The sequence below is a fragment of the Ruegeria sp. AG6 genome, assembly GCF_056541565.1.
In genome coordinates this window covers 1-57,671 of record NZ_JBQFYQ010000014.1, presented here as the reverse complement: position 1 = coordinate 57,671, position 57,671 = coordinate 1, and the positions used below count along the sequence as shown (strand labels likewise).

At 54.5% G+C, this 57,671-nt stretch carries 48 protein-coding genes and 3 pseudogenes (1 of these 51 running past the window's edge); 21 read left to right on the top strand and 30 right to left on the bottom strand.

The window, feature by feature from the left end; genetic code table 11:
* From ACR0I0_RS19290 to ACR0I0_RS19280, 3 genes are all read left to right on the top strand, one after another.
* Window positions 1–332, top strand: the final stretch of a protein-coding gene (locus ACR0I0_RS19290; RefSeq protein ID WP_480492546.1) for an AI-2E family transporter. Its footprint begins 748 nt before the window's first position; only the last 332 of its 1,080 coding nucleotides appear in the window; its start codon lies beyond the left edge, outside the window; it ends in the stop codon at window positions 330–332.
* Between the two features lie 104 nt (window positions 333–436).
* Window positions 437–1,393 carry an HlyD family secretion protein gene (locus ACR0I0_RS19285; RefSeq protein ID WP_171634624.1) on the top strand — a complete coding sequence of 319 codons (957 nt, stop codon included), beginning with the start codon at window positions 437–439 and terminating at the stop codon, window positions 1,391–1,393.
* Complete coding sequence (locus tag ACR0I0_RS19280; protein ID WP_171725207.1) at window positions 1,383–2,393, top strand: DUF2955 domain-containing protein; 1,011 nt, start codon at window positions 1,383–1,385, stop codon at window positions 2,391–2,393. The genes ACR0I0_RS19285 and ACR0I0_RS19280 overlap by 11 nt, the downstream gene beginning before the upstream one ends.
* Before the next feature lie 355 nt (window positions 2,394–2,748).
* Here the strand turns inward: ACR0I0_RS19280 and ACR0I0_RS19275 are convergent.
* From ACR0I0_RS19275 to ACR0I0_RS19215, 13 genes and pseudogenes are all read right to left on the bottom strand, one after another.
* A pseudogene (locus ACR0I0_RS19275) lies at window positions 2,749–3,889 on the bottom strand (IS3 family transposase).
* A gap of 576 nt (window positions 3,890–4,465) precedes the next feature.
* A complete protein-coding gene (locus ACR0I0_RS19270; RefSeq protein ID WP_480492545.1) occupies window positions 4,466–6,247 on the bottom strand; it encodes a thiamine pyrophosphate-binding protein in 1,782 nt (593 codons plus the stop codon).
* A complete protein-coding gene (locus tag ACR0I0_RS19265; protein ID WP_480485655.1) occupies window positions 6,247–7,656 on the bottom strand; it encodes an aldehyde dehydrogenase family protein in 1,410 nt (469 codons plus the stop codon). The genes ACR0I0_RS19270 and ACR0I0_RS19265 overlap by 1 nt, the downstream gene beginning before the upstream one ends.
* Window positions 7,637–8,551, bottom strand: coding sequence for a sugar phosphate isomerase/epimerase family protein (locus ACR0I0_RS19260; protein ID WP_209834496.1), 915 nt, complete (start codon window positions 8,549–8,551; stop codon window positions 7,637–7,639). Before ACR0I0_RS19260 ends, ACR0I0_RS19265 begins: the two co-directional genes overlap by 20 nt.
* A 154-nt stretch (window positions 8,552–8,705) precedes the next feature.
* On the bottom strand, window positions 8,706–9,896 hold the full coding sequence (locus ACR0I0_RS19255; protein ID WP_480492544.1) for a Gfo/Idh/MocA family protein: 1,191 nt from the start codon (window positions 9,894–9,896) through the stop codon (window positions 8,706–8,708).
* Window positions 9,889–10,563 carry a hypothetical protein gene (locus ACR0I0_RS19250; protein ID WP_209834499.1) on the bottom strand — a complete coding sequence of 225 codons (675 nt, stop codon included), beginning with the start codon at window positions 10,561–10,563 and terminating at the stop codon, window positions 9,889–9,891. The genes ACR0I0_RS19255 and ACR0I0_RS19250 overlap by 8 nt, the downstream gene beginning before the upstream one ends.
* Window positions 10,553–11,740 carry a Gfo/Idh/MocA family protein gene (locus tag ACR0I0_RS19245; protein ID WP_245223558.1) on the bottom strand — a complete coding sequence of 396 codons (1,188 nt, stop codon included), beginning with the start codon at window positions 11,738–11,740 and terminating at the stop codon, window positions 10,553–10,555. The genes ACR0I0_RS19250 and ACR0I0_RS19245 overlap by 11 nt, the downstream gene beginning before the upstream one ends.
* Window positions 11,730–12,545: a citryl-CoA lyase gene (locus ACR0I0_RS19240; RefSeq protein WP_210093389.1), complete on the bottom strand. Its 816-nt coding sequence runs from the start codon at window positions 12,543–12,545 to the stop codon at window positions 11,730–11,732. Before ACR0I0_RS19240 ends, ACR0I0_RS19245 begins: the two co-directional genes overlap by 11 nt.
* A gap of 8 nt (window positions 12,546–12,553) precedes the next feature.
* Window positions 12,554–14,446, bottom strand: a complete 1,893-nt coding sequence (locus ACR0I0_RS19235) for a bifunctional sugar phosphate isomerase/epimerase/4-hydroxyphenylpyruvate dioxygenase family protein (RefSeq protein WP_480492543.1) — start codon at window positions 14,444–14,446, stop codon at window positions 12,554–12,556.
* On the bottom strand, window positions 14,446–15,741 hold the full coding sequence (locus ACR0I0_RS19230) for a TRAP transporter large permease (protein WP_480492542.1): 1,296 nt from the start codon (window positions 15,739–15,741) through the stop codon (window positions 14,446–14,448). The genes ACR0I0_RS19235 and ACR0I0_RS19230 overlap by 1 nt, the downstream gene beginning before the upstream one ends.
* A complete protein-coding gene (locus ACR0I0_RS19225) occupies window positions 15,738–16,313 on the bottom strand; it encodes a TRAP transporter small permease (protein ID WP_171634653.1) in 576 nt (191 codons plus the stop codon). The genes ACR0I0_RS19230 and ACR0I0_RS19225 overlap by 4 nt, the downstream gene beginning before the upstream one ends.
* A 30-nt stretch (window positions 16,314–16,343) precedes the next feature.
* The gene (gene dctP, locus ACR0I0_RS19220; protein WP_171634656.1) at window positions 16,344–17,354 is read right to left on the bottom strand and encodes a TRAP transporter substrate-binding protein DctP; all 1,011 of its coding nucleotides are present in this window, start codon (window positions 17,352–17,354) and stop codon (window positions 16,344–16,346) included.
* 100 nt (window positions 17,355–17,454) lie between these two features.
* Window positions 17,455–18,531: a Gfo/Idh/MocA family protein gene (locus tag ACR0I0_RS19215; protein WP_480492541.1), complete on the bottom strand. Its 1,077-nt coding sequence runs from the start codon at window positions 18,529–18,531 to the stop codon at window positions 17,455–17,457.
* Window positions 18,532–18,744: 213 nt separating this feature from the next.
* Between ACR0I0_RS19215 and ACR0I0_RS19210 the strand changes: the two genes are divergently transcribed.
* Window positions 18,745–19,398 (top strand): GntR family transcriptional regulator, encoded by a 654-nt coding sequence (locus ACR0I0_RS19210; protein ID WP_170417164.1) that lies wholly within the window; start codon window positions 18,745–18,747, stop codon window positions 19,396–19,398.
* A gap of 503 nt (window positions 19,399–19,901) precedes the next feature.
* Window positions 19,902–20,633 carry a hypothetical protein gene (locus tag ACR0I0_RS19205; RefSeq protein ID WP_480492540.1) on the top strand — a complete coding sequence of 244 codons (732 nt, stop codon included), beginning with the start codon at window positions 19,902–19,904 and terminating at the stop codon, window positions 20,631–20,633.
* Between the two features lie 510 nt (window positions 20,634–21,143).
* Here the strand turns inward: ACR0I0_RS19205 and ACR0I0_RS19200 are convergent.
* Window positions 21,144–21,815 (bottom strand): GntR family transcriptional regulator, encoded by a 672-nt coding sequence (locus tag ACR0I0_RS19200; protein WP_209834512.1) that lies wholly within the window; start codon window positions 21,813–21,815, stop codon window positions 21,144–21,146.
* A gap of 116 nt (window positions 21,816–21,931) precedes the next feature.
* Here ACR0I0_RS19200 and ACR0I0_RS19195 point away from each other — a divergent pair, with 116 nt between their 5' ends.
* The 4 genes from ACR0I0_RS19195 to ACR0I0_RS19180 all read left to right on the top strand — a co-directional run bounded on the left by ACR0I0_RS19195 (window position 21,932) and on the right by ACR0I0_RS19180 (window position 25,981).
* Window positions 21,932–22,930, top strand: a complete 999-nt coding sequence (locus ACR0I0_RS19195) for a TRAP transporter substrate-binding protein (RefSeq protein WP_210093265.1) — start codon at window positions 21,932–21,934, stop codon at window positions 22,928–22,930.
* A 78-nt stretch (window positions 22,931–23,008) separates the two neighbouring features.
* Complete coding sequence (locus ACR0I0_RS19190) at window positions 23,009–23,494, top strand: TRAP transporter small permease (protein WP_480492539.1); 486 nt, start codon at window positions 23,009–23,011, stop codon at window positions 23,492–23,494.
* A 10-nt stretch (window positions 23,495–23,504) separates the two neighbouring features.
* Entirely contained in the window at window positions 23,505–24,788 is a 1,284-nt protein-coding gene (locus ACR0I0_RS19185) for a TRAP transporter large permease (RefSeq protein WP_226688646.1), read from the top strand.
* A 47-nt stretch (window positions 24,789–24,835) separates the two neighbouring features.
* The gene (locus tag ACR0I0_RS19180) at window positions 24,836–25,981 is read left to right on the top strand and encodes an alpha-hydroxy acid oxidase (RefSeq protein ID WP_480492538.1); all 1,146 of its coding nucleotides are present in this window, start codon (window positions 24,836–24,838) and stop codon (window positions 25,979–25,981) included.
* 24 nt (window positions 25,982–26,005) lie between these two features.
* Here the strand turns inward: ACR0I0_RS19180 and ACR0I0_RS19175 are convergent, their stop codons facing one another.
* The 13 genes from ACR0I0_RS19175 to ACR0I0_RS19115 form a co-directional block, all read right to left on the bottom strand.
* Window positions 26,006–26,419: a methylglyoxal synthase gene (locus tag ACR0I0_RS19175; RefSeq protein WP_171724347.1), complete on the bottom strand. Its 414-nt coding sequence runs from the start codon at window positions 26,417–26,419 to the stop codon at window positions 26,006–26,008.
* Window positions 26,400–26,918 carry a 2,4'-dihydroxyacetophenone dioxygenase family protein gene (locus ACR0I0_RS19170; protein WP_171634682.1) on the bottom strand — a complete coding sequence of 173 codons (519 nt, stop codon included), beginning with the start codon at window positions 26,916–26,918 and terminating at the stop codon, window positions 26,400–26,402. The genes ACR0I0_RS19175 and ACR0I0_RS19170 overlap by 20 nt, the downstream gene beginning before the upstream one ends.
* Window positions 26,919–26,927: 9 nt before the next feature.
* Window positions 26,928–27,629: an SDR family NAD(P)-dependent oxidoreductase gene (locus tag ACR0I0_RS19165; RefSeq protein WP_171634685.1), complete on the bottom strand. Its 702-nt coding sequence runs from the start codon at window positions 27,627–27,629 to the stop codon at window positions 26,928–26,930.
* Window positions 27,626–28,252 carry a 2-dehydro-3-deoxy-6-phosphogalactonate aldolase gene (locus ACR0I0_RS19160; RefSeq protein WP_171634687.1) on the bottom strand — a complete coding sequence of 209 codons (627 nt, stop codon included), beginning with the start codon at window positions 28,250–28,252 and terminating at the stop codon, window positions 27,626–27,628. The genes ACR0I0_RS19165 and ACR0I0_RS19160 overlap by 4 nt, the downstream gene beginning before the upstream one ends.
* Window positions 28,249–29,169 carry a 2-dehydro-3-deoxygalactonokinase gene (locus ACR0I0_RS19155; RefSeq protein WP_480492537.1) on the bottom strand — a complete coding sequence of 307 codons (921 nt, stop codon included), beginning with the start codon at window positions 29,167–29,169 and terminating at the stop codon, window positions 28,249–28,251. Before ACR0I0_RS19155 ends, ACR0I0_RS19160 begins: the two co-directional genes overlap by 4 nt.
* Window positions 29,150–29,839, bottom strand: a complete 690-nt coding sequence (locus tag ACR0I0_RS19150; protein ID WP_480492536.1) for an RraA family protein — start codon at window positions 29,837–29,839, stop codon at window positions 29,150–29,152. The genes ACR0I0_RS19155 and ACR0I0_RS19150 overlap by 20 nt, the downstream gene beginning before the upstream one ends.
* Before the next feature lie 12 nt (window positions 29,840–29,851).
* Window positions 29,852–30,883 (bottom strand): C-terminal binding protein, encoded by a 1,032-nt coding sequence (locus ACR0I0_RS19145; RefSeq protein WP_010437255.1) that lies wholly within the window; start codon window positions 30,881–30,883, stop codon window positions 29,852–29,854.
* Complete coding sequence (locus ACR0I0_RS19140; protein WP_480492535.1) at window positions 30,876–31,370, bottom strand: lactoylglutathione lyase family protein; 495 nt, start codon at window positions 31,368–31,370, stop codon at window positions 30,876–30,878. The genes ACR0I0_RS19145 and ACR0I0_RS19140 overlap by 8 nt, the downstream gene beginning before the upstream one ends.
* 22 nt (window positions 31,371–31,392) lie before the next feature.
* A complete protein-coding gene (locus ACR0I0_RS19135; protein ID WP_480492534.1) occupies window positions 31,393–32,181 on the bottom strand; it encodes an SDR family NAD(P)-dependent oxidoreductase in 789 nt (262 codons plus the stop codon).
* Window position 32,182: 1 nt separating this feature from the next.
* Window positions 32,183–33,184, bottom strand: coding sequence for an ABC transporter permease (locus ACR0I0_RS19130; RefSeq protein ID WP_170719185.1), 1,002 nt, complete (start codon window positions 33,182–33,184; stop codon window positions 32,183–32,185).
* On the bottom strand, window positions 33,181–34,704 hold the full coding sequence (locus ACR0I0_RS19125) for a sugar ABC transporter ATP-binding protein (RefSeq protein ID WP_480492533.1): 1,524 nt from the start codon (window positions 34,702–34,704) through the stop codon (window positions 33,181–33,183). Before ACR0I0_RS19125 ends, ACR0I0_RS19130 begins: the two co-directional genes overlap by 4 nt.
* Before the next feature lie 84 nt (window positions 34,705–34,788).
* Window positions 34,789–35,823, bottom strand: a complete 1,035-nt coding sequence (locus tag ACR0I0_RS19120; RefSeq protein WP_480492532.1) for a sugar ABC transporter substrate-binding protein — start codon at window positions 35,821–35,823, stop codon at window positions 34,789–34,791.
* A gap of 26 nt (window positions 35,824–35,849) precedes the next feature.
* Window positions 35,850–36,740 carry an SMP-30/gluconolactonase/LRE family protein gene (locus ACR0I0_RS19115; protein ID WP_480492531.1) on the bottom strand — a complete coding sequence of 297 codons (891 nt, stop codon included), beginning with the start codon at window positions 36,738–36,740 and terminating at the stop codon, window positions 35,850–35,852.
* Between the two features lie 85 nt (window positions 36,741–36,825).
* Here ACR0I0_RS19115 and ACR0I0_RS19110 point away from each other — a divergent pair, with 85 nt between their 5' ends.
* The 8 genes and pseudogenes from ACR0I0_RS19110 to ACR0I0_RS19075 form a co-directional block, all read left to right on the top strand.
* Window positions 36,826–37,497 carry a GntR family transcriptional regulator gene (locus ACR0I0_RS19110; RefSeq protein ID WP_010437239.1) on the top strand — a complete coding sequence of 224 codons (672 nt, stop codon included), beginning with the start codon at window positions 36,826–36,828 and terminating at the stop codon, window positions 37,495–37,497.
* Between the two features lie 135 nt (window positions 37,498–37,632).
* Window positions 37,633–39,198, top strand: coding sequence for a sugar ABC transporter ATP-binding protein (locus ACR0I0_RS19105; protein ID WP_480492530.1), 1,566 nt, complete (start codon window positions 37,633–37,635; stop codon window positions 39,196–39,198).
* A gap of 2 nt (window positions 39,199–39,200) precedes the next feature.
* Window positions 39,201–40,187 (top strand): ABC transporter permease, encoded by a 987-nt coding sequence (locus ACR0I0_RS19100; RefSeq protein WP_174818509.1) that lies wholly within the window; start codon window positions 39,201–39,203, stop codon window positions 40,185–40,187.
* A 56-nt stretch (window positions 40,188–40,243) separates the two neighbouring features.
* Complete coding sequence (locus ACR0I0_RS19095) at window positions 40,244–41,239, top strand: substrate-binding domain-containing protein (RefSeq protein ID WP_480492529.1); 996 nt, start codon at window positions 40,244–40,246, stop codon at window positions 41,237–41,239.
* A gap of 51 nt (window positions 41,240–41,290) precedes the next feature.
* Window positions 41,291–42,193: a hypothetical protein gene (locus tag ACR0I0_RS19090; protein ID WP_480492528.1), complete on the top strand. Its 903-nt coding sequence runs from the start codon at window positions 41,291–41,293 to the stop codon at window positions 42,191–42,193.
* Window positions 42,181–42,990 (top strand): NAD-dependent epimerase/dehydratase family protein, encoded by an 810-nt coding sequence (locus ACR0I0_RS19085; RefSeq protein ID WP_480492527.1) that lies wholly within the window; start codon window positions 42,181–42,183, stop codon window positions 42,988–42,990. Before ACR0I0_RS19090 ends, ACR0I0_RS19085 begins: the two co-directional genes overlap by 13 nt.
* A gap of 538 nt (window positions 42,991–43,528) precedes the next feature.
* Window positions 43,529–43,642, top strand: a pseudogene (locus tag ACR0I0_RS19080) (IS5/IS1182 family transposase); the annotation flags it as partial.
* Window positions 43,641–43,841: pseudogene (locus ACR0I0_RS19075) on the top strand (transposase); the annotation flags it as partial. The pseudogenes ACR0I0_RS19080 and ACR0I0_RS19075, both read left to right, overlap by 2 nt.
* A 51-nt stretch (window positions 43,842–43,892) precedes the next feature.
* Here the strand turns inward: ACR0I0_RS19075 and ACR0I0_RS19070 are convergent.
* The 3 genes from ACR0I0_RS19070 to ACR0I0_RS19060 all read right to left on the bottom strand — a co-directional run bounded on the left by ACR0I0_RS19070 (window position 43,893) and on the right by ACR0I0_RS19060 (window position 52,196).
* Window positions 43,893–45,164, bottom strand: coding sequence for a peptidoglycan-binding domain-containing protein (locus tag ACR0I0_RS19070; RefSeq protein ID WP_480492526.1), 1,272 nt, complete (start codon window positions 45,162–45,164; stop codon window positions 43,893–43,895).
* Window positions 45,161–49,615, bottom strand: coding sequence for a Tle-like phospholipase domain-containing protein (locus tag ACR0I0_RS19065; RefSeq protein WP_480492525.1), 4,455 nt, complete (start codon window positions 49,613–49,615; stop codon window positions 45,161–45,163). The genes ACR0I0_RS19070 and ACR0I0_RS19065 overlap by 4 nt, the downstream gene beginning before the upstream one ends.
* A 1,264-nt stretch (window positions 49,616–50,879) precedes the next feature.
* Window positions 50,880–52,196 (bottom strand): tetratricopeptide repeat protein, encoded by a 1,317-nt coding sequence (locus ACR0I0_RS19060; protein ID WP_216600164.1) that lies wholly within the window; start codon window positions 52,194–52,196, stop codon window positions 50,880–50,882.
* A gap of 122 nt (window positions 52,197–52,318) precedes the next feature.
* Between ACR0I0_RS19060 and ACR0I0_RS19055 the strand changes: the two genes are divergently transcribed.
* The 4 genes from ACR0I0_RS19055 to ACR0I0_RS19040 all read left to right on the top strand — a co-directional run bounded on the left by ACR0I0_RS19055 (window position 52,319) and on the right by ACR0I0_RS19040 (window position 57,309).
* The gene (locus tag ACR0I0_RS19055) at window positions 52,319–52,597 is read left to right on the top strand and encodes a hypothetical protein (RefSeq protein ID WP_170347524.1); all 279 of its coding nucleotides are present in this window, start codon (window positions 52,319–52,321) and stop codon (window positions 52,595–52,597) included.
* Window position 52,598: 1 nt separating this feature from the next.
* Window positions 52,599–54,236, top strand: a complete 1,638-nt coding sequence (locus tag ACR0I0_RS19050) for a sulfatase-like hydrolase/transferase (RefSeq protein ID WP_171724061.1) — start codon at window positions 52,599–52,601, stop codon at window positions 54,234–54,236.
* 101 nt (window positions 54,237–54,337) lie between these two features.
* On the top strand, window positions 54,338–56,005 hold the full coding sequence (locus ACR0I0_RS19045) for a sulfatase-like hydrolase/transferase (protein ID WP_171724060.1): 1,668 nt from the start codon (window positions 54,338–54,340) through the stop codon (window positions 56,003–56,005).
* Between the two features lie 59 nt (window positions 56,006–56,064).
* On the top strand, window positions 56,065–57,309 hold the full coding sequence (locus ACR0I0_RS19040; RefSeq protein ID WP_171724059.1) for a DUF3179 domain-containing (seleno)protein: 1,245 nt from the start codon (window positions 56,065–56,067) through the stop codon (window positions 57,307–57,309).
* Window positions 57,310–57,671: the final 362 nt, after the last annotated feature.

Sequence of the window (57,671 nt, the reverse complement as noted above, 5' to 3'; positions counted from 1 at the left end):
TCTCAATTATCCAAATCGGGCCCGGACTGGTTCTGATACCAGTTATTATCTACGCGTGGAGTTCTATGTCCGGTGGAACTGCTTTGATCTTCACCATGTTGGCCGTTCCCGTCATGATAATGGACAGTTTCCTAAGACCCGTGTTCATCTCAAAAGGCCTTGAGACTCCCATGCTGGTCATCCTCATCGGTGTTCTCGGAGGTATGATGGCGTACGGGTTGATCGGCGTTTTTATGGGGCCGGTACTCTTTGCTGTCTTCTATGAGCTGTTCAAGGTTTGGATTGATACCTCACCTGAAGCCGAGGGCACTGTCGAAGGTGCGACGAAATGAGGAAAACGATATGGACAACCCTGGCTGTCATTCTGATTTTCCTTGTCTGGTATCTGGTCGCTGATCGAAAAACACCTTTTACCGGGAACGCCAGAGTAAAAGCTGTGGCCACCCAAATCGTGCCTCAGGTGACCGGAACGGTAACGGAAGTCTTGGTAGAAAACGGCCAAATCGTTTCGGCAGGTGATGTTCTGGTTCGAATAGATTCCAGACCCTACGAAATCGAGCGTTCAAAGGCGGAAGCTGATCTTGAAGCGGCAACCCAAGAGGTGGGTGCGTCTTCGGCAGAGGTAAGTGCGGCACAAGCCAAACTCGCAAGGGCGCAGAGCGATCTGGATACGATGCGCATTCAGACGGAACGTGTATTTGCGCTCGAAAAGAAAGGGTTGATTGCCGTCTCAAAAGCCGATGATGCACGAGGACAACTGGCAGAATCCGAGGCAAACTTTGAGAACGCAAAAGCTGATCTGGAAAAAGCAAAGCAAAGGCTTGGTGACGATGGGATTGAAAACCCGAAAATCCAGCGCGCACTGGCGGCCTTGGCGGATGCGGAACTGAACCTTGAATGGACCGAACTGCGTGCTCCTGCGACAGGTGTCATTTCTAATCTGCTGATTGCCCCCGGAACGTATGCGCGATCCGGCCAGGATCTTTTGACGTTTCTGGATGCAACCGACGTCTGGATCGAGGCGTATTTTACCGAGAACAATCTGGGAAGAGCTTCAATAGGGTCTCCGGTTGATGTGGTGTTGGATATGCATCCAGGTAAGATTGTTCCGGGCGTCATTGAGAGCTTTAGTGCTGCTGTTTCTTTGAGTGGCAGTGATGAGCCAGGGCAATTGGCGAGCCCGCCAAGCACCAAGGGATTTTTGCGGGAGCCCGAAAGGTTTCCAGTCAGGATTGTTTTACCCGGCTATGAAGCTGGAAGTGCCGAAGACGATCTTCGCTTTCAACTGAACGGGCAGGCCGATGTAATCATGTATCTAAGCGACAACTCGTTGCTGAACCTCGTAGGCCGCGCCTACATCCGCGTGGTTTCAATCTTCTCCTATGCATACTGAGAACCAACGCTCTGTCACCCGGCTTGCGCTGGGTGTTACCGGTGTATTTGCATTGGGCCTGTTTCTCGGGTGGCCACTCGCCATCATTGGAGCGGTTTTCACTGCCCTTTTTCTTCAAGCGCCTGCCGCATTGCCTTTGGCAGCGTTTGGCAAGCTGTTTGTCTTCTCGATTGGATTGATGTTCACTTCATTCCTGCTTTCCTCAATCTTCTCACCATATCCTGTTGTGTTCCTGATCCTAGTGGCGATTGGAATAATCCTGTCTTTCATATGGTCCGTTTCCGGTGCCGGAGTATTGCCCGGTGTCATCGCCCTCATGGGAGCGTTGATGATCCCGAACTTGGTTTTGCAATCACAGGATCTGGCCTTGGTGCTCGTGTATTGGATACCACTGAATCTGCTGTTTGCAGGCTTTGTATCGACGCTGATGTTCGTGTTGATACCCGCTGCACCTCAAACGGCACCTCAAAAGAAAGCTGCAACATCGCCGGACTTCGACTCACATCGCCGAATAGTCAGGATGTCTCTGGTCACAGTGCCCTTTGCTATGGCGTTCTTTATTTCCGGCGCTTCTGCTTTGTTGGTCCTGTTTTTTGTCGCCCTGCTGAGCCAGCAACTTGCGGCAATGCCTGCTGCAGGCAAAACAGTTGCAAAAGCTATGCTGACGGCAAATCTACTTGGGGCCGCAGTATCCATCATTTGTTATGAAATAAACGTAATAGCTCCGGTTATTCTCACCCCCGTTTTGCTGTGTTTTTTCTTTTGCCTAACACTCGGAGCACTTGGAAAGTCAAAAGTCCCGCTCGCCGCCGCCGCCGGTTCCGCTATTACGACAGCTCTGATAGTATATGGCGGTTCGGTTGCACCATTTTCAGACGAGGCTGACGTCAAGAGCATCACTCGCGTATTGCAAGTTGCCAGCGCCGCGTTTTTCGTAATCATCGCATATGTTGTGGTAGATGAGTTTTGGCCGGAGAAAGAGCGCCAGGCGACTCAATGAAGTTAGTTGCGACAAAACTGGGCGCTGAAACCAGCAGAGTTCCCAGTTTGACCAATATTCGCAACCACCGCACGAGTTGCAGCGCCATAACAAACCGCAAACACCGCAGTAGTGGTTTATTGTGAAGCGATCTCTGGTTGAGTGCCCGACCTGTTCTCACGTACCTTCGACAATGGCATTTCAAGCCTTGGCAAATTCCTTAACGATGTACCGCAGCAAGTTATTACCCTCGTCAATGAGATCGTGGCGATCTTCTTTCTTTGTCACCACAGCTGCCCATGCCATTTGATCTTTGACCCAGCCCCTTGATCCGGGCCGTTTGGATGTAGAATCCGTTCCTGTTTTTTTCTCGTGACTAGGTTGCGGTCAAGGCCTGCTGAGCGGAGCCTTTGCGTAGCTCAAGCGAAGCAGACCGGGCGGCACGGTTGAGATTGGCGTAAACGGCCGGTGCCAGTCCGCCAAGCGATGTGTGTGGTCTCTGAGTGTTGTAGTCGATCCTCCAGGTTTCAATGATCTTTCGGGCTTCTGCGAGATTGCCGAAGATATGTTCGTTCAGGCATTCGTCACGCAGTCGACCATTGAAGCTCTCCACGAATGCGTTCTGCATGGGCTTGCCTGGTGCGATGTAGTGCCAGCCAACGCCAGTGTCTTGGCACCATCGAAGAACGGCATGAGATGTCATTTCCGTTCCATTATCGCTGACAATCATGTCCGGCTGGCCACGCCTGCGGATCAGATCATCCAGTTCACGGGTCATCCGCGCGCCTGACAACGAACGATCCACGACAGTTGCCAGTGCCTCTCGGGCGCAGTCATCAATGATGCACAACACACGGAACCGCCGACCATCCTCAAAGGCGTCGGACACAAAGTCAAACGACCACCGCTGATTGGCCCGATCCGGCACAAGAATAGGCCTTCGCGTGCCCAAAGCTCGTTTGCGCGACCGACGACGGCGCACAGCCAATCCTTCCTCACGGTAGAGACGAACAGCTCCTTGTGGTTCACTTCAAAGCCCTCTCTGGCCAATAGGATGCCCAAACGCCGGTAGCCGAACCGACGACGTTCGTTCGCCAGTTCGCGCAAGCGCTTGCGCAAGGCCGCGTCATCCTCGTCCTGTTTCTGATACTGGAAAACAGACCTGTGCAGGTCGGCCAGTTCACACGCCCGACGCTCAGACAAATCGTGTCGATCCATCACGTCTGACACGGCCCGTCTTTTGACATCGGGCGTCAGTAGTTTTTTGTCGCGAGATCCTTCAATGCCGCATTGTCGAGCATCGCATCTGCCAGCATGCGCTTCAGGCGGTTGTTCTCATCCTCAAGTGCACGCAGCTTCTTGGCATCCGACACGTTCATCCCGACGAACTTGGCCTTGTATTTGTAGAACGTTGCATCGCTGATCCCGTACTTGCGGCACAACTCCTGTGCTTTAACTCCAGCCTCGTATTCCTTGATCATTCCAATGATCTGTTCGTCCGAAAATCTGCGTTTCATAGTCCATCCTTTGCTTGGACGGATTACTAACACTTCAGTGGCCTGATTTCAGGTGGTTGGGTCATGAGGCAAGTGTGGTGAACAGCTGTCCAGCAGTGACCGAGGATATTCGTTAGTTTTGGCAAAATTCAAACTAACCAGTTCAGCCAAAGAAAACTCGGCAAATCGTCGTTACGCGCACGCACCTCAAGTGAGCATACCCAAGGTCATGAAAAATGCGACCAGGTCCAACCACCTCTGCCCAATCCGATTCCGGCATCAGCCATCACCGACTGGCACATAGCGAACCAACAAAAAACGAAGCGTCTATCACCAATGGAACGACTATGGCTGCCAAATGGCAAAACTATGTGTCGTCCCACAAGGAATGTCGGGCGACACATAGTTTTGCCATTCATCGACATCTAAGCCTTTGATTTTAAATTTCCCTAGAATAGCACGAGGCACGAGTCTTGCCATTTGCGACTCAAAGGTTTTCCATCAAGCTTAAGCCATCGCATAGCGGCAATTGCCCTTCTGTTAAACAGTTACAGGCAAAAGCCGTATGCACAGGCGGATCGCACACTCCAAATTGATCTAGGTGGCAACGTGCGAAACATCCCTGTCCGGCGAGTATATGTCCAAGATGTTCCAATGTCCGGTCGTTGGTGTTGGGTTGTTGATCATTGGGACATCAAGAACGGTTGGTTTGCCGCTGGCGATTGCCGCTTCCAATGCGGGCAACAATTCATCAGCAGCACTGAGCCTGTGCCCTTCTGCACCATAAGCTTTTGCAATATCTGCATAACCCGGTCCGTTTGCGGGTGCGGCGGCTGATCCGGGGAACGTGGTTCCATAGGTCAAACCGTAATGAGCTTTTTGAAGGCCTGCGATCGTTCCGAAGGCGTTGTTGTTCATGACCAGCCAGATGATGCCCAGATTGAGTTCGACGGCCGTTGCGAGCATCGACGGGTTTTGACCGAAGCCACCATCGCCAACTAAACTTAGTACGACTCGATCAGGTGCTGCCAATTTTGCGCCGATCGCGCCCGGAGGGCCAAAACCCATCGTCGCGAACCCGCCCGGGGTCAGTATTGAGCCAGGGGTCAGGATATCGAATTGCTGTCCGACACCGTTCTTGTTCCACCCAACGTCCGTGGTGATGATGGCATCCTCAGGCAGTGCCTTGCGGGCATCTGCCAGAATGCGCTCGGGCATCATCGGAAAGGCTGATGAGGTCGCCATTTCCACATTGCGCGCTTTGAAGTCCGTCCGAAAGTCAGCGATCTTCTGCTCCAGCACGGGGCGTTGGAGGCCCTCCGGATACATCTCGCGGGCGACCCGGTTGAGGACTAGTAAAGCGGCCTTGGCGTCAGCAACGACTCCGATCTCGGTGGGGTAGTTCCGGCCGATCTCCTGCGGTTCAATGTCGATATGAATGACCTTGGAACCGGGGATGTTGAACGTGTAGCCGGGATACCAGCTGGAGCAATCAGCCTCCTTGAAACGGGTCCCAACGGCAAAAATGTAGTCGGCATTCAGGCAGGTCTGATTAACCAGCTCGGTGCCCCAAAAACCAGTCATGCCCAGCACAAGCGGATGGTCGTCCCGCAACGCACCTTTACCCATCAGGGAATGCGCGACTGGCAGGCCCATATGTTCAACAAATTCGCGCAACTCTTCGCTGGCTTGCGCCAGCAGGATACCTCCGCCGACATAGGCGACCGGGTTTTCGGCCTGTGCCAGAGCCTCAATGATTTCACGCGCGGTTTCATCGTCAATCGACGGCTTCTTGAGCGCGCGCGTGTTATCGCGGATACGGTCGAAGCTGTCCGAGGGGATCACCTCGGAGAAGATGTCCATCGGCACATTGACCAGCACCGGCCCGGGCTGACCGCTTTCAGCCAGATGGAACGCCTTTTCCAAGATTTCGGCCATCAGGTCGGCGCGATCCACCCGCCAAGCACGTTTGACGAAGGGGCGATAAATCTCCCATTGGGCCGCGTCTGCGTGCAGGTTCACTTCCTGATGCGGATGCTTGCCATAGTAATGCGTGGGAATATCGCCCGCGATCACGACCATGGGGATACAGTCCAGCGCCGCGTTGGCGACCCCGGTGGCACAGTTTGTCAAACCTGGGGAGAGGTGTGACAACACCACCGAGGCCTTGCCCGTCACGCGGGCATATGCGTCCGCCGCGTGGCTGGCGATTTGTTCGTGCCGCACCGTGACAAAATCAATCGGACTTTCGGCCAGTGCAGCCAGAACTGCGATGTTTGTATGGCCACAAAGCCCGAACACATGCTTGACATCACGGCGTTCGAGGAAATCAACGATGTGTTCGGCGACGGTTTTACCGTCGAGTTTGCTTGCGTCCATCACGCGACCTCCTGTCCGTAGAATTCACCGAACAGGTCCGGCTCCGAGGGGCGATCCTCAGGGATCGGACGGCTGACCCAGGTGTAGTTCATCATGTGTTTCATGGTGACGTTTTCATTTGTGATGTTGCCGCCCCAGATGCCGCAACCAAGGCTGCTGGTCATAGGCATGCCATTGGTCCACGCACCCGCGTTGGCCTTGGACTGAGGCTGTCGAACCATCATGCGACTGACCGGAGCCAGACGCGCCAACCGGTCGATGTGATCGTCATTGTGGCTGTAGATGCCGCAGGAATGGCCCTTGCCCCCGGTGTTGTAGATCTGGCTGACCGTTTCCAGCGCATCATCGAAAGTTTCGAAGTGATATAGCGCCATTAACGTGGTCAGTTTTTCCTTGGAGAACTTATGCTGCGGGCCGATTTGCCCCTGATTTTCAACCATCAGGAATTTGCGATCTTCGGGGATCGAGAACCCGGCGACCTTGGCCGTTTGCTGAGGCGGACAAGCTATGGTCGGGAACGTGCGGTTGCCCCTATCATCCCACATAGCCGCTTCGAGCATGGCCTTCTCTTCATCCGAACAGAGATATCCACCTTCGGCCTCAAGTGCCTTGATCATATCGTCGTAGACCGAGCGCTGGATGATGATGTTGCCATCTGCCGAGCAGCCAGACCCAAAGTCAGAGGTCTTAGAAATACGAGTGTTCTGAGCGGCAATGTCCAGATCTGCGGTCTCATCGATGACGATGGACGAATTGCCCGCGCCCACGCCATAGGCCGGACGTCCCGAGCTGTAGGCTGCTTTGACCATGGGCTTGCCACCCGTCGCCAGCGTCAGGTCGCAGATCTCCATCAGATGTTGCGTCAATGGGATCGACGGTTTGCGAATGGATTGGAACAAGTCCTCGGGGGCACCGGCAGCACGACAAGCTGCACGCATGACCTCGACCATTTCAAAGGTGGTATGGGCGGTTCGCGGATGCGGGCTGAAGACGACCGCATTCCGGGCGTTCGCGGCGGACACGCCGGTCACTGGTGGAGTCATTGCCGGGTTGGTCATCGGGATCAGGGAGGCGATCACACCGGCAGGTTTGGCATATTTCACCAGACCTTTTTCCTCATCCACCTCGACGATACCCGTCGAGGGTGTGCGCAAGACATCTCGCAGCACCATGTGAATCTTGAAGCGCTTCGCAGGACGCCCTGCGCGATCTCCGATACCGCTTTCGTCCACGCCCTGCTGGGCCAAACGCGTGAAGGTCTTCTCGTTCCCCGCATACCACGCAATGGCCTGAGACAGGCGGTCCAGCCTGTCCTGACCCCAATCCTCGATCTCGGCCATGGCAGCGCGGGCGCGCGCCAGCATATCGGCCGCCATGTTGCGGTCGTTCTCAGTGAGCTCTTTGCCCATGATAATCCTCTTGGTGTTTTGGAATTGCTGCATCGGTCATACGACGCTGAGATCGCGCCGCGCCGAATGTCCGCTTGGCGTGGCTGAGACAGCGACGCGCGTGTTCTTCATATCCCAACTCGGCAACGCGGCTTTGGTTGGGCAGTTCGATGGAATAGTCGACGGGTGGCATCCGTTCGATGATGCCGGTGAAATCGATCCAGCCTTCGCCGGGGTACAGCCTTGCATCACGGGCCAGCTGGATCATGCCTTCGCGCGTATCAGCGATTCCGGGCAGGCAATCTGAGATATGCAGGAAGTGAAAGAGGTCCGAGGGGACGTGCAACAGCTCTCCAAGATCCACTCGGCTGAGGTGCAGATAGAGCGTGTCGACCAGGATACCGCCGTTGGGCTGATCGGAAGCGCGGACAATATCCAGGGCCTCATCCAGAGTGCGCAGGCGGGAAAAACTTGGGAACTCCAGGTCCACCGTTAACCCGTAGGGCGCGGCCAGTTCGCAGGTTTCAGAATAGACGTCGATCAGAAAATCACGATCATCACGGGTATTGGTCCACGCGCTCATGATCATGCGCTTGGCACCCAATTCCCCACCGATCTCAAGAGAAGGCTCAAAACTGCGCGGATCGACATCTTCTGTTATGCGCGCAAGTTCGACATCGAGGACTTTCAAGCCAGTGGTAGAGAGAGCAGTTTTGGTGGCATGCACCTGTGCCTTGTCTATTGGAGATTGAGTGAATTCACCGGGCACATGCATCGGAATGAAGCGGGGGCTGACGGCATCGTAACCGGCCCGCGCGGCGATATAGACCAACTCGGGCGGCGTACAGCCAATCAGCGTCAGATGCGCCAAGGAATAGAGAGAGGGGCTTGCGCCAGCCTCTTCGGGTTTCACCATGAACGACAGCTCCACGTGTCTGCGAATCTTAAATTCATCACACGTAGTAAAAAATATCTGATATTTTTTAAAATATCAACTTTTAATACTGAGCAGGAAATGAAAGCGCCCGGGCAACTGCCCGGGCGTGTTTTACAATCTTGTTGGCAGAGCCTTAGAGAGTGACCCAGTCACCTCCGGACTGGTGAGAGCGCACGGAGGCTTCAATAAACCGGACGCCATCTGCACCTTGTTCGACACTGGGATAAGTAAGCCAATCATCCGGAACTGTGACACCATCCCGGCGCGCGGCCACTGCCATGGCAAATTCAGTATAGAGGTTGGCCCAGGCTTCGATAATCCCTTCGGGAAAGCCGCGCGCGGTACGGACCAGACGTTCCGCGCCGGGGCCAATGCCGTGCCCGTGACCTCGGCTGATGATACGATCCGGCTCACCGAACCGATTGAACTTCAGCTGTTCCGAATTCTCCAAGTCCCACTCAAGACCGCCTTCGCTCCCGAATATCCGCAACCGCAACCCACCCCGATTTCCGGGGGCAAGGCGTGTCGCCATCAGGGTTCCTGGAACCTCGTTTTGATAGCGGGTGAACATGAAAACCGTGTCTTCCAAAGGCTTTGGCGCACCGCAGACATGAAACTCGGCCCGTAGGTCGGTCAAGGGCAGGCCCGAGACAAAACTGGCGAGATGAGCTGCATGGGTACCGATATCGCCGACACAACTCGTTGGTCCTGAAATCTTGGGGTCCAGCCGCCACTTTACATGAGGCGCATCAGCCACATCTTCGGGCGTCATCCAGTCTTGCATGAACTCAACATGGATTTGGTTGATTTTGCCGATGCCTCCTTCGGTGACAATTTGCTTGGCCTGCCGGATCACTGGAAAACACGACATTGCATAACCGACAGCAAATACCTGCCCCGTACGCGCGGTGATCTCCTCAAGCCCCTCGGCTTCGGCGACTTCGTTGGTCAGGGGCTTGTCGCACAGCACGTCAATGCCCGCCTCAAGAAACGCTTTGGCAGCTTCGAAATGAACGTGGTTCGGGGTCGTGATCATGACGGCATCTACGCCATCCGGGCGCGCCGCCTCGGCCTGCGCCATCTCGTCGAACGACGCATAGCACCTGTCTGCCGGCAGGAACCACTCGGCCCCGCGCGCCTTGCTTCGCGCGGCGTCAGAACTGAGCGCGCCTGCGGTGACCTCCCACCGGTCGGTCATCCGCGCGGCCGTTGCCTGCGTGACAGAGATCCGTCCGCCGCCAACAACGCCCAGCCGCAAACGGCGAGACAACCGGGGGAAAGGTCCGTCAAAGTTCAGGTCTTTGGGTAAAAGTCTCTCAGCCATTCTGAACCTCTATTTCCGGGGCCCGTACGCCTTCTGGCAGTATTTCCACCGCCATGAAGATGCTGGGGGTAATCGTCTCGTATTGATGCCAGGGATAGTTGCCTTCAGCGTCATACATCGGTTTGTGCGTCGTGCCGGGGGCCATGAATTCTTCGAGGTAAAGGGTTTCAACATCCCGCTCACGGCATTGCTGCATTTTGCCAAAGCCTACGATTTGTGTATGCACTTCGCGAAACCCCGGTACCGGGCAGAACGGATGATCCTTGTGCAATCCGACATTCAATGGGACCGAACCGGAATGGTACATGGTCAGCCCAACGTTACCTACAAAGACCTTTGGCGACATGTAGTGGCTGACACCGCGCAAACGCTCCTCTTGGCGAACATCAAAAGCAGATGGCCATGTATCTTTCACCCATGCGAACAACTCGTTGTCATCCGCATGGGCGTCGAAATCGTGGACAATGACTGCACGTTCCACGCCGCTAAGCGTGCTGTCTTGCACGATCACAGACGAAAGCGGTGCAATGGTCTGATCCTCGACAGAGAGATTTCGCCCCCCAAGGTTAAGGACGATGGCGCGACCCTCTATAGAAATTCTGCGCTCGTCAGTTATGTGCTGGACGCGAAAGAATGGCTGAGCAAAATCGAGTGTCTCAATCGGCATGGACCAACTCCTTCCTCTCATCGTTCAGGAAATCGACCGGCAAAGGTTCCGGAGCCTCGCAACGGCTTTCTATCGTCTGATAGGCACCAAATTTCGGCGCCCGTTCAATCGCGTCCATGACCTCGAATACATGGTAGGCAAGCGCTCCACTTGCACGGGGTTGGCGTCCTTCTTGCGCCGCCAGGGCCAGATCCAAAAGGCCGAGCCCGCGGCTGTCTTCATTGAACCCGTGTTTGTTTTCGACCACCTGCCAGTCTTCGCGACCGGTTGGACGAGGCTGATGAGACCAGCGCGAGGTCTCCCGCGTTTTCAGCCAGACATCCCCTTGAAAGATATTGGCACCATGAACCGGGTCTGGGTCTGGGATGCTGATGGTGCCGTTTTCACCGTAGATCTCGAACCGTGGAGTTTCGCTGTCCCAGACGTCGAAGCTCATGGTCATCGACCCTATAGCTCCGGAAGAGAACTGCAGCAGGCTTAGGGAGTGCGTGTCGACCTCGACATCTATCCATTCGCCGTTGCGAGGGCCGTTTTCGATCATCCTATTGTCGAACGTGCGCCGAGCCATTCCGGCAACCCGGTCAACGGGACCAAGGCAGCAGATCATGGCGGTCAGGTAGTACGGCCCAAGGTCCAGCAATGGCCCACCACCCGCCTTATAGTAGAAATCCGGGTTGGGATGGTGGCGCTCCGTCCCGTGGGTCCCGACATGGGCAAAAGCCCCTGTCGGTTTGCCAATGGCACCCTCGTCGATCAAGCGCCGAACGGTCTGCCAGCGACCGCCCAGAAATGTGTCGGGTGCGCAACCGACCAGTAACCCCTTTTCAGAGGCCATGTGCAGGATCGCCTTACCATCCGTTCGGTTCATGACCAGTGGCTTTTCGGAATAGACGTGTTTCCCCGCCTCCAACGCGCGCAAACTGATTTCCGCATGCGCCGCCGGGATTGTCAGATTCAGAACACAGTCAATCGTCGGATCGTCAAACACCTCATCTGGCGCACAGGCCTTGGCGACACCGTATTGATCCGCTTTGGCGCGGCTTTCAGAAGGGTCAAGGCTTGCGCAAGCCACGACCTCAACGTTTGAGAATTTGGATAGTGTTTTTAGATAAATATCGCTGATACGACCACAGCCGATAAGGCCGACCCGGAAGGATTTCGATGTCTCACCTGTCATCATTCCTGTCTTCGTAGAGGGGTAAGTAATTTGGGGGCATAGGCCCTTTGTTCCGACCGCCCTGGCTCGTCTGCTCCCAGGCGTGGGCAAGTATTCCGACCGAGCGGGACAGGCAGAACAGCCCCCGCGACAAGGGCGCAGGAAAGCCAAGTTCGCAGAAGATCACAGCTGTCGCGCCGTCGATATTCATGGCAATTGGCCGACCGCCGCGTTGACGACCGAGTTCGGCTTGAACCTCTTCTCCGATATCGGCAAACCGGCCAGATACTGTGCCTACTGCCGCCGCATCACGAACAAGTTGCATCAATCGTGGTGCGCGTGGGTCGACAGGCTTGTGAAACCTGTGACCAAAGCCCGATACGATCTTGCCATAGGTCTCGCGCCAGCTGTCCAGACCGTCCTTCACTGCGTCATTCAACGATGCTCCGCAATCCATGCGAGCTGCGATGTCATAGTACAGCTCTGCACACTGCTCTCCTGCCCCGCCGTGCACGTCGCCCAGCATGTTCACCGCAGTCGCCATCGCATTATTGAGACCTACCCCGCAGGTAGCGGCCATACGCGCAGCCGCGATTGAGGGAGCCTGTGGGCCGTGATCCACGCCTGCGACCAAAGCGGCTTCGAACAGGCGCGCTTGCGCGTCGCTGGGTAGATCGCCCCGCACCATAAGCCAGATCATCTGCGGGAAAGATACGTTTCCGATCAGGTCCTCTATGGCGTTTCCACGAAAAGAGATCTGTCCGGGTTTCATGTCGATGATAGAGGTACGCCACCATTGGCGAACGGCGCGCTCATCGTCTTTCATCTGCGCGGTCATTGCGTCTGCACCTCTTTCACCGGCTGGGTTTTGCTTTGCGCAGCAAGGCGAATGGGTGCATTGCGCGCGCCATAACCGGCATAGCCCATACGGCGTTCAACAATTTCGAAGAAGAAGCCGTTAAAGATGGGGCGGCTGTATATCTGAAAATACTCAGCACCCGCCGCCCGATCGTAGAGAATGTTCCCCCTGCGCAATTGGGCGACCAAATCGTCATCCAATCCGAATGTCGCTTGCAGATCAGCGTAGTAGTTTTCCGGGATGGACAGGCTGGGAAAGCCGGACTTGAGCAACTGCGCTGAGGTTTCAAAAATATCGTCCGATTGGAAGGCAATGTGCTGAACACCGGCGCCAAAGCCATCTTCAAGGAATGACGCCGCCAGAGTTCGGCGCCCAACGGCCCCGTTCAGGTTCAGGCGCACTTCGCCTTCTGGACTTTCGATAGCCTGGCTTTGCACGACGCCGGACGGATCGGCGACGTTCACAATAGGAGACTTTGCCATCTCAAAAGTCGAAATGTAGTAGAGTAGCCAACTTTGCATCTCATCATGACGCATCGTCTGGGCCAGATGGTCGATGCGGCGCAGACCGGCAGGTTGGGTGGCTTTGGTTTTCGCAACCGGCTCAAATTCGATATCCCAAACCCGATGGAGATCGGATTTCTCATCGATGAAATGAACGACGTTGCCACCAACACCCCGAATGGCCGGGATATCCAGTTCCCCTGTTCCCACCGGCTGTGAGAAATTCGGCGCGCCCAACGCGGTCGCCCGCTGAACCGTCTGATCCGCATCTTTGACACGCAACCCCATGTCACAAACGGAGGGGCCGTGACCCAGGAACGCCGAATGGGCAAAACCTTCCTTTTCGGTATTCACAACGATGTTTATGGCACCCTGCCGCCACAGCTCGACGGACTTGGTGACGTGTTTTCGCTCCATTCGAAAGCACATTGCTGACAGCATCTCTGCAAGCTGCGCGCCGCTTAATTCATCAGCTGTAAATTCGACGAACTCAAAGCCTGATACATAGACGCGTTCCGGCAGTTCCGGGATACCGAAATCGGTTCCCGGTTCGGTCCGAGATACCTCATCCAGGAGGTTCACCAGCGACCTGTAGCTGTCTCGGGCCAGCGTCCTGCCTCCGGGTTGCGGCGCCGCTTCGTTGACGCGCGCAATGGACCAAGGCCCCTTGTAACCGGCGCGCGACAACACCCGCACGAAGCCCGCAAGGTTCAGCGATCCGAGCCCGGGCAAAAGCCCGAAATGCCGCTTGAGCCTGCGGATATCCATCTCAAGCCGGGGTGCATCGGACAGTTGCACATGGAACAGCCGCTCTCCGGGAATGTCCCGAAGGCGGGCTGGTTTGGACCCATCGGCAAGCGAGAAGAAGGAATTCAGGGCCAGCCCGAAATGGGGGCTGTCGATGGCTTCAACGACGCGTAACGCCTGCTCATCCGAGCGAATAAGATCCGACCATGGCAAGCCCATATAGGCCAGACGCATCCCTATTTCTTTAGCGATTTGGGCCGCCTCGCCAAGATCTGCGATTACCTGTTCTTCGGTTGCAGCGGCATCGACGTCGTAGGCAGACCCGATTAGCAGTAATTCCGTACCCAACTCGGTCATCAGGTCGAGTTTGCGTTTCAGCCGATCAAAGGCGCGCTCCCGTCCACCGCCGGACTGGCCTTCAAGGTTATGGAAGGGTTGCAGCAGGCAAACCTTCAGGCCGAAATCTGACGCAATGTTCCGGATCTGAGATGGCGACCCGTCAAAAGCAGTCAAATCCGGCTCGTGTAATTCGACACCCCCGAATCCCGCGTCAGCGATAGTACTCAGCTTTTCAGCCAGATCACCGGGGATCGACGTTGTCGAAACCGAGAGGCACATTATCCCTGATACCCAAACATACGCGGCAACCACAGGACCAGATCCGGCATCAGCATCATGATCACCAGGGCGAAGATGAGAACCGCGAGGAAGGCCCAGATTTCCGAGATGATTTCACGCAGCGGAATGTCCGTCACGGCGTTGATCACAAAGAGTAGAATGCCATAGGGAGGCGTGATCAGACCGATCATCGAGTTCACGACGACCAGCACCCCGAAATGCACCAGATCAATTCCAAGCGCTTCGCAGGTTGGAATGAACAGGGGCACGATCACCAGGATGATCGTTGTTGCGTCTAACACGCATCCTAGCGCGAGGATCAGCAGGTTTACGAGGATCAGGAACACAATCGGGCTGACATCAGAACCCTCCAGCAGCGCCGAGATAGACTGCGGTATTTGTTCCTGAATAACGATGAAGTTCAGAATGAACGCGCCCCCAATGACCACCCCGACGGCTGCGGAAGAGCGCGCGCTGTCGACGAACACTTGATATAGGCCACGGAAGGTCAGCGCGCGGTAGAACAACGCTGCCAGAAGCAGGGCGTAGAATGCAGCCACTGCTGCAGCCTCGGTCGGAGTGGTGACGCCGCCATATATGCCGTACAGCAGGATTGCAGGCATCAGCAGCGCCGGAAACGCGTTGGCGGCTTTTGCGGGCAACTCGCGCAGCGGAACAGGTTCTTCCAAAGCAAAGTTCCGCTTTCCTGCCAGATAGTAGTTCATCGCCATCAGAACGACGCCCATGATCAGACCCGGCAGAATACCGGCCAGGAACAGCGACCCAATAGAGGCCTTGGAAACGAGCGCGTACAAAACCATCGGGATCGAGGGTGGAATAATAGGGCCGATCGTTGCCGACGCCGCCGTGATTGCAGCTGCGTAGCCTCGGCTGTAGCGGCCATCTTTGGTCATCATTTCAATGATTATCTTGCCGATCCCCGCGGCATCCGCGACAGCCGAGCCGGACATACCGGAAAAGATCAGAGACGCTACCACGTTTACGTGCCCGAGGCCGCCCTTGAAACGACCGACAGCAGCGACGCAGAAGTTCAAAAGCCGGTCCGTGATCGACCCAGCATTCATGATATTCGCGGCGACGATGAACAAAGGCACGGCAAGCAGGATCGTGCTTTTGTAGAAGCCTTGCAGGATTTTCTCGCCCGCGAGGGCGACGTCCAATCCGGCCGTGCCCAGATACACCAATGAGGCCAAAAGGATGGAATAGCCGATAGGTGTCCCGATGCCTGCCAGAAGAAAGAGAGCGAGCAGGCAGGAAAGAAGTTCAAAACTCATTTCTTAACTTCCTCGCCCTCTTCGACGTCGACACGCGGATGGTCGTCAACGACGTTGTACCCAACGACCAGTTCCAACTCTGTCTTTGGTGGGCCATTGCGCATGACGTCGAAGAATAGCCACGCGTACCGCGCTGCGACGACCAGCATGAATACCGCGTAAATCGAGAATACTGTGCGCAGCGGTATCTTCTCGCCGGAGAACGGATTGCGGACAGTCGATGTCTTGCGGATTTTCATCCAGTCGATGTAGTCCCACGTCGGAAGGAAGCTGTAGAGCATACCGACCACGATCGCTGCGGCCGCCAGCATCGCAAAGACCTGCCGCACGCGCATCGGGACGGAAAGGTAGATAATGTCGAACTTCACGTGATCCCGTTCTCGCACTATGAAAGCGCAACTGAAGAAGATCACCCAGACCCACAGAATGCCGATGAGTTCAAGCGTCCATCCGGCGGGGGTAAAGAAGTAGCGCAAGAGTATTTGCAATAGGAAGATCAGGAAGATTGCCGCCAGCATCCCGCCGGCAATCGCTTCGGTCAGTCGGGAGAACCCCTTCATAAAGGCTTTCATTATGGTTCTCCCTCCCTTCTTCAGACGACTTTAGTTGCCCAGAGCGTTGATCTGCTCAAGCACACCGTCCGGCCATGATCCGGCGAATTCACTTTCCAGGTACATAGACTGTACCTGATCGCGGAACGCAGCGAGATCGGGTTCGTAAATCTCCATGCCCTGCTCTTTCAGGAAGCTGACAAGATCCTCTTCTTTCTGAAGCTGTTTCTGGCGGCCTGATTCAGCTGCTGCGTCCGCAGCTTCCTGAACCTTGGCTTGCTGTTCCGGTGTAAGCCCGTCCCAAACCTCTTTGCCGATGGCGATATAGTTCAAGTCGACCAGATGCGATGTCAGGACGATCTGATTGGTCACTTCATAGAACTTGGCGTCGACGACGGTCGGCAACGGATTATCCTGCCCGTCAACGGCACCGGTCGACAGCGCGGTATAGACTTCGGAGAAGGCCATCGGTGTCGGCGCGGCACCCAGCGCTTTGCCAAGGAACTGCCATGCGTCGGTGCCCGGCATCCGCAGATTCACGCCTTCCAAGTCTGCTGGCGTCGTGACTGTCAGCTCATCCTTGGGTTGGCGCAGGTTAACCTGACGACGGCCCAGATACATGACCGACAGCAGTTTGACGCCCAGCTCTTCTTCAGCTTTTTGCTTGAAGGCATCCATCAAGGGATCGTTGAAGACAGCCACCTGATGCGCGGCGTCCTGGTGGACATAGCCTGCGGTAAAGATCGAAAACTCGGGGAAGAACTGGGCCAGTTCCTGCGCCGAGGTGATCGACATTTCCAGGTTACCCCGGCTGATGGCGTCCAACTCGGTGCCTTGGGCGAAGATGGTTCCATTATAGCTGGGCTCGTAGCTTGCGAAATCAGCGACCATGGGCGCGAAAACCTCGGCCATAGCGACCGAGCGCTGATCGGTCTCCGATCCTGATGTTGCGAGGCGAAGTTGCACTTTGTCTTCCGCCAGCACACCACTTGTTGCGCTAAACAGAACACCGGTTGCGACCAGGGCCGACACAGCAGCCCGGCGGGTAAGTTTGGTAATCACTTTGCTCCTCCCTGAGACATCATGATGCTTCTTTTTTGCGATTCAGAGTTTTGACCTATTTTGGACATTTTGCAAGATGTTTTGCAAAATATCTGATATTTTAGACTGCCGTCATACCTGCCATTGGTGTTTTTTGTAAGTTTTTGATCTTGACCGTATCACCTGTTCTGCAGGAATTCTGAATAGCTTCAATGACTTGAAGTGTTCTGAAGCCTTCCCAGCCGGACACAATCGGATCTGCTTCGTGCCGAGCAACGTCAACAAAGTGCCCGAGTTGATTGACCAGTGGGTCAGAGGAACCCTTCTTCAGCGCGGTTGACGAAATTGGAATCCACCAATCCCTTTCCTCACCCTGGTAACTCCACAATCGAAGATCAGGAACGGACAACGAACCATGAGAGCCACCGATCATGTAGCTACTCTCAGCGGTCGACGGATAGATTGGATATTCCTGAGACGTCATCTCCCAGCTCCATGGAGCAACGATGCTGTCGGACACACTTATGGTCCCTATCGCCCCGCTTTCGAACGTCAACAGAGCACCGGCAACATCTTCGTTGTCGTAGCCCCGCTGCGATGCAGCCGACTGAGCCTGTACGGTCACGACTTCTCCGGCCAAATACCGCAGAAGATCGACGTCGTGGACCAGATTGACTGAGATGGGCCCTGCACCGGGTTTCTTTCTCCAAGGCGCAGCATCAAAATACTCGTCTGGCTTATAGAACCAGCAATTCGCATGGACAGCGCGCACATCTCCAATCTTCCCATCGACAATGGCTTCCTTAGCCGACCGGATCAGAGGATTGTACCGACGATGATGTCCGACCATCAGTGGCACATTGGCCTTTTCCGCTTCTTGGACAAGCTCCAGTGCAGCGGAGGCTTCCACGGCGATCGGTTTTTCGACAAGAACGGGACAACCATGTCGCACACATGTGAGGCCTTGTTCAACATGAAGCGTCGTGGGCGTCGCGAGCACAGCTCCGTCCGGCGTCTGATTTGCAAACATTTCCTCGAGTGTCTCGTAACACGCAACGCCATGCTCCGCAGCGTAGGTGCGCCCTTCGTCACTGGGATCAACAACCGCAACAAGATCGACATGACGCAACGCGCGGATCGCGTCTGCGTGGCGGCGTCCAACAAGGCCAATGCCGACAATGGCAATGCGAAAGTTCATTGACACTTTGCTTCCTTCCAGAGGGTTCGGAAACTCCGAAACCAATGTTTATGACTGAGCTGCTTTGCCCAACTTGAACTCGACCGTATTGGGGTTTTTGCGATTCCACAATAATGTATGATATTTTAATTTCTACCATACATCAGATTGGATTGCTGATAACTCTATAAAGTGGTATTTGAAGGAGGAATCTAAAAATATCGGGTGAAACGCATGGCGAAACAGCCGTCTACGATAGGTGCAAGCACCTATCAGCGCATCAAGCGGGATATCATCTTCGGAGAGTTGCAACCCGGCTCCAAACTGAAGCTGGACGCATTGAAAGAGCGCTACTCAGCAAGCCTTTCAACACTTCGTGAAACCCTGAACAGGCTTGCCAGCGACGGTTTTGTCGAAGCTCCCGAACAAAGAGGCTTCCTGGTTACGCCGGTCTCTCGCGAAGACCTGACCGAGATATCAGAGTTGCGTGTCCTGCTGGAATGCCACGCGTTGGAGTTGTCCATTGCGAATGGCGACACGGACTGGGAAGGCAACCTCGTTGCCGCGCACCACAAACTGCACCTGATGGAACAGCAGCTTCTCAAGGGCGACGAGTCCGAGAAAGAAACCTGGAAACGATATGATTGGGAGTTTCACCAAGCGATGATCGCGGCCTGCAACTCCAAAAACCTTCTGTCTCTGCACTCGATCATCTACGACAAGTATTTGCGGTATCAGATGCTCGTGCTGACCTATCGCGGCGAAGAGGCAGTCAAGGAGCATAAGGGCATGTTCGATGCCGCATTGGCCAGAGACGCGGGCACCGCTAAGAAGCTGTTAGAAGATCACATCCGAAACGGTCTTTCACATACGCTGGAGGCTATGTAGCTCGCTGTTGTTGCCGCCTATCTCCATCACCTGAATCAACGGCACGGGACCTGAAAGGCAAGTTTAATTACTGTGCTTACCAGACGAATTCCGTAAGTTTATGATTCGACATCCGAACCCGCTACATCAGGCAGCCGTTTAAACAGAGATGAGAACGCTAAGCTTCCGCAACCAAGGGTTGCTTTGCACCACCACAACAAACCGCGAACATTCTTGAAACGGTTTTATGTGAAGCGATCTCTGGTTGAGTAGTGGCCCTTCAGTGGAACGAGTACATAAGGCATGTTCGCGAGTTGATCCCAACGCTTGATTGGGAGGGCGGTTCCCTCGGTGTACGTCTTCGCTTTGAGCCAAGCGACGTCGAAGAGCTATTTAAGGACTTCATATCTGCAACAAGGGATGCAGAAGAACTCAAAAGCGCCGCAGAAACGAAGCACGTAGATAGCTCCGAGACTACGGACACAAAACAGCCTGCACCGAAGCTTACCCTCTGGCCGAGAACCTTGACCGACTTTCTTCGAAAGCGACTATCAAAATACTTTATTGTCCGCGTCTATCCGCTTGACCCTGCAAAAGCTGCCGACCCTGTACGTGGACAAGCGGCCTTGCAGGAATTGCCGTCAAACTGTCTTCCTTACGAAGGTGAGCCATTGAAAGGGCTAGTACGAATTCACGATATCCCTGCGCAGCGTGGATTCGGTGAAGAAGCGGCAGGCGAGGAAGACGACGACGCTCCCGCAGGATCTCCTGGTAGCAAGCTTTCGGATCAACTCCGCAGCTACTATTCAAAACACCTCGATCCGGCGAAAGGACGTGATGCAAATGATTTAGGCGCGCTTCAAGCCATTGAAGCGGCGCAAGACGCGTTTGATCAAAAGCTAACCGAAAGCTTCGCAGCTGCATTTAGTGAAGTTGAAGAAATGAGTCACCCAGGCGTAACAGACCCGAAACCAAAGGTTTCTACGAGATTAAAGGCAATCGACGGGTTAAATCACTCTTCGGCTGTAACATTTGTCGTTGATGTGGCCCCTACGGAAAGTGAAGATATGGTGCCGCTGCTGCGGCTTCCAGAAAACAACAATGGGCTCGGATACCAAAACCTAATTTCGATGATTTTCAGGTTGATGAGCTTTCGCGACTCTTGGATGCGCGTCGGCAAGGCTGCCAATGCTAACGATGACGTTCAATACGAACCACTACATCTGGTGCTGGTTGAAGAACCGCAACCCTATTAGACAACACCGTGTCCTCGCCTGAGCCTGCGGGCCGCACCACTATTGTCGAATAGCATTGCCTCGCCCCCATCCGCGTTCGCCACGTGGCAGATCAGCAGGAACAGGTGCCTTCGGCGTCTGATCTGCAAATCAGCCCTGATTTCCCAATAGGGAAGTCAGGATCATTGAAATCGGTCTAGGTGCTGGATGAAGGACGTGAGGCGAAAATGGCAAGGTTCTGTCGCTGGTGGCAGAACTATGTGTCGCCTGACAAGGAAATGTAGAACGTCACTGATATTTGACTCAATCGACAGACAAAACCTCAATAAATCGGCCAATCACGTCATTCATTTCTGACCCAATCGTCAAGCATTTCTGACCCAACACAAAAACCGCCCTCTAATCGTGGCCACGGCCCTTGTCTAAGAATAGCCCAACTCTGCCACTTTGAACTTATGTTGCCCACGCACGCGGCATTAGATTTGCTGCCAGATGCGCTTTTGGTGAACATCGTGACCAAATGGTGGGCACCTATGCTTGCCTTAGACCAACCAAATCGGAGTAAGAACGCTCACCGCGAGTGATTTGACGTTTGAGGGTGTTCGTTGCTGCTTTTACTTTACCCTCGTCCAATAGCGATGTGATCGCTTGATGTTCCTTGAAAGATTTCTTCGTTCGATTGGAACGTTTGGACAGGTGTGTCCGCATAGTTTGGACGATATCACTGACTTTTTGATATCCATCCCGCAGGTAACTGTTTCCGCAGGACCTGAAAAACGCGTCGTGAAACTCGGCGTCAAGTTCCAAGTACTGTTCGAATTCATCCGCTTCCTGCGCTTCCGACATCTTCGAAACAATTGTAGACAGCTCATTGATCAGAACCGAAGGGTTCTTTTCAAGCGCCTGCTCCAAAGCTGCAGATTCCAGGATTAGCCGATACTGGCAAAGCTGCACCACGTCCTCTTGAGAAAGAGAGAATACAAAGGCTCCTCGATGAGGAAAGATCTGAACGAGGCCCTGAAGATTCAAAGCTGATAGAGCTTCGCGAATCGGAGTTTTGCTGATGCCCATGGCATTTGACAACTTCACTTCCGGCAACGATTCACCCAATTGAAACGTGCCATTGATTATGCCTTTTCGGATATGCTCTTCAGCAGTTTTACTCAACGAATCCGGGCGCTTAATCGGCAAAATCTCGGTCATTTTCACTTCGTCCTATTTCGTCTCTCTAACACAATAGCACATGTAAGCTTGATTTCTATATTATATCTGATATCTCAGATAATAGATCGAAAAAACTAAATCCGTGGGAGGATACCTTGTTCAAGAAATCAACATTGGCGCTTGGCGTCGTCATGTCAGCCGGGCTTGCTTTTGCAGCATCCGCTGAAACAGTCATTAAGGTTGGGCATGGCGCAGCAGAAGCGTTTCATATGCATCGCGCGCTACTGAAATTTGAAGAACTGGTCGAAGCTGGCTCGAATGGTGAGATCGACGTACAGATATTCCCTTCGTCGCAGATGGGCCCTGATCGCGAAATGATCGAAGGTGTTCAAACCGGCGTTCTGGAAATGGCCATTCCTCCTTCCTCTTTCTTCGCGGGCTGGGATCCGGCTTTTGCAGTAATTGAACTGCCCTACATGTATTCCTCCAAGGACATCGCCTTTGATGTTCTTGATGGTGATGCTGGTGATGGCATGCTTGCACGGGTCGAAAACCAGGGATTGGTAGGTCTTGGCTGGCTTGAATTGGGTGTACGCAATGTGACCAACAATGTCCGCCCGGTTGCAACCCCCGCAGATCTCGAGGGTGTCAAGCTACGTACCATGAAGGTTCCGGCGCATGTGGCGACATTCGAAACGCTCGGGGCCAACCCGACGCCAATGAACTTTGGTGAGGTCTATTCTGCTCTCCAGCAAGGCGTGATCGACGGCCAGGAAAACCCACTGGCGATCATTACCTCACAGCGTTTCTACGAGGTTCAGAAATACCTTTCGACCACGGGCCATGTCTTTGCGGTCTATATGCCCGTCATCTCCAAACCGTTCTTTGACTCGCTGTCCGCAGAGCATCAGCAACTGGTCCGGGACTCGATGGCCGCCGCACGTGAATATCAGGCTGAACTGGTCGCGAGCGAAGACGCGGAACAACTGGAACAGATTCGTGCTGCTGGTGTCGAGGTTCTGGAACTGACTGCAGAGCAGCGACAGGCCTTTGCCAACAAAACTGAAAGCGTCCGCCTGCAGTATCGCGACGAGGTTGGCGCTGAAGCCTATGACGACTGGGTAGCAGCGGTTTCCGCAGCGAGCGGAAGCTGACCCTCGGACTACTCAGCCAATACGGGCACCCGCGCCATGAAAGTTCGGGTGCCCCTTTCGTTCAAGGGGAGGTGAACGGTGTCGGTTATCAAATGGATCGATATGAATGCCGAAAAGGTCTTAGCCAGTGCACTTTTGGCCGCGATTGTCTTGTTGATCTTTGGAAATGTGTTCATGCGCTACATTCTGAATGCCTCTCTTTCATGGGGCGAAGAGCTAACGCTTTGGCTGTTTGTATGGTTTGTCTGGCTAGGCGTCAGCTATGCGTTTCACACAGGCGATCATGTGCGTATCACGGTCCTGCGTGATGTCCTAAGCGAGCGCGCAAGGCTTTACGCGGATGTTGTGATCGCGCTTCTTGTCCTTGGATTTCTGATCATTCTGACAATTGAATGCATCAAGCTTATCCGACAGCCTTTTGTGGCCAGCCAGACGTCGGTCGTTTTGGGACTACCGATACCGATCCTTTATGCTTCGGCGCCGATTGGCGCAGGCCTGTCCGCGATCCGCGTCACTCAACATCTGATCCGAAGCCTGCGCCTGATCGCAGGAACCAAAGCGTGAGGAGTCCGGCATGCTTGCAACAACGCTTTTCTTGACGCTCTTTGCCCTGTTGCTCTTCAGCGTGCCAATTGGCATCTGTTTAGGCCTAGCCACCATGATTGTGATGGTCTTTGTGGATGGCACGCCACCCATGGTTCTTCTGGCACGGTCGGTGGTAACAGGCGCGGACTCGTTTCCTCTAATTGCCGTCCCTCTGTTCATTTTGGCAGGCGACCTGATGCAGCACGGCGGAATGTCTCGTAGACTGGTTGGGTTCGCCAATGCACTGATCGGGCATATCCGGGGTGGGCTTGCTTACGTGAACGTACTCGCCTGCGTGTTCTTTGCCGCCATATCCGGTTCGTCTCCTGCGACCGTAGCCGCCATCGGGTCGAACATGATCCCTGAGATGGAAAAGGTCGGCTATACGCGCAAATTCAGCGGCGCATTGACAGCATCCTCAGGAATGATCGGCGTTATGATACCGCCAAGTATTCCATTCATCATATATGGGGTAACTGCCGAGGTTTCGATCGGCAAACTGTTTCTTGCAGGCGTTGTTCCTGGCATCCTTTTTGCCCTCATGTTCATGTTGGTCGCTCGTGTTCTGCTGCGAAAGGACGAGGTTGTTCACCAATCGACGACTACGTTCTCAGGTCCGGGCGTCTGGCAGAGCTTCCGGTCTTCCATCTGGGCGCTTCTCGTACCCGTGATTATTCTTGGGGGCATCTACAGCGGTATCTTCACCCCAACCGAAGCCGGTGCCGTGGCCGTAGTCTATGCCGCTTTCATCGGCATATTCGTCTATGGCGACATCACCCTCAAGGACCTGCCAGAGGTTTTGGCGGGCAGTGCGAAGACCAGCGGGACCATTCTGATATTGGTGATCATGGCGACCGCCTTTGGCAGGTTGATCACGCTCGCAAGAATCCCGACAGAGCTCGCAACAACAATCACCAGCCTGTCCGACAATCCGATCATCATTCTGTTGCTGATCAATCTGCTATTGCTGGTGATCGGCATGTTCATGGAGACGATTTCTTCGATCATCATCATGACGCCGATCCTGCTGCCGGTTGCAACCGCACTGGGGGTCGATCCGATCGTTTTTGGTGTCATCTTGACGGTCAACCTGGCCATTGGGTTCTGCACACCGCCATTGGGTGTAAACCTGTTCGTGGCCAGCAGCATTTCCAAGGTTTCCATCGAAAGCCTCAGCCGGGCAATCCTGCCATTCTTTGCCGGCATGCTGATCTTGTTGATGTTCATCACTTATGTGCCCGCAATTTCCTTGGCCTTGCCATCCCTTTGGTGACCGGCTGAAGCCCTTCTAACGTTAGACAACAACACCAGAGGACCCGGATGGATCTGGACCTTTCTCACCCGTCGATAGAAGACCTTCGGCGAACCGCACAGAAGCGCATTCCGAAGTTTGCTTTCGAATACCTCGACAGCGCGACCGGCCGGGAGCTGGGACTGAAGGTCAACCGTGACGCACTCGATGCCATAGGATTCATGCCGCGTGTGCTATGTGGCCGAACAAAGGCCGAACTGCAGACTACATTGATGGGTCAAACTTACGATCTGCCATTCGGGATAGCACCGGTAGGTATGTCCGGCCTGATGTGGGCAGGAGCAGAGCGGATGCTTGCAAAGGCAGCAGTTGCTCACAACATTCCGTTTTCGTTATCCAGCGTGGCGGTTGCTTCACCGGAAGATGTGGCACCTTACATTGGCAAAAACGGATGGTTTCAGCATTACCCGGTGAACTCCAGCGATTTGCGCCGCGCGATGCTCCCGAGGATTAAGGCAGCGGGATTTCATACGCTGATCATCACGGTGGACGTTCCAGAAGAGAGTCGGCGCGAACGACAACGCCGCGCCAATCTCACGGTGCCTCCAAAAGCTGACCTGCGCACGCTGACTGAAATGGCATCACGACCCGCCTGGTGCCTTGCACATCTGCGCGAGGGCATCATGCCACGTATGCGGTTCTTTGACGATTACGTCCCCGCGCGTGGGCGAGAAAGCTTTACTCATGCAGGCGCTCTGATCCGTGGGATTCCAGATTGGGACTACCTGCGCGAACTGCGGCGGGAATGGGAGGGTCACCTGATCGTCAAGGGTGTCCTGCGGCCGGAGGACGCGCAAAAAATGGTGGCCGAAGGCGTGGATTGCATCTGGGTCTCAAACCACTCCGGGCGTCAATTCGAAGCCGGGCCCGCCGTGATTGACCAACTCCCGAACATCCGCGAGGCGGTCGGAATAGATGTGCCACTGATCTACGACTCTGGCGTTGCCTGGGGATTGGACATCATGCGTGCCCTGGCGAAGGGTGCAGATTTCGTCATGGTCGGACGCGCCTTTCAATATGCTGTTGCAGCGTTCGGAGCACGAGGGATCGACCATCTCGTTCACATCCTGAAAGCTGACATTGAGGCCAACATGAGCCAGCTTGGTAGCGAAAACCTCGGCAGTCTGGCAGAGCACCTTCTGAGAACTGGCTGATCGGCGCTTGCGGCGCGTGGCGTATCACCCAGGCGCGTTGTCATCCTCGTCAATCAGCCCCTTGACGATCAGATCCGCGGTTGAGCGCGAACATGCCATTGGCAGATCATATACCGTGGCGAGACGGGTCAGAGCCTTAACGTCGACGTCATGTGGCATGGGTGAGAGAGGGTCGACAAAGAAAATCAATGCATCCAGTTTCTCTTCGCAGATCATGGCGCCGATCTGTTGGTCGCCTCCGAGTGGTCCGCTTTTCAGGCAGGTCACATCCAGTTGTGGATAGGCTTGCTTAATGCGACTGCCGGTGGTCCCTGTCGAGAAGATTTGTACTCTGGACAGGCGGGCCAATTGCAGACCCACCCATTCAACGATTTCGTCCTTTCGCGCATCATGGGCCACGAGGGCGAAACGCGGCGCATCACCGGATGAACTGTTCAACGTAATCTTCTCCAAGACCGACTTCCGCGAAGTGTTTTCGGCACAGATCAATCTTGGTAAAGACATCTTCGTAGCCAGTGACCTTGCCCCACGGATCAACATAGCACATCACGCCATTGACCTGGAAATAGGTGACCATCTCTTCGACATCGTCGGGAACGACCAAAGTATGAGTCTCACCCGGCGGCTCAAAGACATATCCCCCTTCTTCCGCGACCCAATCATGTTCCAGATAATGCCAGCGCCCTTTCAGGACGAAGCCATGGACTGGCTGAGGATGGCGGTGCCGCGAAAGAACACCAGCTTTGCGCACTTTGAGAAGGTTCATCCAATAACCTTGCGAGCGGTTCAAGCAGAGCGGTCGGAACCAGACGTTCTCTGCCTGCGGAACCCATAGTCTGTCGTCCGCACTCACGGCATTCGGGATCACGATTTCGTCTTGCGCATCCTTGGGGAATGGCAATTGATATGGCATTCGGGCGGTGTCATCGTCATTCATAGATTTTCCTCACATAGCGAGATAGCCGCCATCGACCGGATAGATCGATCCGGTCACAAAACTGGCGTTTTCACTCAAAAGCCATTGCACAAGCGCGCCGATCTCTTCGGGTTTTCCCCAGCGTTTCATCGGCGTACGCGCCATGATCCCCGCCGTTCGTTCAGGGTCTTCCCGAAGGCCTTTGGTCATCTCTGTCTCGATCCAGCCCGGCGCGATGGCATTGACCCGGATACCGTCTTCGGCCCAGCGACCTGCCAGTGCCTTGGTCAACTGTGCCACGCCGCCCTTGGAAGCGGAATAGGCCGGCACCAAAGGTCCACCAAAAGTGCTGAGCATAGAGGCGGTGTTGACGATGGCCCCACTCGCTTCAGCCAACAATGGATGCGCGGCAAGACAGCAGCGCATGGTGCCTGTCAGATTCACATCGAGCACCTTGGCGAAGACGTCGATGTCATATTCTTCGCCACGCAAAAGAATACCTGCGCAGTTCACCAAGGCATCGAGACCCGTGAGTTCGCCGAATACATCATTGATGGACGTCTGGTCGGTGACATCCAAGAGCTGCACCTTTAACCCGTCCCGAGGCTCGAATGCATCCAGTTCGGATTGGGAGGCGGATGCGGCAATGACGGACCAACCTGCGTCTGCCAGAGACCGTGCAACACCCGCACCGATTCCTCGCGTACCGCCCGTAACAAGGGCCTGTTTCATCCAAGTTCCTCCAATACACTGGTGAAGGCGCGCGCGCGCCTGCCGATATCATCCAATGTATAGCTCGGTTTGAACAGCGCGGATCCCAGCCCATATCCATTTGCACCCGCGGCATGATACGACGCCATCGTATCCGGCGTTATGCCCCCTACCGCAGCGATGATTGCGTCTGCAGGCAATACGGCGCGCATGGCAGCGATGGCAGCTGGTGGCACCATTTCCGCCGGAAAGAATTTGAGGACCGATGCCCCGATATCCAATGCCGTAAAGGCCTCGGAGGGGGTCATGACACCTGGACACCAATACAGATCCCGTGCGACAGCCGCGCGCCCAACGTCCGGGTTCATATTGGGCGACACGATGATACGCCCGCCTGCATCAGCAACCGCCGCGACCTGATCCACAGTCAATACTGTGCCAGCGCCGACGATGGTCTGAGCGCCATGCTTCACGGCGATCTGCCCTATCGATTCCAGCGGGTCCGGTGAGTTGAGTGGCACTTCGATTATCCGAAACCCGGCATCGAAGAGTACATCAGACACCGGGCGCGCATTTTCTGGTGCTAGCCCCCGCAAAATCGCAATCAGCGGGTTCTCAGCAAGAGCTGCGGTGAGGTCAATCATCCAACCAACCCCGCAGCGCGAGCAATCAGAAAATGCCCTTTCGCAACGATATCATCTGGCGCGCGACGGCTGTCGAAACCAGCAGTTCGAAGCGCTATTTCGTATCGGACGGACAAATCGCTACGTCCAACAACAGTGATCGTGCCGACGTCTTTTACTTCGCCGGTCGCGGCAGCAACCTCGGTCCCGATCAACAAGCCCGACAAGTAGTCGGCCGTGGCAACCTTTGGGATTTTGCCCATGAGAGGAAGCGTCCGAACATGAAACAGGCTGTGCAGCAGGTTCGACTCACCACTGAGGCCCGCCTTGACGCCCATCACGAATGCGTCTTCGCTGAAGGTGTCCTCCTTCATCAAGGTGCCAAGAATTGTGTGTTCTTTCAACGCCGAAAAGATTTCACCTGTCATGTAGGTCGAGAAATCCACGATCTTCCCGTCGGCAACCTGAACCCATTTACTGTGCGTTCCCGGCATCACGAACATACCTTCGCTCAAACCTAGCGAAGATGCCCCGATGATCTGGGTCTCCTCGCCGCGCATTACGTCCGGTCCTCCGGCATGTTCTGTCGAGGCACCTGTCACAAAATGAATACGCGCTCCGTTGGCCGCTTCGTGGGGGACCAACGCTCGCGCAAGACCGCCAGCACCCAGCGGCATTTCAGCATATTGCGTTTCTACCCAACCATTGCGGCTGGTGATCATGCCAGATGCCAGGATCGGCAGGTTAGCGTTGGCGACCCAAGGGCCGATTAGACGATCAAGGACCGCCTCAAAGGTTTGTCCCGCAACCTGCATGATACCTTCAGGCGACGAGACCCCATCGATCACGTCGCCCTCCGCACCAATTAGAAATGCACGGAACGATGAAGTGCCCCAATCTACGCCGATCAGCGCTGGCTCAGATGCGACCGAATTCATTCAGCAGATCCTCAACGGTTTTGCCTTGGGCCACCCATTTTCGGGTTTCCTCCTCACGGTCAGCTTGCTCTTGAGCAAGGCGCACGGTTTCTTCGGCAATTTCCTGTGGAATCACAACGACGCCCATAAGATCAGCGACAATGAAATCTCCGGGGTTTACGACGACGCCCCCACAGGCAATGGGCACATTAATCGAAAGTTCTTCTTTACGTTCCGAGAACATCGTGTGCGTTCCGCGCGGCGTGATCGCGCGCGTCCAGATTGGCCAGTTGATGTCTTCCAACTCATCTGTGTCACGCCCAGTGCCATCTACGATCATACCCCGAATGCCACGGTTCTTGGCCAGGCCACCCATTAAACCGCCGCAGACTGACGTTTGACGATCACCACCCGCGTCCACAACGATCACGTCTCCGGGTTGTCCCATTTCAAGCGCTCGCAATGGGTCGACCAGATCACCTTTTGAAAGCTGAACCGTCACGGCCTGGCCTGTCACCTTGGCGCGGAAAGCGGGCTTGATGGCGCTGTCCATCACGCCTGTTCGGTACTGCACATCCGCAAAAATGGCAGCAGCAGAGTACGCCTCCAACACCTTGTCGAATTTTTTGAGAAGTTCCGGGTTTCTTTCAAAATCATTAAAAACCCTAAGGTCCGTGCTGACGTCTGGCATTCTTGTCTCCTGTTATGCGGTAGATACGGCCAACGCGTCGGCATTGACTGTGTAGTCGGGGTTTTGTCCTGTCAGGACCTTGGCCACCTGAGTGGCCGCGGTTACCCGCGCTGCGTGTATGGATTCCTCGGAATAGTAGGCGGCATGTGGCGTTACGAGCACGTTGGGCAGTGTGAACAACGGGTTGTCATCAGGCGTCCAGTTGGCGCGCTTGGCCGGCTCTTCTTCGGGGTCGTCGAGCCCTGCAGCGGCCAAATGGCCTTCGGTCAGCGCCCGGAACAGGGCTTTGTTGTCGACCGTTGGTCCGCGTCCGGTGTTCACGAGTATCGCCCCGGGTTTCATGACCGAGAATTCGGCATCCGACAAAAAGTGATGCGTGTTCGGCGTCATCGGTGCCTGCATCAGGATATAGTCGGACCTTGCCAGCAATTCGGGCTTGCTCACCAGCTCGACCCCAATCTTTGCCGCGACTTCTCTTGGCAAATACGGGTCGTAGGCGATGACCGTAACCCCGAAAGATTGCGCCCGCGCCACGATGGCTTGCCCGATTTTACCCAGCGAGACGACACCCATCGTCCGCCCGCGCAAACGGTAGACCGGCTGCCCGCTTTGCCATTTCCAGATCCCTGCATGAGTGGCCCGATCATAGTCAGGCAACTTGCGCGCCAGGGTCAGCCAAAGGGCAATCGCATGATCGGCGACCTCCTCGGTGCAATAGTTTTGCACATTGGTGACGAGGATACCTTTTTCCGTCGCCGTGCCGACATCCACGATATCCACGCCTACGCCATAACGCGCGATGACCTCGCAGTTCCGCATCCGCGTAATCGTTTCTTTCCCGATCCGTGCATATTGGTTCATCATCGCTGCGCAATGCGGCGCGACATCAAACAGGTCTTCCTGGCGCTTGGCCTGAAGCGCAATCACCTCGGCTCCTGCGGCTTCCAGGATTTCCGTCTCAACGGCAACATCACCAAAGTCGTAATCGGTTATCACGACCTTGGGTTTGTCCGTTCTGGGGGGAAAGGCGGCGCGGTCAGTCATAGGCACCCGCCGAATAGGTCAATTCGTACGAGTGGCTATAGAGCTCGAATATGTTGCCAAACGGGTCTTCCATATAGACCATGCGATAAGGCTTTTCACCTGGGTAATACTTGCGCACTTGGCTCATGCGCTGGCGCCCGCCAAGGTCTTCGATAACCTTGATGCGGCCTTCCAGATCCTCGTCCTGTACGCAGAAATGAAACAAGCCACGCCGCCAATATTCAAACGGTCGTTCTTCTTCGACGGTCTTCGGGAATTCAAACAATTCGATGCCAACACCGTCGCCCATTGACAAGTGAGCGATGCGGAAGCTTCCCCATCCTTCCCCAAATACATCGTCGCACATCTGACCGATGGCGCTTTCGTCATGCATGATTTCAGTTGGTTCCATCAGCACGTACAGGCCGAATGCCTTGGAATAAAACTCCACGGCTTTTTCCAAGTCGGGAACTGTGATGCCAATGTGAGAGAAAGTGAGAGCGGCCATAGCAGGCTCCTCCAGTTAGCAGTTAAAGAATATTGCGAACGATGCCGCCTTCGATCCGATGCGCAGAACCATTGGAGGCTGTGCTTGCTGAGATCGTGACGATCATGCGGGCGACTTCGTCTGGTTGGACAAAGCGTTGTATGAGCGATGTGGGCTCATCTAATTTGAAGTAATTGTCGACGATCGTGTCGAGCGGCTCACCCTTCTGATCGGCGAGGCCGTCAAAATAGGCTTCGACACCTTCTGTCCAGGTTGGACCAGGCAGGATCGAGTTAACCCGGACTTTTGTCCCCTTTGTCAATTCTGCCATGCCACGTGTCAGACCTAACATGGCAGTTTTAGTGACAGAATAATGCACCATCTGAGGTAGTGGTTTCACTGCCGCTTCGCTGGCCATGTTGATGATAGATCCCTTATCCCGGCCAAGCATGTTAGGCAGGAAAATTCGGCTCATCCGAACGGCGGACAGGACGTTGATGTTGAAATAGTGCATCCAGTCGTCATCCGTGAGATCCTCGAACGGTTTAACCGAAAAGATGCCGACATTATTCACCAGAACGTCTACCGCACCGCGCGCTCGCGCAAAATCCGCCAGCGTTTCTGCATCTGAGGTCTTGGTTAGGTCGGCCGCAATGCCCTCAACGTCGCCCAGAGATGACAGGTCGTTGACGCAGTCGGACACTTCCGCCTCGGTCAGGCCATGCACGATGACCCGCGCGCCTTCTTCCAGGTAGACCCGGGCAGTGGCTTTGCCGATGCCAGAACCTGAACCAGTCACCAGGACCAGTTTATTCTTAAGCCCCAGATCCATCTCAGGCCTCCTTCTTAACGTTAGATGACTGCTGCGATGAAGGGCGGCCGAACATTCGACCCATCAAGCCCGAAATTTCCGCGCGCCACATGTCTATGCCGACGGCCAACAGAATGATCAGGCCCAACACGATGTTCTGAACCGAAGATGGCGCAGCGTTCAGGTTCAAACCATTCTGGACGATAACGATTGTCATCGCCCCCATCAGCGTGGCGAGGATGTTGCCACGACCGCCTGCAAGGCTGGCTCCGCCGACAACAGCAGCGGCAATGGCCTGCAGTTCCAGCGTCTGGCCATAGTTGGGCGAACCAGAGTTGAGGCGCGCTGACATCAGGATCGCACCAACAGCCGTCATGAAACCAGCGATGACAAATGTCGTCGTCTGAACTTTTCGTACGTTGATACCCGTCAGAACGGCAGCGGCTGGGTTACCACCCACGGCATAGATCTCACGCCCAAGTTTCGTGAAGTTCATGGTGAACGCAGCAAGGACGTAGAAGAATACGAGGTAGAAGAAAGGCATCGGAACGCCGAACAGCTTGCCGTAGAAGATTGGCTCTAACGCCGGATCCAGCGAGAAGATCGGAGACCCATTGTTGAAGGTCAGGGCAAGGCCCCTGAAGGCAATCAACGCCGCCAATGTCGTGATAAACGACGGGATACGCCCGTAGGCTGTTATCAGCCCAATGAACAGACCAAGCAATCCGCCCATGAAGAGTATGAGGGGCAGCGCCAGAACCAGTGGAATGCCGACAAATTTCAACATTTGCGCAAGGATCATGGTCAGCAAAGCCACCATAGACCCGGAACTCAGATCGATGCCCGCAGCGAAGATCACGATAGTAGACCCGATTGCGATCAAGGCCACGATGCTTACCTGTAGCGAAAGGTTAGAAAGGTTGCCCGGGTTCAGGAAGCGTTCGGTCGTAAGGGCCACGATCAGTGCGACAATCACCATTGCTGCGAATGGCCCGATCAACTGGGTGTCAAAGATCCGCTTCATGCGAAAGCCTCCTTAGGCTTGGATTGGGGGGTGTCGGCGGACGCGCGAACAAGATCGTCATGCGTAAGGTCGGATGCATCGACCGTGCGCACTATCGTTCCGTGCTGCACGACGGCAATCCGATCGCTCATCGCAAGCAACTCATCATGGTCTGAACTGATTAGAATGATCGATTTTCCCGCCCGCGTGAGCCTGTTAATCAACTTATAAACAGCGATCTTGGCGCCGATATCGATCCCTTGCGTCGGTTCATCAAGGATCAGGATGTCAGAGGCTGAGAACAGCCAACGTGCAATCACGATCTTCTGCTGATTACCACCAGACAAGAAGTTGACCGTCTTTTCCTCGGCCTGGGTCGAGATTTCCAGATCGCGGATCAGGTCATGGGTGGCTTGCTCTTCCGCCTTAAGATTCAACACGCCGAACCGGCTTAGCCCGCCAAGGGACGCTGCAGTGACGTTCCCGCTTGCGCGGAAATTGAAGAACAACCCGTCAAACTTACGGTTCTCCGGAACAAGGGCCAATCCAGCACGGATCGCATCGATTTCCCGGCGGAAGCGTACTGGTTTGCCATGCAGTGTTATCTGTCCGCCCGCCAGCTCGTCTGTCCCAAACAGGGCGCGGGCAATCTCTGTGCGGCCACTGCCCAATACACCACCCAAACCCAAAACTTCACCTCGGTGCAACGAAAACGATACATCTCTCACGCCCGAATTGGTGGCCAGACCCGCCGCCTCTAGCACAATATCCTTGGTCGCGTTCTGCTCCTTGGGATAATGCTCACCAATGTCCTCACCGACCATTGCGCTGACAATCTCAGAGACGTTGATCTTGGTCTCGCCACTCGCTCGCACAACACAGCCGTTGCGCAAGATCGTCACTTCATCAACGATCCGTTCAACCTCATCCAGCCTGTGCGACACATAGAGAATAGCGGTTCCGCGTTCACGCATATTGCGCAGTAACTGGTGCAGGCGTTCAATTTCATCTTCACCCAATGCCGCCGTTGGCTCATCCAGGATGATCATGCGGGCGTCCATCGCGACGGCTTTCGCGATCTCGACCAGTTGTTGCTCGCCTACCGATAGCGAGCCGGTGATCGTTTCGGGAGAAACATCGACATCCATTTCCGCCAAAACGCGCGCGGCTTCGTTGTGGACCTTGGCCCAGTCGATCACGCCAAAGCGGGACCGAGGCATATTGCCAAGGAAGATGTTTTCGCCAACCGACAAGGTGGGCACGATCGAGAATTCCTGAAAAACTGTTGCGACACCAAGTTCACGTGCCGCCTGCGGATCGCTGATCGTGACCGGCTTGCCATTGTGCAGGATTTGACCGCTATCGGGTTGCTGCACGCCGGACAGTGTCTTGATCATAGTCGACTTGCCACAGCCATTTTCACCCAGCAGCCCATGAATGGAACCGGGCATAAGCCGGATGCAAACCTCGTCATTCGCCAAAACCCCAGGATAGGCCTTGGTGATATCGACAAACTCCCAAAGTGGCGTTGCGGGTGTCATTGCGATTGCCTCGACAAAAGTGAAACTCGGTTGAGTTGCGACCCGGCAGCACGCGCACGCGCCACCGGGAAGCGGGGAGAAAGCTCAGTACTCTTTGGACGGCTGCGGGAAGAGCTTTTCTGGCTCTTGCAGCACGCTGATCGCACCATCTTTGTCTTCAATTGATGTGGGCGTTTCGATCCAGCCGCCGGGATAGGACCCGTTGAGCGCATCAATGGTTGCGTGCATGGCCGCTTTACCCATTAAGAATGGCGAGGTGTTGACGGTTGCCGTGATGTTGCCAGCCGCGATTTCTTCAAGGCCAGACGTGTCACCATCATTGCCCAAAAGGACGATATCATTGCGGCCAAGTGCTTTTGCAGCAAATGATGCCCCAATGATCATGTAGTCGTTCGCCGCAAAGATCATGTCGAGATCGGGGTTCGACTGCAGGATATCCATACCAGCAGTGTTGCCGCCTTCAACGTTCCATTTACCATCAATGGATACCACAACGTCGAAGTTATCATTGCCCTCGATACCGTCGAGGAAGCCGCCCACACGTTCGGTCGAGTGATAGCCAGGCTGCCCTTCGATAATGCCGACCTTCAGCGGTTGATCACCATAAGTTTCAATGGCCCAATCAGCGATAGCATGCGTGCCGTTACGCTGAGAGTACCCGACAACGCCATGAATTGGTGTCGGGAAGTTCGGGATGTCCGAATTGATCATCAGAACTGCCATGCCCTTGTCTACTGCCTGCTTTAGCAATGGTGCGGCAGCAAATTCATCGTGTGTCCCAAAGATGATTGCATCCACATCCTGCGTCAGCACATCCTGGATCATTCCCATTTGGCCGTTGATGTCCGCACCGGACTGGGGCGCAAGCATGAAGACTTCGACCCCGGCCTCAGCAGCAACCGCTTTGATGCCTTCACCGATGGCGATGTAGTAGTTGAACTCGGTCGCCGGCGGCATATACGCGATCCGGAACGTATCGTTCTTGGGTTCTATTGCATCGATTGGCGCTTGTGCCCCGTCCTCAAGTGGAACAGGTGTTGGATAATTTTCCGCCAGAGCGACCGTTGCCAGCGTGGCGAACCCCGCGGCAAGCGTAGTGGTCATTAGCGTTTTCAACATAGTTTTCTCCTCCAGAATTTCGTTGGTTATCCTTTGAATGGCGCGTCTATCACGCCACGAACGCCGGGTTTCACAGCAAAGAGGCCGCCGGATTCCGGTTCTTTTGTTAAAGCTGCTTCGTCACTCATCAGCCTTGAGCTCGTTATGAACAGCGTGTCGAGATCAGGCCCACCGAAAGCGCAACAGGTGGGCTTCCAGACCGGCACCTCGATCACTCGATCTATCGTGCCGTCAGGTGCGACGCGAACAACGCGATGGCCTTCCCATTCGGCGTTCCAGACGCCCCCTTCGGCATCGACACAGGACCCATCAGGCAAGCCTGGCTCATCATTGAAAGAAGCGTGCTGCCGACGGTTCGAAACGGTTCCACCGCGTGTGTCGTAATCAAATGCAACGATTTCCCGATCCGGGGTATCCGCAAAGAACATCGTCTCACCGTCGGACGTAAAGCAAGTCGAATTGGCGCAAGACACTCCTTCGATAATCGTCCGTACACTCAAATCCTTATCGACGCAGATGACTGACGAATCGGCTTTACCAGAAACTTCGTTCATGCCTCCAACAATCAATCGCCCTTGGCGATCGGTTCGCCCATCGTTAAGCCGTGTCTCCGGATTGTTCGGCTCGAATCGCGTCACGAGGGTTTCCTCGCTATTGGGCGAATCGAACAAGACAACTCGATCCGCATAGGCAACGATCAGACCGCCAGACGCGCGCGGCGCGAAGCAACACACGCGCTCCGGCATCTCATGAGAGGCAGTTTCTGACGTTGCAGGATCAAATGACCAAAGCGCACAGCCTTCAATGTCGGTCCACCAGATTAGGCCATCGGCGGGATTCCAGAAAATCCCTTCCCCGTGCTGGTTCTTACAATCGACGACCAACTCTGCGCGCACTTTTTGATCTCCTAAGTACATTCTGATATCTGATATACCAGCTTGCCTAATCTGGTGTATCAGATATCTTGCATCTGGCAACACCTTTTTTTGGAGATATCCTCAGATGGCGCTTGAGAGACCCAAGTCTTTGCGTGAACTCGCACTGGAACATTTGCGGAATAGTATTATCGATGGCTCCCTGAAAATGGGCCAGGTTTTGTCGGAGCGAAAAATCTCCGAAGAGCTGGGCGTATCGAAATCGCCAGTCCGCGAAGCACTCGCTCAATTACGTGACGAAGGGTTGGTCAGTATCGAGCCTCAAAAAGGCGCACGCGTTTTTTCGCTGTCTGAGCCGGAAGTGACTCAGATCTGCGATTTCAGACAGGCTATCGAAACTGCCGCCTTTGAACTTGCGTTGTTGCGGAACCCGGAAGGTCTTGCCGACGACATGCAGCGTGTCGTGAAGGACATGGAGAAGGAACGCAGGCGAGGCAATGAAAAGGGCTACCTTTCACTGGATACCACGTTTCATCAGTTGATTTTTGAACATGCCGGTAACGATTACCTGACGGCCAGCTATACACGCTACATTGGTAAGATTGCCGCATTGCGGACCCATTTGGCGAAGCTGCCACAGCATACTGAGCTCTCCTTCGATGAGCATTCGAAAATCGCTATTGCCGTTCGCGAAGGTGACATGGCCAAAATCAAATCTCTTCTCACAGCGCATATTGACCGCACCAGACAAGCCTACAAAAGCGCCGCCATCGTCCTCGAAGGCGCGACCGCATCCTAGCAAAAACGTAGCTTCGTTGTGACGGGGGCGGGCCAGAACGGCGCCGCCCCTTTCTTTTGGGCACCTCACGGTCTTTTCTTTTTCAGTTGACATCTGAGATATCAGATGCCAATCAAAAGACGGGAGGAAGCTTGTATGACGCCAGCAATGAAACCTGACTCACCGGGGCTACAGCCACTGATCCAGCTGGATCGGGTTGGCAAAAGCTTCGGCACGAACATTGTTTTGGATGGCGTCGACTTTGAATTGAGACCCGGCGAAGTTCACGCGCTATGCGGGGAAAACGGCGCCGGAAAATCCACTTGTCTCGGCCTGTTTTATGGACTTCACCAACCTTCTGCTGGGCGTATCCTGTGCGACGGCAAGGAACAGCGAGTCGAAAGCCCATCACACGCGCAATCCCTGGGCATCGGCTGTGTTTTTCAAGAACTCAGCCTCGCTGGCGCGCTCTCTGTTGCGGAAAACATCTACGCGGGGCGCGTACCCACCCGGTTTGGCGTAGTTGACTGGCCTGAACTGCGCCGCCGTGCGGAGGCGTTACTGGCGGAATTCGGTCTGGATATCGACGTCTCAACACCCGTGGAAAACTTGCCAATAAGCTCCCGCCAGATTGTTGAAATCGCCAAGGCGCTGTCGTTGAATTCCCGCGTCCTTTTGCTGGATGAACCGACATCAGCATTGGCACCCGACGAAGTAGACGCACTATTCGAAGTCCTAAAGTCCCTGACAAAGAAAGGGATTGGCATCGTCTATGTCAGCCACCATATGGCCGAGATTTTCCAGATCTCGGATCGCATTACCGTTTTGCGAGATGGGCGCCACATCAGCACTTTACCGGTTTCGGAAACTTCTCAGGAACAAGTCGTCGCCGAGATGATCGGCGGCGCTCACCCCGGTGATGTCACGCGGTCAGGTAAGGTTAACGGCGAAGAGGTTTTGCATGTCCGAGAATTAACCCATCCAGATGAATTCGAAGACATTTCTTTCTCCATTAAAGCCGGAGAGATTGTAGGGATGGCAGGGTTGATGGGCGCTCGCCGCAGCGAGATTGTTCGATCGATTGTAGGGTTGATGCATGGCGCGACCGGGGAGATCAGACTGCACGGCAAGCCTGTTAACTTTGCGTCCTTGCGGCAGGCGATGCGTGCTGGGGTCGGGTTTGTTCCCGAGGAACGCAAGACTGAAGGCCTCTTTCTGGAACAATCACTCAGCGACAACCTGATCGCGGCCAGTCTTTCCGATCATGCGTCTGCTGGGTTCATGCGTTCGGGCTCGATCAAAGAAGCAAGCCAAACAGCCATTGACGCATTCAGTGTCAAAACCAGCGGGATTAACGAACTTGTTGGTGATCTCTCAGGGGGCAATCAGCAAAAGATAATGTTGGCCAAGTGGCTCAAACGCGCGCCAGCTCTTCTGATCATTGAGGAGCCCACAAAAGGGGTCGATGTCGGAGCCAAATTCCAAATCCACACGGAACTTTTGCGTCGAGCAGCCGAGGGAATGGCCATCCTCGTCGTGTCATCCGATTTTCCCGAACTGGTCTCTCTCTCGACCCGCATCCTTGTCGTCCACGACGGTCGCCTCATGGGAGACATCGCAGCCGCTGAGGCAACCGAAACCACGCTTCTTCAAATGGCCGCTGGAAATTCCGTTCCAATTGTGGACGCACCCCAAACCAATCAATCAGGAGTCGCGACGTGACCATGACCGCTCAAGCCAACTTGCCCATGAAGCGTCCGCTGCTGCGCCGTGTTCTACAAGCTTTTGTCGATATTCGTGAACTGACGCTGATCGTTCTGATCGCCGCCATCATCATCGTGATGTCCAACGTTAATCCCTATTTCCTCAGCTTCTCGAACTTTCGAGCCGTGGCCGTGGGCATGGCCCCCACCGCGATCATCGTGATCGGTATGGCGATCCTACTTGCATCCGGCGGGTTCGATCTTTCCGTTGGATCGGTTATGGCTTTGTCTTCTACCGTCGTAGCCATGCTGCTTTTGACTGGTATGCCAATTCCGCTCGCTGTGGTATGCGGATTAGTGTTGGGTGGAATTGTCGGGGTAGTCAACGGTTTGCTCGTGACCGGCCTCGGGATCAATCCGCTTATCGCGACCCTCGGCACGATGTCGATCGCGCGAGGCATCGCTCTTGTCCTGACCGAAGGTTTTTCTGTCTCAAGCCTGCCGGCATCATTTGCCTGGATCGGCAAAGCTGACATAGGCGGCTTTCCGGTAATCGTCTTGTTCACCATTCTGCTCGTCGTTCTGTTTGACCTGGCCGTCCGCCATACGCGCTTTTTCCGTCAGGTCTATTTCATCGGCGCCAATGAAAAGGCCGCGATGTTGTCAGGCATCCATGTCACACGCGTACGTATCATTCTGTACGCACTGACCGGTATTCTGGCTGCTTTGGCGGGTGTATTGCTGGCCTCCCGCCTGATGAGCGGCACGCCCACGGCAGGAAACGGTATCGAACTTCAGGTTCTGGCAGCGGCTGTCATCGGTGGCGCATCTCTACGCGGCGGCGAAGGTACTATTCTTGGTGCTTTCCTCGGCGTCGTTTTCGTTGCGTTGATCAACAACACTATGACGATGCTGGCTGTATCGATCTACTGGCAGATGATCGTCATCGGCGGTGTACTCGTTACAGCGGTCGCCTTGGACATGCTGATCCGAAGCAAACGGGGCTAATCCCGAAGCTTTCCAAAACTCAACAACAACCAAAGATCCAAAACAGGGAGACTACGATGACTGAATTGAACGTGAATCGGCGCAGGCTGCTGACAGCGGGCACCACCGCTGGATTGGCCGCAGCGTTCGGACTGCCCATGCTGTCCAAAGAAGCCATGGCGCAAGCGGCCGGCAAGGAGTATGTGTTCCTGTCCATCGTCACGCAGGTGCCGTTCTGGGTGGACTATCGAAATGCAATGGAAGACCTTGAGGAACTGATGGGCATCAAGGCCACATTCACGGGCCCCTTGGATTTTGACACGGCCGCACAAGCACGCCAATTGGATGAACTGATCGCTAGACGTCCCGCAGGCATCCTTATCTTCCCCGGTGATCCGGCCACTCTGGCTCCCGGCGTCGAACGTGCGGTCGAGGCGGGCATTCCGGTCACATGTTGTATTGGCGATATTCCCGACAGCCCCCGGTCCACATTCCTTGGTATCAACGGCGTTCAGGCAGGACGTGTCGGCGGTGAAATGCTCGCGCAAGCGATTGGCGGGAAAGGCAAGGTTATCCTCGGCACTTTCCCTGCCCCCTCCACGTTGGAGCGGGTCGAGGGGTACAAACAAATCTTTGCTGAGAAATACCCAAATATCGAGGTCGTCGACGTCGTCAACGATAAGGCCGACCCGTCCTATGCGCCGACAGCCTACCTTCAGGCAATTCAGGCGAACCCGGATATTGTTGGCATTGGCGGCACGGACGGCGACAGCGGCAAAGGCGCGGCAATTGCCGTCAATGAGGCGGGACGCAAGGACATCAAGATCGTCGCGATGGACCGAAATGATGATATGCTTCCCTATATCGAAGACGGCACAATTCACGGCGCTGTGGCTCAGAAATCCTATCTTGAGATCTTTCTCGCCTTCCACATGATGCATTGGCAGAACACTGACGCGCTGAAGGTCTTGCCCGATTGGAAGGCGGCTGGCATCAATCCTTTGCCAGAGCGTGTTGAAACCGGGGTTATGCCGATTACGGCCGAAAACGTCGTCCAGTTCAAACACACCTAAGCGATTGTCCCGGCGCATTCTGTCGCGCCGGGAACCGATAGGAGGGGGTACATGTCGGACAGATGGAGCGTTCTTCACCTGCAGCAAAACGATCTGCGGCTGACACTCCTGCCCGGCATCGGGGGCCGCTTATGGGACATAAACTTCCAAGGTCGCTCCCTCCTATTTCAGAACGCAGATCTCATCGGGTTGGATGTCGATGACACACGGCTTGCTGATCTGCCCACACGCTCTCCACAATTTGGTTTTCCGCTCTGGGGCGGCGAGAAGACGTGGATCGCCCCGGATGCATCATGGATAAACGGCGCTCCGTTTCCCGTGTTGGACAGCGGCTCTTACCAGATCACTTCAAGAAGCAGCACTCGTATCGACGTGACCAGCGCAGTATGCCCGACCTCGCACTTATCGGTGTCGCGCCGCATCACGCTGACCTCGGCGGAAAGCTGGGAAATAGAACACATCGTGGTCAACCATGGGGCCTCCTCGCGCCTGACCGGCATTTGGTCAGTCATGATGCTTAACACCCCCACCAAGATCGGTGTCGAATTGGAAGACCCTGCATTTTATCCTGTTTTTGGCTCTGCCGAAGGGATGATAGCTACGCACGGCAAAGGCATTGTTGTGGATTGCAACAGACAGCAGGAATTCAAGGTCGGGGTACCGAACCCCAACGGTCGTACATTGATACGGTGCGGCGCTGATACCCCTTTGCTGATGTGCTCAGTACCAAAACCACAACAGGGTGATCAATTTGCACACGACTATCCGTTTGAGGTCTTTAATTCAGCCGATTACGCCTATTGCGAAGCGGAGTGGCACTCCCCGGCACGCAAGCTCGCACCGAATGAAACGCTGAGTTTTCGGCAAAAGTTTCACGTTTTGGCGGACGAGAATGCACCCCAAATGCCATTGGGCCTCACAATCAACAAGGAATTCCTGTCATGCATGTCTTGATCACAGGCGCTGGTGGGCATCTCGGCCGCAAACTTTTCGACGCGCTAGAAAGCGAACCAGACTACGTCGTTTCCGGCATCGACATTCGCCCCGTAGATCATCCCGACATACACACTGCAGACCTGTCCGACGACAGCAGTTGGGTCAGTTTGCTAAAGGGAGTGGACGTTATCGTGCATCTTGCCGGAGACCGAGAGCCCTCCGCCACTTGGGCCTCCGCGATCAAACACAATATGGATGCAACGCTTTCTCTCTATCACCATGCGGCAGCCATGGGCGTCAGCCGCGTGGTTCTTGCCAGCTCCAACTGGGTTCACGGCGACAAAAGGTTCACGCATGAGGTGCTCAACAGCACGACACCACCAGGGCCAGTAAACGCCTACGGCATGTCAAAGCTATTCTGTGAACGGACAGGGGCCCATTTCGCCGAGCATCACGGACTGTCGGTCATCTGCTTGCGCATCGGCTGGACGCAATGGACTCACGGCAACCAACCCGGCACACACATGGCGATGGGCCGGTGGGGTCAGGAAATGTGGTTGAGTGATCGGGACTTTCTAGGCGGAATGCGCGCCGCAATAGATGCCAAGGATATTTCCTTCGCAGCCCTGAACCTAATGTCAGATAACCCAGGTATGCGCTGGGACATCACCGAAACACGACAAGCGATTGGCTATTCTCCAAAGGATGGAAGCCCCGCAAAAATAACAGTGGGCATTTCCTTGAGATCAATGCTGCAGCAGCTGTTTACAGTCCGGCTCCCCAGCTATTTCACAACACGTTTTCCGGATTGGTAGAGTACAAGGCCCGGGTATTGTTTTCGCGTCGCGCAATCAGTTTCCGAAACCTCACATCGAAGTAAGCGCTGAAAAGGTCAGCGTTGTCCTCTTCGCGGTCGACGGACAGCGACATAACGAGCGCCAGATTTGGCAACCATTGATGTTTGATACTTCGATAACAAACCGCAAACGTCGCTGAACGGGTGTTATCTGAAGCGATCTCTGGTTGAGTGCGAGCCTTATCTGCGGACCGAACGAACCATCATTTCAACCCCTCAGATAACCGTCATTGATCCAATGTGCATAGAACGCCTGCGATGAGCCCACACCGGTAAATTCACTTTTTGTGCTGCGAGTGCGCACAGAGTAGATTCTGCCGCGCCAGCAAAAAAATCTGGTGCCGCGTTGCAGCTGCAGAACCCGCCACTCACGTTCCGCGCATTGCAATTTGCCGGCCTAGGTTTAGCACCCATTGATTTCTGCAGGGTTGATTGATTCTCGGTTCGAAAAACGAGCGGTGAACATGTCTGATCTGTTTTGACGGACCGGCGCCCAGATGGCGCGTCTTGAGCCTTTCTTCCCAAAGTCTTACGGCAAACCCCGTGTCGATGACCGGCGTGTATTGAGCGGGAAAGTCTTCTTTAATCGCAATGGTTTGCGCTGGCGCGATACGCGGGTGCATCCCAAGCCGGAAGCAGCGGATAATACCAGTGAAGAACGACAAGCTTCGCTACAAACGTCGCAATCGGATCTAGATCATGTTTGGAAGGCTGAAAGATCGGCGGCGAGTGGCAACCCGATAAAACAGGTGCCCAAAGGTGTTCCTCTCAGCCATAGCACTGGTAGCTAACATCATCTACTGGCTATGATTCCTGACCTAAAGAAGGCTAGACCGGTTGACCTAAAATCGACCTTACTGGCTATCGTTTCGAAGCATAGAAAGAGCATCCGTTTGAGTCGCGACCCCGCAACACCAGTTTATAATCGTCAACACGAGCATTTAAGTTCACCTTACCAACCAAAAGCCCAAAGTTGGTCACAGCAGATACGGAACGCCCCTTGAGAGTCGCGCTTACGCGTCCACGCAATCCCTGTGAATTTGACAGAGTCCCGGTATAGTTTCGGCCCCCGGCGTGTTGCATAGCGAAGATTCCGGTAATCTTAAGTCTGCCCAGTCGGCTTCTTGAACCGCAATTCGTAGTATAGCGCCAGTTCCCGGACATATTCTGCGGACCAATTGCTAGAACCGGCGGCGGTTCGTATAGCTTTGCATTGTCTTCCGAGCGTAACCATTCTTCTAAATCGCCTTGAGATTGCGTCTTTAGAGTTGAGAGCTGGACCTTGTTCAAATAACCCGTCGGTTCTGCGCTGACCGTGGTCTGCCATGCTTGGATAGCCGAACGCGTTCCTTTTCCCAACACACCATCTACGCCATTGGGGTCGTGTCCGATCACCATCAGCCGAGCCTGGATATCCCGAATAGCTTGTTTGTCCAGGCCCAGGCCCTTTTCGGTACTTTCTGAGCCGACAGGTAGCGTAACAGCAGCTTCAACCCCGATGGCCCCCGCATCACTGTCATTCTCTGCCGGCGACGGCGTCACCTCTAAAAGAGACAGGCGACCGGCGTCGGACAGTTTCAATTGATAGGGTGAGCCGCTATTTTGATAAGGCGCACATTTTTCAAGAGCAGCAACTATTCCCAGATACTGCAAACGATCCTCAGAATTTGGTTTCTTTGGCTCTATGATCTCAGGGAGATCGGCTAGGTTGCCGCCCGCGTCTGTAGAAAACCCAATTAGCATGCGGACACCAGATCGATCTGCAATTGCGGACGTCAGGCAGGCTTCTTTGTCATTTGACCCGAGCTGTGCCTGGGCTTGATCAAGATCGTCGAGGGTTTCAAGGGCTGCTGTCAGTCTCTGTTCGAAAGCGCCAAACACGATCCCCTTATAATTTTCTCCAAGCAAGACACTGACGGCGGCATCTGAGGCTGGAAAGTCATCTACAATACGCTGAACTTTGGCGACTGCAGCACGTAGTTCATCTACGGAAGCGTTCTCGTTCGCTTGTACGGCTTTCAAATCCGTCAGTACTGCGTCCAAGTCGTGTTGGGCGAGGGCGAAGCCACACAAAGCAAGCCAGATGACACCGGACCACACGAGATTAACTCTTGATCTAAACACATCGGTCACCGTTTCAGTTCACAATCAAAGATCGCTGACCGACCGTTCAACGACTGCATAGTGGCAGAAAAACGGGCGGTGCTTTTTCCGTCGAGTTGTTCAAGGGCGCTGGCGTCAAGCCGACACGTTACGTTGATACTAGGTCCTGAATAGTCCCGCCCCACACTGGCAGTTGTGTCGAACCACTGCTCCCAAGTGCCCATTTCGGCGCGAGCGGCGTCTCGGACAGGTTTCAGGACATCGGTCGGATCATGTTCATGCGAGATGATTACCGTTCCATCCTGAAAGTTCATATTCGCGGTGGCGAGTTGTAGTGTGACCCCCTGTGACAGAAGGGATATCGCGCGGGCTTTGTTGTACTGAAGCAGGTCGCCGACGTTTTGGATCACGTATTGTCCCGTGAACACATCGTCCATGTGCGCCGCCCAGTTCTGCTCGATCTCTTGCCGGATCGCGGCAATCCTGGCTTGCTGCCTCGCTTTCTCCGCTTGGGCCGCTTGCTCTGCGCGCAACCGTTCCGCTTGGCGGATGGCTTGGGCCCTTGACTGGTTGGTTGCAATCACCTGTTGGCGGATTTCATTGGTAATTGGATTTTCCTTAAAACACTCAGAAATGCCCGAAAGCCACGGGCGGAATCCGCAACCCGGCAAGATGCGATAAAGATCCCCGCCCGGGATAGGCCGATCGGTATCAACAAACGGCTTTATTCGGGGATGGTTAGAACGTGCGAAATTGATTGAATAAACCTTAAAACGCGAAACTTCCTTGCGAATGCTGACGCGCTGACGCTCTTTCTCGCAATCCGCAAGAGCGATCCGCTGAGCCTCTTCCATGACCACTTTATGCACCTCGGGGTTTGCCAGCGGAATGCTCGCATCCACAATCAAAAGAAGCGGAGAGACATCGTGTACTGCATCCGAGACGGCGATACATTCTTTGCCGTAGCCGACAGTGCCATCTGACAGGTTGGTCGCATATCGGACCGTGACGTCACTCGGTCTGAGTTCAAATGCGGGCACTCCGGCAACGGCGGGATATCGTGCGTTAAAAATCGTCCGCCACCCTTCGTCTTCGCCGGAATACCAAGTCAGGACCCCTTGTCCTTCAATCAGCCCATTCTCGCACGCGCCGCTCCACCGGGTGCTTGGGTCCGCCGTTTTTTGCATGTACCTGAGCCAACCTTCTGGACGCTCAACACAGGCTTTGCATCCGTTGGAGGTGGTTACCCATTCGGCCGCGCAGTTAGGAATTGCTGCGGGTGTCGAAGATATCTCTGCTCCTGCGGGTTGAATTGGACGAGACTCGCTGTCTCGGCTGCCACATGTTTCTGGCATTAGTCCTTCCAAGCCGGTGCAATTTCCGACCCACCATGCCTCTGTAGCTTGTATGACAATATCACTCGGTCTCCAGTCACCTTCTTGCTCGGTGAGGAAACCGGAAACAACATGGGCGTTCCCAACACCAAAATCGACTGCGCCACGACCAGCCGCAGGCGTTGAGCGGATGTCGATGGGCACGCCGTTTGGTCTTTGCGCCGAGAACTCGACATAGGCTTTGCCGTTTAGCACGCGCATAGTGTTCACAACGAATTCAACAGGCGGTCCGAAGTGTTCTTCGGCGATCGGTCTTACAGCCTCAAGGATGTTTTTTCGAAGTTCCGATCCGCGTTCCGGTTCAAAGTGAGCGGTTTCAGTCTCTTTGTACCCAACCTGGCATTCCACCTGCCACTCTCTCTTGTACTGATGTACCTGGTTCTGAACAGAAAAAACACAGGGTGCTTGGCTGCCTTGGCGTGCGAACAGGAACACTTCGGTGTCATCCAGGGTCAAAACCATCGCATGACTTGCTGTGTCGAAAGACGCGGTTACCTGAGTATTCGGGACAAGTCCCGACGAGCCGTCTCCATTGTCTGACCATACATTACATTGCAACTTGGGCAGCAGCGCATCCCAAGTTGTTATGCCGTATTCAGAAGGCGCACCTGCACCTTGGGGCACCCAATGCGTGCAGTTCACGGACAGGTCATCCGAGATTTCCACATTGAAGCCTGTGGACCGCAGCTCGCCATCGTTCGACAATGCGGCGACCTGGTCGAGTTCCTCTTTTTGGAACACAAATGTGATCCCACTTGAGGTTCCATCTTCAGTTGGCGCGGAAGCGGCTTTCGCCCCGCCGACTTCTGTTTTCAGGTCTTCACAGCGCTTGTAAAGCGCGGGTTCAAGATTGCCGAAGGTATTCTCCTGACTCAGAAAGACGAACTCGGAGTTGGAACGCAGGTCTAAACGCCAACTTGCTTCCCTTGTCGCATCGACCCAACTACAAGACCCGCGAAACAGGGTTACGCCGTTTCGAATGTCGGTACGCCTGGTTTCGCATGGATTTTCGTGACCCAGTGTTATGCCGGTTCCATTTATGAAGATCTGTTCCCAAAGCAGATCCCAGTTCTCGTGTTGCTCGCATTGTGCCAGGTCGCGAACATACTTGCCCGCAAGTAGTGGCGTGTTTGCAGCCACACCATTTGGAACTTGCTTTCCTGAACAGGGCATTTCAAATCCGTCGGCAGCAACAATTGCTGCGGCTGTCGCGCTATCTGGTTGCCCGGTTGCCGGCAGGCATCGCTCTGCTTGAAAAGCCATTAAGGCGTTTCGTGTTTGGGGGCCGGGATATCCGTCCATTTCACCCGCATTGTAGCCAAGGACATTGAGTATCGTTTGAAGGCTGTCCGGGCGCTCCCGCAACACCTGATGTGAAAGATCCACATTATCGCTCGGGTCTCTTATTGAGAGGCCAATGGGTGTGCGCTTTAAGGTCCCGCCTGTTGCCGGCCCGATTTCAAGGAACGTTACAGCGTTGCCGAGGATCGGGCACGCCCTGCAACCGTCGATGATGGTTTCAACTAAGACAAAACGCTGCGTCCCATCTTCCAACAATCGATTAGACCGAATTTGCGCCGATCTACTGATTGCCTGCGGGAACTGCCCCAACATCTTTCGGCTCGTTGGATCAGTGAATACTGCCGCAAGGTCGTTGGTCGTCTCTAGAGTGATTTCCCCAACAGAACCGTTCAGCAAGATCGGCCAGCGATGTGGCGAAGCTCCATTGAACTCGACATGGGCCACATCAATCTCGCCTGCCTCGAGAAAGTCCTTGGCGAAGACTTCGCCAACCAAATCTCCGGCCACGGCAAAAGAGAAATCGATTGCGTCTTTACCAAGTCCTTTTTCTTCCAAACAGCGCCTAATGTCAGTGCGATCACCGCAAGGGCGATAACCTAATTCAACGGTGTCTGCCGGAACAATTGACGGCCCCCATCTTTGCCCATCTGCCACGATGATCTCTTCTGTCGCGTCGCCGCCATCTGGCAGTGGTAAATCTATGAGATAGGCGCTTAGCCACCCAAGGTCGTGTGCTTGACGTACATTTTCCATAGCCCGGTAAAGAACGTCGATGTCATGGAAGTAGGTTTTTGTCGCGTTGTTAAGCGGATTCAAGGTGAGTATGTTTGATGCTTCAAAGATGTTTTCAACTTCAATGTCATTTGCCGGCGCAACGCCGCTGAGCTGATCCTGCGGATGCCGGAATCGCTGCAATGGTGCCTGCGGGTTTGCGATCAAATTGGCAACTCCCAGAACACTCAGCTCTGGCAGGCCAACAGGCGCGGAGTTGAAAACATATGCGGGAACATCAATGACGCGGCGACTCGCTTGAGCCAGGCGCCCTCCCAAAGAATGGCCTGTCAGTACTAGGTTCGGGTGATTCTCTCTGAATGCGACCGCCAGAGAAATTGCATCAATGACTTGCTCACCTGCAAGCGGGACCGGAATAACAGTGCTGCCGTTTGTGATCCAATCCCCAGTTGTTGTCGAACCTCTGAATGCCAGAACAGCAAGGTTCCCTTTGGTGAACAGAGACGCTTTCGCGCCGCCCACGATGAATGAATCTGCTGCCGGTATGTCACTTTCAGTCCATCCCAATTGGCGGGCACGTTCCTTCGCTGTTTGGCCATCCTCATGGTCGTAGGTCGCGGCTGACAAAAGTGCATAGACCGCGGCGTTACCAACAGAGCGCATGACATCAATATCGTTATCGTAAGCCGCAAGAAGGTCGCGTGCGATGCCACGTTTTCCTTCGTTCCAACCGACCGGGATGAGTTCGTCAAAATTTACATTTGGGATTGTGCGGCGCTTGATCAGTCCAGCGAGACGGTGATCAGGGTAATTTGCCGAAACCTGACTGAAGAGTTGAAGTACTTGAAGCAAGCTTTCTGCTCGCTTCTCGCCGTCTTGCTCCATAGCAAGACGATGGGTTTTGAGCGCTTCAACAAATAGCTCGTTAACGTCCTCTGAGGTATTTTGAGCAAAAACCCCAGAGCAAAACACAATTGAAAAAATCAGGCACCCCAAATACGGAAGAGGCTTCATCTGAACTAACCTCGGAAAAAATTTCGTCTCTTCAAGCATCCTATGTAGGGAACGATCGTTATCCGCAAAAATCAACTGTTATCAGACAATATTGAAATATAGCACCTGACCGCCGACAGACTGCGCAGACGCAAGCGCGCAGTGAAGCTAGTGCACTGATGGCGATTCAGCTGGAGCCGACCAAATGCATCTCTGACGCGCTGGAGGACGGTCATATGTTTCGAGGGGTGAATGTTTGATGACTTCAGCCGGGGGTTCTGCGATGGCATCTGATAGACAATACACAACACCCTCCGGGCATGCTGAACGCGGACCTCCTGTCCGCACACGTGAATTTAGCGAGCTTTGTAATGCCGATTTTACAGTCGGTTGTCGTCTTGGCTGAGCGATGCAAAAAAAACTCTTTGCACTAACCTACAAGGATCGTTGCAGCCCGTGGTATCCGCAACGAAAATAGAAGACACCGCGCGAGATCAATTGGACCAACACTATGAAACAGAGAGGCGTGGCGGTGGAGCTTTCCGAGTTAAGAGTCAAGATATGACAACACTGTGCTATAGCTTGGTGGCGAACTTGAGGACGCCCTAAGCATTGCTGAGAAGATCGACATTTGAACGATATTGGCAGACGGCGTCTGCCGTTCGCCAGTTCAGACCGGACCTACGGTCGTACCGCCGCAATAGTTCGGTTCGAGGCCAAGGACAAAACCGCTTCCAAGGTATTGATGGATGTCGCTGATGTTTCGCCTTGCTGTGAGCGGCGAAATAGCGGTTTGGATTTGAACCCCCGGGATGGCCGACAATGACCGTTCTGGCGACTTGGGCTGCAACGCAGATTTGTTGGTGCTGCACGAGCGAAGCGATGCTGCGTTAGCAATAACCGCTGCTGCAAAAGGCTGCTCTGTCCGCTGCCCTGCCATCTGTGAAGCGCCTGGGAACGTCCGGAATACGCGGATTACGACGTGCTGCGCATGCAAAAGGCGAAAGCTTGGTCGACGGCAGCAATGGGCTCTACGCACCAGCTCGGGCCCGTCGCAGAGAAAGTCGGCAGCGAGCCCACTTTGACCGATACTGCAATCAGCAACAACTGGAAGAAAGGGCGGGAAGCAGAAGTTCGCTGCGAGTGCAAAGATTATCTCATCGGGAGCCAAGAGCAGACCTTTGTCTGTCCATCACACACCCATTCGGTATCGATGAACTTTGTTTTGATCTCGTCTGGAGGTTCGTCCACTTCACAACCAACGCACCTCCTCCTTGGAAGCGCATGCCTCTGAACGAATTATTACAAACCCTATAGAAAATCGTCAGGGCTTGGCGGGTCCTGACCAACCTGCAGCTATCATTGCACTGATCAGCTCTTGAACTGGCTGTGGGTCTACAAACACCCGAGCCTTTAGTTTTTCGAGGGGGAAGCTTGGCCAAGTGTCCGAAAATACTCTTGCAAGCCGCTGTGCCTCAGCTTGTTCTCCGTTCCTCCAGTGGGCTGCCATAAGGTAAGCTGCGGAAATTGGTCCGAACGGCCCACCGCGAGATATTGTTTTATCAAACGTTCGGATTGCGGCAGCATAGTCTCCCGTGTGGAACTGAGCCGCACCCAATGCGTTGTCAAAAACTAGCCCTCCACCGTTTTGGGCCAGTGCTCTATATCTCACTGATTGCGACAGAACCCGATCAAAATCGGACGTGTAAAGGGAGATCAGGGCGTCGAATTCAGCAACATGTGAATCATCGGGTGCCAAGTCTACGGCCCTTTGGGATAATCCAACCGCGCTTTCATAATTGCCCACCCCAAATTCAAACCAGGCTCGCGCTGAAAGCGGCCAAGGTGCATTCGGAGCCATTTCCAAAGCGTAAGCACTATTCTTGTCCGCTGCGTGCAAAAACTCGTCTGAACCGGGCTTGCCCGATTGCATAATGGCGAGCATTGTTTCGACCTGAGAAGCACCAGCATATCCCCCGTAATATAACGGGTCTCGTTCAATCGCTGTTTTAAAAATCAACAACGCGGGCTGAAGCCGGGCCAGATCCGTAACAGGGAAAATCAGATCCCGGCCTGCGTCGCTTAGGTTCATTGCCTCGACACGGGCAGGTGACACGTCGTAGATTGCAGTTTTGCCGGTTTTGGGTGCTACAGATTGCGAATTGCGGCCAATCAGGACACCAAAAAGAATGCTGACTATTAATAGTGAAAGCGAGATAACGACTGCGGTAGCCCGTCGCCTTCCGCGTAAGCTTCGTCTGCTTCGACTGGAGCCCGGCAAAAATTCGGGTGCGTAACCCCCGACGGGCAGTGAGATAACCAATTCGTCAGCAATCCCTTTACCGTCATAATAAGATTGCAGCTTTCGCCGAACACGCCCGGCATCCACACGCACGACGCCCTCGCGTTTCAATAACTCATCCGCGTCGTATCCATAAACATCCATCGCAATGGTCTTGGCACGTATTTCGTCGGAACGACCCTCCAGCGTTTCCGTCACCACGTAAGATAGGAATGATCGCATGCGGGCGGATCCTTTGAATTCATCCGACCTCAGAACCTTGTCCAACGCGGCACGCAACTGCTCGCCCGAGAACGATTGAGTACCAGTCTGGCCCTGATTGCCCACGCTGACGTTCAAAAACTATCCTTTCACAATAAGGGTTTGACGTCACGTTGCTACCGTAGCATGCGGCTTGAAACGTGCAATACATATTCTTTTGGATGCATGCTTAGAGGGAGAATGCCTAAAAAGCGCTGCCAATGACGGATGATGAATTCTTTGAATCTCAATTTCCCAAAGCGGGTCGTCTGCTACGGAACCTGCGGGAAAAAGACCAAGAGTTCGATCAAATTTGTCGCGACTACAAAGAGGTCTTCGCAGAAATGGCGATGCCGCCAAAGTCGCATTCAGTTCTACAGATGCGCTATCTCGCGGATCTGGCAGAAAGCCTCTCGGACCTGCGCAGCAGTATTGACGGACACCTGCGGGCTCAGGGCGCGCGTGCGGAATCGGTACGGAACAAAGATTTGGAGGTTTGACATGAAACTTAGATATATCTTGCCTACGTTGTTGATTGGTGCTGGCTCCGTGCTTGCTCAGGAAACCCCAATTGTTCATGACGGCGAGTTTGAATTCCTCCGCGCGCAGTTTGGTGAGGCATGGGATGCACAAGACGTTGAAGTCGACGCCAAGCTGGCCGAAATTCGTGCGGCCAATGGCGATAAGCCCCCTAACCTCCTCTACATCCTGATTGATGACGTCAGCTTTGGTCAGATGGGTGACCGCAAGATGAATTACGTCATGGGGATCGAGACACCCAGCATCAATCAATTGGCCACCGAAGGTTTGTCGCTGATGCGCATGTATACCGAACCTTCCTGCACTCCCACACGCACTGCCATGCTGACCGGGCGCCACCCAATTCGCGCCGGTGTGGAAGAGGTCAAAGTGGCTTTGGTCGGAGAGGGCCTTCCGGCCAGCGAAGTGACATTGCCGGAGATACTGAAACAGGTCGGCTACAATACGGCGCATGTCGGAAAATGGCACCAAGGCGACATTGAACAATCGTACCCACATAACCAAGGGTTCGACTGGGCCGCATTTCCACTACACCAGCAAGTACAGCTGAGCCTCATGACCCCCGAGGCAATGCGGTCCAACACTATGCTCGGCTATGTGCCCGAGGGGCAGAACAATCAGTTCCTGCTGGATGAACGGTTCAAGCCATACGGCCTTGTCACCGGTGTCGAGGCCGAAGCCGGTGGACCCGCCCAGGAAGTAGAAATGTCAGCCGGTGAAGTGTGGACGCAGACCAAATATGAAGAGATGAACGAACGATATCAACGGCAGGCGTTGGAGCAACTTGAACGCGTCGCTTCCGAGGATGCGCCATTCTTCTTACAATACTGGCCGCTTTACCCGTTGAACTTCGTCTACCCGGATCAGGCAATTTCACGAAATGGCGGTTTTCATGCCGACAAGCTGCAACTGCTTGATGGTTGGATCGGAGATCTTTTGGCCAAGCTTGAAGAATCTGGCAAAGCGGACAACACAATTGTTGTTTTGATGGCGGATAATGGCCTGATGTATCACTACGAAGGCTCATCCGGTCTGAACCAGCTGATCTATCGCGGTGGCAAAACCCAGCATCTTGAAGGCGGCGTAAGAACCGATGCGTTCATTCGCTGGCCCGGTGTGATCGAAGCCAACAGCGCAGCCGGTGACATCTTTCACGTCTCAGATATCTTCACCACGATGGCGCGAATTGCCGGAGCCACAGACTTTATCCCAAGGGACCGCGTAATAGACGGCATCGACCAGACGGCCTTGCTGTTGAACGGCGAGGGAAATGGGCGGCGCGACTATGTCTATATCTACGAAGGACCTGTCTTGCGCTCGGTCGTCAAGCAGGAGTTCAAGATGCATCTTCCTGCCCCCGGTCAACCCGGCGCGGCTGCTCCGACTTATAATATTTATAGGGACCCCCGAGAGGAACACCCTTTGGTGGGCTACTCGCTTTGGGCCGGGGCATCTTTTCAAGATATGATCAAGCGTCACCAGAAGATGATCGCCAAGTATCCGCATTCAGAGATTGGCAAAGGTACACCTTATGAAGGCATTGAAAACCTGCGCCCGGAATCCGAACTGACCCGCGACGTATTCACGAGTTGGCAGTGAGATCACAAATTTAGTAATTATTCGAATATATCGATGTTACTGATGGTAATCACATCGAAGTCAAAAACCGAAGCTCGGCTTCGAACCCTGGGGGAGATGGAATGAAACTACAATGGCTTATGGTTTTGTGTGCAGGCATTGCCGCCCCACCTTTGCAGGCTCAGGACGACCCTATTCAACACGATGCTGAGTTTTATATTCTGCAAGCCCAACGCGCGGAACAATGGGTGCAGGATGACGCTGCCGTTGATCAGGCTTTGGCCGCTTTTCGTGACGGCAACAATGGGCAACCCCCAAATATCGTCAGCGTTCTGATTGACGATATGGGCTTTGGCGATATGGGTATACCCGAGCTCAACGCTGTCCGTGGGTACGACACTCCGAACATCAACGACTTTTCGGACGAAGCGTTGCGTATGGTTCGGATGTATACTGAACCGTCCTGCACCCCGACTCGCGTGGCACAAATGACCGGCCGCTTGCCCGTGCGTATGGGAATGGGTGATACGACCGTCGATATCGCTGGCTTTGGATTGCCCGATAATGAAGTGACGCTGGCCGAAGTCTTGAAACAGGCAGGATATGCAACCAGCCACGTCGGCAAGTGGCATATGGGCGATATTGCCGAAAGCTGGGCGATGAATCAGGGTTTTGACTATGCCCAGCACGCCATCCACCAGCAGGGCCAGCTGACAATCTTTAATGATGATGCGATCAAAGAACAGGTCTCGGTCGCGATCCGGGACTATGAGGATAAATACACACTGGACGGCTGGTTCCGACCGGATGCCTCGGCGATGATGACCGTCATCGAGGGCGAGACCGGCGGCGCCATTCGCGAAATCCGCATGGAAGCCGGAGAACGCTGGAACGCCGAAAAATACGACGAAATGAACCAGGCGTTTCAGGATAAAACACTTCAGGAACTGGAACGCCTTGCAACTGGGGACGCGCCCTTCTTCCTGCAATATTGGCCGATGATCCCGCTGGACAATACCCGCGCCGGCCGTGACGGGCCGGAAAGCGCGAATGGCGGCTTGTATGTCGACAAGATGCAGCTACTGGATCAGTGGCTGGGTGATCTGTTCGCGCGCATGGATGATCTAGGGCTCAGCGAAAACACCATCGTTGTGGTTATGGGCGACAATGGGCATTTTACCAAATACGCGCCGCAATCCGGGTTTACCCCACTGATTTACGCGGGCGGTAAAGGCGACACGACTGAAGGTGGCGTGCGCGTGGACGCCTTCATCCGCTGGCCGGGCATGATTGAAGCTGACGGGTTGTTAAACAGCATCATTCATGTTTCGGACCTCTATACCACGATCTCGCGCTTTGCCGGGGCGGATGGATTCATCCCAAGGGATCGTCTGGTCGATGGTGTCGATCAGTCGGCGGCGCTACTGTTCGCGGATGAATCGAAAGCGCGACGCGATCACGTGATCATCTATTCGGTCGCGAAACCCGAGGCGATCGTTAAGGATCAGCTTAAGCTCAAACTGCCGGGACCCGGCGAGAGCGCAATTTTAGCAAAATTCTTCGATCTTTACCGCGACACCCGCGAAGAATACTCGGTCTCAACCGAAGTCGGGTCTTGGGGTGGGCAGGAATTCGTACGTATACTGGGCCGCCACAAGGCGCGGAAAGAGAAATACCCCGATACTCCGCCCGCCTACGGCATGCCTTATGAGGGGATTGAGAACATTCGTCCCGAGACACAGCAAGCCGTTGAAGCTTTCATGATCAAGCGCGCGTCGCCCCAGAAGTAGGCCTGTTCTTTCGTAATGAACCGCGAAGGACTGTAATCACCAAAATCGAGGATCTCAGCATGGTTGGTAGCATAATTTTCGCACTGGGATTGATCGTGTCACTCGGAATCGGGTTTGTCTATTTCCGCGACCTTGGCGATGTCTCGCAAATGCTGCTGAAAGTAAAGCGCGAGAATATGGTGCGCTTTATCCGGCATGAATACCGCCTGATTGGCATTGGCCTGGGCGGATTTGTAGTGGCAACCCTTGCACATTTCCTTTTGGGGGGCGGCCCTTTCTGGCTTTGGCTTGTAACGGCTGCGCTGACCTTGCTTCTTTATGGGTTTCCCTATGTGTGGGTGCATTTGGGCCTGAGAAACCAGCTCAACGACGCCCAGTATTTTTCTATCGAGGAAGCGCGAAAATATGTCGGTCCAACAGCGCCAGTCATCGTCATCGAACACAATGGTCACGCGCGCGCGCACCCGGATGCGCAGATCATGCGCCCTCATTTGGCGGGCGATGTAGATGGGCTGGGGGGCGAGGATGTGGTAATGACTTACTGCGCGATGGCCAATCTGGGTCAGGGGTACACACCGCGAATAGAAGGACGGCGCCTGAACCTTGAGGTTCTGGCCCAGCATGGCAACAACTTGATACTGCGTGACAACGACACGGGCGATCCGATCCAGCATATCTACGGTTTTCGCGAGGCGGATCGCGACCCCAACTCCGAGGGTCCTGCTTGCCCTCTCCGGCCCGAAGCGCAAATGAGGCCTTGGCCCACCTTTCGAATGACATTCCGCGGGTTTCAGAAAGCCTATCCAGAAGGTGAGGTGTTTCTGAACAAACCATCCACGAACCCTTTGCTGCGTCTGCTGGACATGATGACCGAGATCACCTTTGGCTGGGGCATCGGACGCCAACATCAGGAAGACGCTCCTGTGATGGACAACATGGATCGTTCAGACCACCGGTTGCCGAACAAAACCTACGTCTGGGGAATTACGATTGGTCAAGATGTCGCTTGCTGGACCGACGATTTCATCATCGAGAACAACTGGATCGTGACCGCCAAAGTCGGAGGACGGGATGTCGTGGTCAGCCTGGATCCGAAATATGAAAGCCTGGGCGTTTGGTATAACGACTCGGGTCAACCGGTGGCCAAATGCGATTTCTGGGGTCACTCGGATCAGGGTCAGCTAAAACGTGTAGAAACCCTGCGCGCAGGCGTATTCTGGCACGTTTGGTCCGAGTTTTTCCCGAACACAGATATCAATCGCGTCGGCAACAGTTCGATGGCGACGGAAGAAGCTGCGGAATGAAAATCAGGACCACACAATTTCAAACCAACGACAATTTATTGAAACTTGTATGTTTGTCGGGAGGAACAGAATGTTTTCGTCACTATGGGTGAAAAGTTGCTTATGCGCGGCAACGCTATCGGCATCGGCAGCCACAACGGCTGCGGCACAACAATCCGATTGGTCCTACGAGGCCACGATTTATCTGTTCATGCCGGAAACAGAAACATCCTTAAGCACCCCCATGGGGACACTGGACGGTACACTCAGTTTTTCTGATGCATTGGAAAACCTAGGGTCAGGACCCATTGATTTTCAGCGAGCGGCATGATTCACGGCTGAAAACCGAGCGGTGAACATGTCTGATCTTTTCTGGTTGACCG

Excerpts from the sequence above, each read along its gene's own strand:
- ACR0I0_RS19280 (WP_171725207.1), top strand. The coding sequence starts at position 1,383 with ATGCATACTGAGAACCAACGCTCTGTCACCCGGCTTGCGCTGGGTGTT.
- ACR0I0_RS19270 (WP_480492545.1), bottom strand. The coding sequence starts at position 6,247 with ATGGACGCAAGCAAACTCGACGGTAAAACCGTCGCCGAACACATCGTT.
- ACR0I0_RS19265 (WP_480485655.1), bottom strand. The coding sequence starts at position 7,656 with ATGGGCAAAGAGCTCACTGAGAACGACCGCAACATGGCGGCCGATATG.
- ACR0I0_RS19260 (WP_209834496.1), bottom strand. The coding sequence starts at position 8,551 with ATGGTGAAACCCGAAGAGGCTGGCGCAAGCCCCTCTCTCTATTCCTTG.
- ACR0I0_RS19255 (WP_480492544.1), bottom strand. The coding sequence starts at position 9,896 with ATGGCTGAGAGACTTTTACCCAAAGACCTGAACTTTGACGGACCTTTC.
- ACR0I0_RS19250 (WP_209834499.1), bottom strand. The coding sequence starts at position 10,563 with ATGCCGATTGAGACACTCGATTTTGCTCAGCCATTCTTTCGCGTCCAG.
- ACR0I0_RS19245 (WP_245223558.1), bottom strand. The coding sequence starts at position 11,740 with ATGACAGGTGAGACATCGAAATCCTTCCGGGTCGGCCTTATCGGCTGT.
- ACR0I0_RS19240 (WP_210093389.1), bottom strand. The coding sequence starts at position 12,545 with ATGAAAGACGATGAGCGCGCCGTTCGCCAATGGTGGCGTACCTCTATC.
- ACR0I0_RS19235 (WP_480492543.1), bottom strand. The coding sequence starts at position 14,446 with ATGTGCCTCTCGGTTTCGACAACGTCGATCCCCGGTGATCTGGCTGAA.
- ACR0I0_RS19230 (WP_480492542.1), bottom strand. The coding sequence starts at position 15,741 with ATGAGTTTTGAACTTCTTTCCTGCCTGCTCGCTCTCTTTCTTCTGGCA.
- ACR0I0_RS19225 (WP_171634653.1), bottom strand. The coding sequence starts at position 16,313 with ATGAAAGCCTTTATGAAGGGGTTCTCCCGACTGACCGAAGCGATTGCC.
- ACR0I0_RS19215 (WP_480492541.1), bottom strand. The coding sequence starts at position 18,531 with ATGAACTTTCGCATTGCCATTGTCGGCATTGGCCTTGTTGGACGCCGC.
- ACR0I0_RS19210 (WP_170417164.1), top strand. The coding sequence starts at position 18,745 with ATGGCGAAACAGCCGTCTACGATAGGTGCAAGCACCTATCAGCGCATC.
- ACR0I0_RS19200 (WP_209834512.1), bottom strand. The coding sequence starts at position 21,815 with ATGACCGAGATTTTGCCGATTAAGCGCCCGGATTCGTTGAGTAAAACT.
- ACR0I0_RS19185 (WP_226688646.1), top strand. The coding sequence starts at position 23,505 with ATGCTTGCAACAACGCTTTTCTTGACGCTCTTTGCCCTGTTGCTCTTC.
- ACR0I0_RS19180 (WP_480492538.1), top strand. The coding sequence starts at position 24,836 with ATGGATCTGGACCTTTCTCACCCGTCGATAGAAGACCTTCGGCGAACC.
- ACR0I0_RS19170 (WP_171634682.1), bottom strand. The coding sequence starts at position 26,918 with ATGAATGACGATGACACCGCCCGAATGCCATATCAATTGCCATTCCCC.
- ACR0I0_RS19165 (WP_171634685.1), bottom strand. The coding sequence starts at position 27,629 with ATGAAACAGGCCCTTGTTACGGGCGGTACGCGAGGAATCGGTGCGGGT.
- ACR0I0_RS19160 (WP_171634687.1), bottom strand. The coding sequence starts at position 28,252 with ATGATTGACCTCACCGCAGCTCTTGCTGAGAACCCGCTGATTGCGATT.
- ACR0I0_RS19155 (WP_480492537.1), bottom strand. The coding sequence starts at position 29,169 with ATGAATTCGGTCGCATCTGAGCCAGCGCTGATCGGCGTAGATTGGGGC.
- ACR0I0_RS19150 (WP_480492536.1), bottom strand. The coding sequence starts at position 29,839 with ATGCCAGACGTCAGCACGGACCTTAGGGTTTTTAATGATTTTGAAAGA.
- ACR0I0_RS19145 (WP_010437255.1), bottom strand. The coding sequence starts at position 30,883 with ATGACTGACCGCGCCGCCTTTCCCCCCAGAACGGACAAACCCAAGGTC.
- ACR0I0_RS19140 (WP_480492535.1), bottom strand. The coding sequence starts at position 31,370 with ATGGCCGCTCTCACTTTCTCTCACATTGGCATCACAGTTCCCGACTTG.
- ACR0I0_RS19135 (WP_480492534.1), bottom strand. The coding sequence starts at position 32,181 with ATGGATCTGGGGCTTAAGAATAAACTGGTCCTGGTGACTGGTTCAGGT.
- ACR0I0_RS19130 (WP_170719185.1), bottom strand. The coding sequence starts at position 33,184 with ATGAAGCGGATCTTTGACACCCAGTTGATCGGGCCATTCGCAGCAATG.
- ACR0I0_RS19125 (WP_480492533.1), bottom strand. The coding sequence starts at position 34,704 with ATGACACCCGCAACGCCACTTTGGGAGTTTGTCGATATCACCAAGGCC.
- ACR0I0_RS19120 (WP_480492532.1), bottom strand. The coding sequence starts at position 35,823 with ATGTTGAAAACGCTAATGACCACTACGCTTGCCGCGGGGTTCGCCACG.
- ACR0I0_RS19115 (WP_480492531.1), bottom strand. The coding sequence starts at position 36,740 with ATGTACTTAGGAGATCAAAAAGTGCGCGCAGAGTTGGTCGTCGATTGT.
- ACR0I0_RS19110 (WP_010437239.1), top strand. The coding sequence starts at position 36,826 with ATGGCGCTTGAGAGACCCAAGTCTTTGCGTGAACTCGCACTGGAACAT.
- ACR0I0_RS19105 (WP_480492530.1), top strand. The coding sequence starts at position 37,633 with ATGACGCCAGCAATGAAACCTGACTCACCGGGGCTACAGCCACTGATC.
- ACR0I0_RS19100 (WP_174818509.1), top strand. The coding sequence starts at position 39,201 with ATGACCGCTCAAGCCAACTTGCCCATGAAGCGTCCGCTGCTGCGCCGT.
- ACR0I0_RS19095 (WP_480492529.1), top strand. The coding sequence starts at position 40,244 with ATGACTGAATTGAACGTGAATCGGCGCAGGCTGCTGACAGCGGGCACC.
- ACR0I0_RS19090 (WP_480492528.1), top strand. The coding sequence starts at position 41,291 with ATGTCGGACAGATGGAGCGTTCTTCACCTGCAGCAAAACGATCTGCGG.
- ACR0I0_RS19085 (WP_480492527.1), top strand. The coding sequence starts at position 42,181 with ATGCATGTCTTGATCACAGGCGCTGGTGGGCATCTCGGCCGCAAACTT.
- ACR0I0_RS19065 (WP_480492525.1), bottom strand. The coding sequence starts at position 49,615 with ATGCTTGAAGAGACGAAATTTTTTCCGAGGTTAGTTCAGATGAAGCCT.
- ACR0I0_RS19055 (WP_170347524.1), top strand. The coding sequence starts at position 52,319 with ATGACGGATGATGAATTCTTTGAATCTCAATTTCCCAAAGCGGGTCGT.
- ACR0I0_RS19050 (WP_171724061.1), top strand. The coding sequence starts at position 52,599 with ATGAAACTTAGATATATCTTGCCTACGTTGTTGATTGGTGCTGGCTCC.
- ACR0I0_RS19045 (WP_171724060.1), top strand. The coding sequence starts at position 54,338 with ATGAAACTACAATGGCTTATGGTTTTGTGTGCAGGCATTGCCGCCCCA.
- ACR0I0_RS19040 (WP_171724059.1), top strand. The coding sequence starts at position 56,065 with ATGGTTGGTAGCATAATTTTCGCACTGGGATTGATCGTGTCACTCGGA.